This is a genomic window from Helicobacter turcicus, assembly GCF_019711685.1.
Lineage (GTDB): Bacteria > Campylobacterota > Campylobacteria > Campylobacterales > Helicobacteraceae > Helicobacter_D > Helicobacter_D turcicus.
This window is the reverse complement of record NZ_JAIGYQ010000011.1, coordinates 1-57671: the sequence shown is the minus strand read 5'-3', so window position 1 is coordinate 57671 and position 57671 is coordinate 1. Positions and strand designations below refer to the sequence as shown.

The 57671-nt window shown below is 35.5% G+C and carries 57 protein-coding genes and 1 pseudogene (1 of these 58 running past the window's edge); 45 read left to right on the top strand and 13 right to left on the bottom strand.

The window, feature by feature from the left end:
* Both K4G57_RS07705 and ribA read right to left on the bottom strand, forming a co-directional pair.
* Positions 1–98, bottom strand: partial view of a molybdopterin molybdotransferase MoeA gene (locus K4G57_RS07705; protein WP_221532569.1) — the 5' end (the start) only. Its footprint begins 1114 nt before the window's first position; only the first 98 of its 1212 coding nucleotides appear in the window; it begins with the start codon at positions 96–98; its stop codon lies beyond the left edge, outside the window.
* A 10-nt stretch (positions 99–108) separates the two neighbouring features.
* Positions 109–714, bottom strand: a complete 606-nt coding sequence (gene ribA / locus K4G57_RS07700; protein WP_221532570.1) for a GTP cyclohydrolase II — start codon at positions 712–714, stop codon at positions 109–111.
* Positions 715–849: 135 nt separating this feature from the next.
* Here ribA and hypB point away from each other — a divergent pair, with 135 nt between their 5' ends.
* Both hypB and K4G57_RS07690 read left to right on the top strand, forming a co-directional pair.
* Positions 850–1572 carry a hydrogenase nickel incorporation protein HypB gene (gene hypB, locus K4G57_RS07695; RefSeq protein WP_429913088.1) on the top strand — a complete coding sequence of 241 codons (723 nt, stop codon included), beginning with the start codon at positions 850–852 and terminating at the stop codon, positions 1570–1572.
* Positions 1550–1819, top strand: coding sequence for a HypC/HybG/HupF family hydrogenase formation chaperone (locus K4G57_RS07690; RefSeq protein ID WP_221532572.1), 270 nt, complete (start codon positions 1550–1552; stop codon positions 1817–1819). Before hypB ends, K4G57_RS07690 begins: the two co-directional genes overlap by 23 nt.
* A 224-nt stretch (positions 1820–2043) precedes the next feature.
* Here the strand turns inward: K4G57_RS07690 and K4G57_RS09330 are convergent, their stop codons facing one another.
* Both K4G57_RS09330 and K4G57_RS09325 read right to left on the bottom strand, forming a co-directional pair.
* Positions 2044–2499, bottom strand: a complete 456-nt coding sequence (locus K4G57_RS09330; RefSeq protein WP_429913089.1) for a CZB domain-containing protein — start codon at positions 2497–2499, stop codon at positions 2044–2046.
* Positions 2494–2805: pseudogene (locus K4G57_RS09325) on the bottom strand (methyl-accepting chemotaxis protein); the annotation flags it as partial. The gene K4G57_RS09330 and the pseudogene K4G57_RS09325, both read right to left, overlap by 6 nt.
* Positions 2806–3402: 597 nt before the next feature.
* Between K4G57_RS09325 and fumC the strand changes: the two are divergent.
* The 20 genes from fumC to K4G57_RS07585 all read left to right on the top strand — a co-directional run bounded on the left by fumC (position 3403) and on the right by K4G57_RS07585 (position 26888).
* Positions 3403–4800, top strand: coding sequence for a class II fumarate hydratase (gene fumC, locus K4G57_RS07680; protein WP_221532574.1), 1398 nt, complete (start codon positions 3403–3405; stop codon positions 4798–4800).
* 186 nt (positions 4801–4986) lie between these two features.
* Positions 4987–6327: an Asp-tRNA(Asn)/Glu-tRNA(Gln) amidotransferase subunit GatA gene (gene gatA / locus K4G57_RS07675; RefSeq protein WP_346727945.1), complete on the top strand. Its 1341-nt coding sequence runs from the start codon at positions 4987–4989 to the stop codon at positions 6325–6327.
* A 9-nt stretch (positions 6328–6336) separates the two neighbouring features.
* Positions 6337–7788 carry an IMP dehydrogenase gene (guaB, locus tag K4G57_RS07670; protein WP_221532576.1) on the top strand — a complete coding sequence of 484 codons (1452 nt, stop codon included), beginning with the start codon at positions 6337–6339 and terminating at the stop codon, positions 7786–7788.
* Positions 7788–8114: a hypothetical protein gene (locus K4G57_RS07665; protein WP_221532577.1), complete on the top strand. Its 327-nt coding sequence runs from the start codon at positions 7788–7790 to the stop codon at positions 8112–8114. The genes guaB and K4G57_RS07665 overlap by 1 nt, the downstream gene beginning before the upstream one ends.
* 69 nt (positions 8115–8183) lie before the next feature.
* Positions 8184–9620: a type I glutamate--ammonia ligase gene (gene glnA / locus K4G57_RS07660; protein WP_221532578.1), complete on the top strand. Its 1437-nt coding sequence runs from the start codon at positions 8184–8186 to the stop codon at positions 9618–9620.
* A gap of 195 nt (positions 9621–9815) precedes the next feature.
* The gene (gene yajC, locus K4G57_RS07655) at positions 9816–10082 is read left to right on the top strand and encodes a preprotein translocase subunit YajC (RefSeq protein WP_221532579.1); all 267 of its coding nucleotides are present in this window, start codon (positions 9816–9818) and stop codon (positions 10080–10082) included.
* A 12-nt stretch (positions 10083–10094) separates the two neighbouring features.
* Positions 10095–11672 (top strand): protein translocase subunit SecD, encoded by a 1578-nt coding sequence (secD, locus tag K4G57_RS07650; protein ID WP_221532580.1) that lies wholly within the window; start codon positions 10095–10097, stop codon positions 11670–11672.
* A gap of 8 nt (positions 11673–11680) precedes the next feature.
* Positions 11681–12652 carry a protein translocase subunit SecF gene (gene secF / locus K4G57_RS07645; protein ID WP_221532581.1) on the top strand — a complete coding sequence of 324 codons (972 nt, stop codon included), beginning with the start codon at positions 11681–11683 and terminating at the stop codon, positions 12650–12652.
* Positions 12652–12993: a DUF6394 family protein gene (locus K4G57_RS07640; protein ID WP_221532582.1), complete on the top strand. Its 342-nt coding sequence runs from the start codon at positions 12652–12654 to the stop codon at positions 12991–12993. Before secF ends, K4G57_RS07640 begins: the two co-directional genes overlap by 1 nt.
* Positions 12994–13002: 9 nt before the next feature.
* Positions 13003–15486, top strand: coding sequence for a leucine--tRNA ligase (leuS, locus tag K4G57_RS07635; protein WP_221532583.1), 2484 nt, complete (start codon positions 13003–13005; stop codon positions 15484–15486).
* The gene (lptE, locus tag K4G57_RS07630) at positions 15468–15974 is read left to right on the top strand and encodes an LPS assembly lipoprotein LptE (protein WP_221532584.1); all 507 of its coding nucleotides are present in this window, start codon (positions 15468–15470) and stop codon (positions 15972–15974) included. Before leuS ends, lptE begins: the two co-directional genes overlap by 19 nt.
* Entirely contained in the window at positions 15974–17212 is a 1239-nt protein-coding gene (locus K4G57_RS07625) for a diguanylate cyclase (RefSeq protein ID WP_221532585.1), read from the top strand. Before lptE ends, K4G57_RS07625 begins: the two co-directional genes overlap by 1 nt.
* Positions 17202–18407, top strand: coding sequence for a bifunctional folylpolyglutamate synthase/dihydrofolate synthase (locus K4G57_RS07620; RefSeq protein ID WP_236033275.1), 1206 nt, complete (start codon positions 17202–17204; stop codon positions 18405–18407). The genes K4G57_RS07625 and K4G57_RS07620 overlap by 11 nt, the downstream gene beginning before the upstream one ends.
* Complete coding sequence (locus K4G57_RS07615) at positions 18408–19340, top strand: peptidoglycan DD-metalloendopeptidase family protein (protein ID WP_221532586.1); 933 nt, start codon at positions 18408–18410, stop codon at positions 19338–19340.
* A gap of 8 nt (positions 19341–19348) precedes the next feature.
* Positions 19349–19705, top strand: a complete 357-nt coding sequence (locus K4G57_RS07610) for a bactofilin family protein (RefSeq protein WP_346727943.1) — start codon at positions 19349–19351, stop codon at positions 19703–19705.
* Positions 19692–22736: a transcription-repair coupling factor gene (mfd, locus tag K4G57_RS07605; RefSeq protein ID WP_221532588.1), complete on the top strand. Its 3045-nt coding sequence runs from the start codon at positions 19692–19694 to the stop codon at positions 22734–22736. The genes K4G57_RS07610 and mfd overlap by 14 nt, the downstream gene beginning before the upstream one ends.
* Positions 22736–23551, top strand: a complete 816-nt coding sequence (locus K4G57_RS07600; protein WP_221532589.1) for a TIGR00282 family metallophosphoesterase — start codon at positions 22736–22738, stop codon at positions 23549–23551. Before mfd ends, K4G57_RS07600 begins: the two co-directional genes overlap by 1 nt.
* A gap of 9 nt (positions 23552–23560) precedes the next feature.
* Positions 23561–25453, top strand: a complete 1893-nt coding sequence (locus K4G57_RS07595) for a menaquinone biosynthesis decarboxylase (protein WP_221532590.1) — start codon at positions 23561–23563, stop codon at positions 25451–25453.
* A 56-nt stretch (positions 25454–25509) separates the two neighbouring features.
* The gene (locus K4G57_RS07590; RefSeq protein ID WP_221532591.1) at positions 25510–26061 is read left to right on the top strand and encodes a hypothetical protein; all 552 of its coding nucleotides are present in this window, start codon (positions 25510–25512) and stop codon (positions 26059–26061) included.
* Positions 26058–26888 (top strand): CvfB family protein, encoded by an 831-nt coding sequence (locus K4G57_RS07585; protein ID WP_221532592.1) that lies wholly within the window; start codon positions 26058–26060, stop codon positions 26886–26888. Before K4G57_RS07590 ends, K4G57_RS07585 begins: the two co-directional genes overlap by 4 nt.
* A gap of 38 nt (positions 26889–26926) precedes the next feature.
* On the opposite strand, the gene K4G57_RS07580 is transcribed toward K4G57_RS07585, so the two are convergent.
* Positions 26927–29074 carry a WD40 repeat domain-containing protein gene (locus tag K4G57_RS07580; RefSeq protein ID WP_221532593.1) on the bottom strand — a complete coding sequence of 716 codons (2148 nt, stop codon included), beginning with the start codon at positions 29072–29074 and terminating at the stop codon, positions 26927–26929.
* Positions 29075–29303: 229 nt separating this feature from the next.
* On the opposite strand from K4G57_RS07580, the gene nrfH reads away from it, so the two are divergent.
* Both nrfH and K4G57_RS07570 read left to right on the top strand, forming a co-directional pair.
* Complete coding sequence (nrfH, locus tag K4G57_RS07575; protein ID WP_221532594.1) at positions 29304–29810, top strand: cytochrome c nitrite reductase small subunit; 507 nt, start codon at positions 29304–29306, stop codon at positions 29808–29810.
* An 18-nt stretch (positions 29811–29828) separates the two neighbouring features.
* The gene (locus tag K4G57_RS07570; RefSeq protein WP_221532595.1) at positions 29829–31670 is read left to right on the top strand and encodes an ammonia-forming cytochrome c nitrite reductase subunit c552; all 1842 of its coding nucleotides are present in this window, start codon (positions 29829–29831) and stop codon (positions 31668–31670) included.
* A gap of 42 nt (positions 31671–31712) precedes the next feature.
* On the opposite strand, the gene K4G57_RS07565 is transcribed toward K4G57_RS07570, so the two are convergent.
* Genes K4G57_RS07565 through exbB form a run of 3 tightly spaced genes read right to left on the bottom strand, consistent with a single transcriptional unit; the run spans position 31713 to position 33174 of the window.
* Positions 31713–32360, bottom strand: coding sequence for an energy transducer TonB (locus tag K4G57_RS07565; RefSeq protein WP_221532596.1), 648 nt, complete (start codon positions 32358–32360; stop codon positions 31713–31715).
* A complete protein-coding gene (gene exbD / locus K4G57_RS07560; RefSeq protein WP_221532597.1) occupies positions 32357–32746 on the bottom strand; it encodes a TonB system transport protein ExbD in 390 nt (129 codons plus the stop codon). Before exbD ends, K4G57_RS07565 begins: the two co-directional genes overlap by 4 nt.
* A complete protein-coding gene (gene exbB / locus K4G57_RS07555; RefSeq protein WP_221532598.1) occupies positions 32743–33174 on the bottom strand; it encodes a TonB-system energizer ExbB in 432 nt (143 codons plus the stop codon). The genes exbD and exbB overlap by 4 nt, the downstream gene beginning before the upstream one ends.
* Positions 33175–33401: 227 nt before the next feature.
* On the opposite strand from exbB, the gene K4G57_RS07550 reads away from it, so the two are divergent.
* The 12 genes from K4G57_RS07550 (at position 33402) to K4G57_RS07495 (ending at position 44398) form a co-directional block, all read left to right on the top strand.
* On the top strand, positions 33402–35483 hold the full coding sequence (locus K4G57_RS07550) for a TonB-dependent receptor domain-containing protein (RefSeq protein ID WP_221532599.1): 2082 nt from the start codon (positions 33402–33404) through the stop codon (positions 35481–35483).
* A gap of 219 nt (positions 35484–35702) precedes the next feature.
* Positions 35703–35858, top strand: a complete 156-nt coding sequence (locus K4G57_RS07545; RefSeq protein ID WP_221561827.1) for a hypothetical protein — start codon at positions 35703–35705, stop codon at positions 35856–35858.
* A 106-nt stretch (positions 35859–35964) separates the two neighbouring features.
* Positions 35965–36780: a peptidyl-prolyl cis-trans isomerase gene (locus K4G57_RS07540; protein ID WP_221532601.1), complete on the top strand. Its 816-nt coding sequence runs from the start codon at positions 35965–35967 to the stop codon at positions 36778–36780.
* A 9-nt stretch (positions 36781–36789) separates the two neighbouring features.
* Entirely contained in the window at positions 36790–37713 is a 924-nt protein-coding gene (locus tag K4G57_RS07535; protein ID WP_221532602.1) for a class II fructose-bisphosphate aldolase, read from the top strand.
* Between the two features lie 13 nt (positions 37714–37726).
* A complete protein-coding gene (gene efp / locus K4G57_RS07530; protein WP_221532603.1) occupies positions 37727–38290 on the top strand; it encodes an elongation factor P in 564 nt (187 codons plus the stop codon).
* A gap of 8 nt (positions 38291–38298) precedes the next feature.
* The gene (locus K4G57_RS07525) at positions 38299–38880 is read left to right on the top strand and encodes a DJ-1 family glyoxalase III (RefSeq protein ID WP_221532604.1); all 582 of its coding nucleotides are present in this window, start codon (positions 38299–38301) and stop codon (positions 38878–38880) included.
* Complete coding sequence (locus K4G57_RS07520) at positions 38877–40106, top strand: murein transglycosylase domain-containing protein (RefSeq protein ID WP_221532605.1); 1230 nt, start codon at positions 38877–38879, stop codon at positions 40104–40106. Before K4G57_RS07525 ends, K4G57_RS07520 begins: the two co-directional genes overlap by 4 nt.
* A gap of 9 nt (positions 40107–40115) precedes the next feature.
* Complete coding sequence (locus tag K4G57_RS07515) at positions 40116–40829, top strand: arginyltransferase (RefSeq protein WP_221532606.1); 714 nt, start codon at positions 40116–40118, stop codon at positions 40827–40829.
* Positions 40830–40831: 2 nt separating this feature from the next.
* Positions 40832–41650 carry a phosphatidylserine decarboxylase gene (locus K4G57_RS07510; protein ID WP_221532607.1) on the top strand — a complete coding sequence of 273 codons (819 nt, stop codon included), beginning with the start codon at positions 40832–40834 and terminating at the stop codon, positions 41648–41650.
* A 35-nt stretch (positions 41651–41685) separates the two neighbouring features.
* Positions 41686–42684 carry a quinolinate synthase NadA gene (nadA, locus tag K4G57_RS07505; protein WP_221532608.1) on the top strand — a complete coding sequence of 333 codons (999 nt, stop codon included), beginning with the start codon at positions 41686–41688 and terminating at the stop codon, positions 42682–42684.
* Between the two features lie 14 nt (positions 42685–42698).
* Positions 42699–43526, top strand: coding sequence for a carboxylating nicotinate-nucleotide diphosphorylase (nadC, locus tag K4G57_RS07500; protein ID WP_221532609.1), 828 nt, complete (start codon positions 42699–42701; stop codon positions 43524–43526).
* Positions 43526–44398, top strand: a complete 873-nt coding sequence (locus K4G57_RS07495; RefSeq protein WP_221532610.1) for a thiamine-phosphate kinase — start codon at positions 43526–43528, stop codon at positions 44396–44398. Before nadC ends, K4G57_RS07495 begins: the two co-directional genes overlap by 1 nt.
* A 71-nt stretch (positions 44399–44469) precedes the next feature.
* Here K4G57_RS07495 and K4G57_RS07490 read toward each other — a convergent pair whose 3' ends face one another.
* The 5 genes from K4G57_RS07490 to folD are packed head-to-tail and all read right to left on the bottom strand — an operon-like array spanning position 44470 to position 47608.
* On the bottom strand, positions 44470–44808 hold the full coding sequence (locus K4G57_RS07490) for a hypothetical protein (RefSeq protein ID WP_221532611.1): 339 nt from the start codon (positions 44806–44808) through the stop codon (positions 44470–44472).
* Positions 44809–44817: 9 nt separating this feature from the next.
* A complete protein-coding gene (gene rpiB, locus K4G57_RS07485; protein ID WP_221532612.1) occupies positions 44818–45243 on the bottom strand; it encodes a ribose 5-phosphate isomerase B in 426 nt (141 codons plus the stop codon).
* A gap of 8 nt (positions 45244–45251) precedes the next feature.
* Positions 45252–45932 (bottom strand): site-2 protease family protein, encoded by a 681-nt coding sequence (locus K4G57_RS07480; RefSeq protein ID WP_221532613.1) that lies wholly within the window; start codon positions 45930–45932, stop codon positions 45252–45254.
* Complete coding sequence (lepB, locus tag K4G57_RS07475; RefSeq protein ID WP_221532614.1) at positions 45933–46748, bottom strand: signal peptidase I; 816 nt, start codon at positions 46746–46748, stop codon at positions 45933–45935.
* Between the two features lie 8 nt (positions 46749–46756).
* Positions 46757–47608 (bottom strand): bifunctional methylenetetrahydrofolate dehydrogenase/methenyltetrahydrofolate cyclohydrolase FolD, encoded by an 852-nt coding sequence (folD, locus tag K4G57_RS07470; RefSeq protein WP_221532615.1) that lies wholly within the window; start codon positions 47606–47608, stop codon positions 46757–46759.
* Between the two features lie 170 nt (positions 47609–47778).
* Between folD and K4G57_RS07465 the strand changes: the two genes are divergently transcribed.
* From K4G57_RS07465 to K4G57_RS07425, 9 genes are all read left to right on the top strand, one after another.
* Positions 47779–48108: a c-type cytochrome gene (locus K4G57_RS07465; RefSeq protein WP_221532616.1), complete on the top strand. Its 330-nt coding sequence runs from the start codon at positions 47779–47781 to the stop codon at positions 48106–48108.
* 179 nt (positions 48109–48287) lie between these two features.
* Positions 48288–49889, top strand: a complete 1602-nt coding sequence (locus K4G57_RS07460) for a 4Fe-4S binding protein (RefSeq protein WP_221532617.1) — start codon at positions 48288–48290, stop codon at positions 49887–49889.
* Positions 49890–50492 (top strand): TorD/DmsD family molecular chaperone, encoded by a 603-nt coding sequence (locus tag K4G57_RS07455; RefSeq protein WP_221532618.1) that lies wholly within the window; start codon positions 49890–49892, stop codon positions 50490–50492.
* 74 nt (positions 50493–50566) lie between these two features.
* The gene (locus K4G57_RS07450; RefSeq protein ID WP_221532619.1) at positions 50567–50761 is read left to right on the top strand and encodes a hypothetical protein; all 195 of its coding nucleotides are present in this window, start codon (positions 50567–50569) and stop codon (positions 50759–50761) included.
* A 19-nt stretch (positions 50762–50780) separates the two neighbouring features.
* Entirely contained in the window at positions 50781–53618 is a 2838-nt protein-coding gene (locus K4G57_RS07445; protein ID WP_221561826.1) for a molybdopterin-dependent oxidoreductase, read from the top strand.
* An 11-nt stretch (positions 53619–53629) separates the two neighbouring features.
* Positions 53630–54259 (top strand): formate dehydrogenase FDH3 subunit beta, encoded by a 630-nt coding sequence (gene fdh3B, locus K4G57_RS07440; protein WP_221532622.1) that lies wholly within the window; start codon positions 53630–53632, stop codon positions 54257–54259.
* A gap of 10 nt (positions 54260–54269) precedes the next feature.
* Positions 54270–55223 (top strand): formate dehydrogenase subunit gamma, encoded by a 954-nt coding sequence (locus K4G57_RS07435; protein ID WP_221532623.1) that lies wholly within the window; start codon positions 54270–54272, stop codon positions 55221–55223.
* On the top strand, positions 55223–56008 hold the full coding sequence (fdhD, locus tag K4G57_RS07430) for a formate dehydrogenase accessory sulfurtransferase FdhD (protein WP_221532624.1): 786 nt from the start codon (positions 55223–55225) through the stop codon (positions 56006–56008). The genes K4G57_RS07435 and fdhD overlap by 1 nt, the downstream gene beginning before the upstream one ends.
* 339 nt (positions 56009–56347) lie before the next feature.
* On the top strand, positions 56348–57671 hold a 1324-nt coding region (locus K4G57_RS07425), incomplete at its 3' end, for a Cache 3/Cache 2 fusion domain-containing protein (RefSeq protein ID WP_221561825.1).

Genomic DNA, 57671 nt, shown 5'->3' with positions numbered 1-57671 from the left:
AAAGCATCATGTAAAAAAACGCGCTCAACACCTAGTGTGGTAATATTTTGGGATTGTAAAATATTCATAGCTTGTTTAAAATCAATTTTTGTTTGCATTAGAGTCCTTTTAAAGTAAATGTCCCATTTTTATTTTTTTAACTTCAAGATAATGTGCATTGTGTGTGTTGCATTGCGTAATAATTGGCTCACGCTCTAGACTGACAAAGTTGCTAAAGGCTTCAATTTTATTTGGATTATTAGTAAGGAGGCGGATTCTTTTAAGATTGTAATAATCAAGAATGAATTTTACAATGGAATAATCTCGTTCATCTTCTTTGAAACCTAATGCTAAATTTGCTTCCACAGTGTCCAATCCTGTGTCTTGCAGAGCGTAAGCATTGACTTTATTAAAAAGTCCAATCCCTCTGCCTTCTTGGCGCAGATAAATCACCATTCCTTGCTCTTTTTGAATTTTTTGGAGTGCCATATGCAGTTCGCTTCCGCAATCGCATTTTAAGCTCAAAAGTGCATCTCCTGTTAGGCATTCAGAATGCACACGTACAAGAGGATTAAGAGGTAGATCTTGTGTTTTAATCACGAGGTGTTCTAGAGTGTAGGTATGGTTTTTTATAGTTTTTCTTTCTCTAAAAGAGCGGATTTTAAATTCTCCAAATTGCGTGGGGAGATTAGCTTCGTTGGAAACTTCTATAGATTTTGGTAAGATTTTTTGCATTGATAATCCTAAAAATAAATTAAAAGGCGAATAATATCGCATTTGTAGTAAGAATCGCTTTAAGGTGGAATTTTGGTTGGTTTTTAAAAAAATGCGTTACAATGCGATAATTTTTGCTAAAGAAAGTGTGGAAGTGTGATGAAAAATAGTGTGGAATCTGAAACTAAAAGTAAGAGTTTTGGGATAAAAAGCGTGGAAGTAGGGCAGAGAATCTTATCAAAAAATGACAAAGTAGCAATGGAGTTACGTGCAATTTTCAAGCAAGAGAATATATTTGTAATCAATCTTATGAGTTCGCCAGGAAGTGGTAAAACAACGTTATTAGAGAATATTGCTAGGCATAACCTTTTAGACTTTAGCGTGGTGGAGGGAGATTTACAAACAAATCGTGATGCGGAGCGTTTGGGAAAATTTGGGGTTAATGCTTATCAGATTACAACAGGTGATGCGTGCCATTTAGAAGCCTTAATGGTAAAGAGTGCATTAGAAAAATTACGTGAGCAAGAAAAATTAAAAGATTTTATGTTTATTGAAAATGTGGGAAATCTCGTGTGTCCAGCAAGCTATGATTTAGGAGCAAATATGAATATTGTTTTGCTCTCCACACCAGAAGGTGATGATAAGGTGCTAAAATATCCAACGATGTTTTTGTGTGCGGATGTGGTAGCAATCTCTAAAGTGGATTTGGTAAATGTGTTTGATTTTAAAATAGAGAGAGTGCAAGAGGATTTAGCAAAACTTAAAAAAGAGATTCCATTATTCTTAGTATCTTCCAAAGATACGGAATCTTTGCAGGAATTTTGCGCATTTTTACAAGAAAAAAAGGAGCAAAACTATGTGTCTAGCCATACCTTCTAAAGTGGTTTGTATTGATACAGAAAATAATATGGTAACACTTGATACACTAGGTGTTACGCGTGAGGCAAGCTTAGATTTAATGAGTGAGGAAGTTAATGTTGGGGATTATGTGTTATTGCATATTGGTTATGTAATGGGAAAAATTGATGAAGAGCAAGCAAAATTATCACTTGAAACTTATGCGGAGATTTTAAAAGCAATTGAGGAAGAGGACGCAGAGTTAAGAGATGCTAATGGAGATGTGTAAGGGTTTTAAGTATTATTAATCAACCAAAATTAGTGTGCAGAATGCAAAATTATAAATAAGATTCTAAAAGGCTTATAATCGTAAGCGGTTAGCCTTAAAGTGAAGAAAGGTATTAAAAAATCATCAAAGAGATTTTAAAGTTGATATATAGAATTGCAAAGGATAAGTTGTAATTATATATTTGAATAGAGGAGTTTTACGGAATCCAAAAGGATTCTGTAACTCTAAAGAGAAGTAAGTTTTTCTTGTGCTAGGCTATCTAAACAAGCAACAACATTATCGCTTGCTTCTTCTGCTTTTTTAAAGTGGTTGTAAATTTCCTCTAAGCAGTCGCTTGAATTTCCATATTGCTTCATAATCTCATGTGCTGCAATGATATTATCATGCACATCTTTGTGGAATGGTTCTAGCTTTGCATAGCTTGGAAGCATAGAGAAGAATTGTTTTCCATTTCCACTATCATACCATTTGCCTAAACGGCAATCATGATGTCCTACGAATTTTGCCTCTAAATCCTCATTGAAAATTGCACGATACCCATTTGTCTTAAAGAGCAAGTGGTCTAACTTAATAAGTCCAATGAAAGTTGTGATGAGAATTTTATATGTGTCGTTATAGATTTCATCAGCAGAGCAATTGATTTTTTCTAGTGTTTCATTTTGCGCTCCAAGCGTTTCCATATCTTTAATAATGTGTTCTGTGGAAGTTTGCACTTCAGAGAAGTTTTGCTTTACAACTTGAATGTTCATTTCAATCTCTTTTGTAGCCTTCTGCGTGCGCTCCGCTAATTTTCTAACTTCATCTGCAACTACTGCAAAACCTCTTCCATGTTCTCCTGCTCTTGCTGCTTCAATGGCTGCATTGAGTGCTAAAAGATTTGTTTGGTCGGAGATATCTGTAATTAATGCAATCACTCCTGAAATTGCCGTAAAGTCATTTTGCACTTGTGTAATCATATCTCCAAATTCAGAAAGTCTAGCTCCCATACTTGAGAGTTCTTCAACCAAAACATTTTGTGTTTCTGATGTGTTTTGTTTATTTTCTTCAGCAATTCTTCTTGCATTGTATAATAAGTCAATAGATTTACCAAAATCATCTTGTAAAACTTTGAGATTAACGCCACAACCCCTAGCTAGAGATAGCGTCATATCTCTAAAAGTTCCGATGCACTCTCCAGTATTAGATTGTTGCTTGGAGGTCGTTTGTAATTGCTCTTCAAGAGATTTATTTTTTTCTGCCATTTCTTGCAATTTTGCTTTCAAGAGTTTGTTTTCTTCTAAAACATGTTGTAATTCTTCTTTATATTTGTTGCCAAACATCGTGTTATCCCCTAAAGGTTAAGATTCTCCCCATTTATGAATCATACCATCAAAATAATGTAGTGGCGCGATTATATTACAATAAGTTTAAAATAAAATTATTATATACGAAAAAATAATTATGAAAAATATGTCTAAAATTATGATTTTTTAGGATTTAAAAATTATGAAATTGATTCTAAATTCCTAAAAATTATAAGCAAAAATTATAGATTTTTAGGTTAGATTTATATGTTTCAAAATTTTTTAAAGAAAGGATTAGTTATGGAGCAGAAGTTTAGGGTTGAGCATGACACAATGGGTGAAGTGAAAGTTCCAGACGAGAAGTATTGGGGGGCGCAAACAGAACGTAGTTTTGAGAATTTTAAAATCGGTATTGAGAAAATGCCAAAGGTTTTAATCTATGCATTTGCAAATTTAAAAAAATCTCTAGCAATTGTTAATCAGAGTTTGGGTAAGCTTGATGAAGTGCGCAAAAATGCTATTGTGCAAGCATGCGATGAAATTATATCTGGTAAGTTTGATGATAATTTTCCGCTTGCAATTTGGCAAACAGGTTCAGGCACACAAAGTAATATGAATATGAATGAGGTCATTGCAAACCGCGCAACAGAAATTGCAGGATATAATTTTAGAGAAGAAAAATTTGTCCATCCAAATGATCATGTGAATATGTCCCAAAGTTCTAATGATACATTCCCAACGGCAATGAGCATTGTAGCAGTGGAGCAAGTGTTAAAAAAACTTATTCCTTCCCTTGAGGAACTAAGCACAACTTTAGGAAGAAAAGCACAGGAATTTAAAGGTATTATTAAGATTGGACGCACGCATTTACAAGATGCGACTCCTTTAACTTTGGGGCAGGAATTTAGCGGGTATCACTCTATGTTAGAACATTCTAAAGAGCAGATTTTAGCTAGCTTACCAACACTAAGAGAATTAGCTATTGGGGGCACAGCAGTAGGAACAGGCTTAAATGCGCATCCTCAATTAAGTGAAAAAGTCAGTGCAGAATTAACGAAGATGTTAGGCATTGAGTTTGTTTCAAGTCCTAATAAATTCCACGCTTTAACAAGCCATGATGCGATTACTTTCACACATGGTGCATTAAAAGGTTTAGCGGCGAATTTAATGAAAATTGCAAACGATATTAGATGGCTTGCAAGTGGTCCTAGATGTGGGCTAGGAGAGCTTAGGATTCCAGAAAATGAACCCGGAAGCTCTATTATGCCAGGAAAGGTCAATCCCACACAATGTGAAGCTTTAACAATGGTTGCTGTGCAAGTTATGGGAAATGATACAGCAATCGGAATTGCCGCAAGTCAAGGAAATTTTGAGCTTAATGTTTTTAAACCAGTAATTATTTATAATTTTTTACAAAGCTTAGATTTGCTTGCTGATGCTATGCATTCCTTTAATATCCATTGCGCAGAAGGGATTGAGCCAGAATTGGAGAAAATTGATTACAATTTGCACCACTCCTTAATGCTTGTAACTGCACTTAATCCACATATTGGGTATGAAAAGGCAGCAAAAATTGCAAAAAATGCGCACAAGAAAAAAATCTCACTTAAAGAGAGTGCGCTTGAGCTAGGTTTGGTAAGCGAAGAGGATTATCAAAAGTGGATTGATCCTAGTAAAATGATTGGTCCAAAAGCCTAAATTCATAGAATCTAAAAGGTTTTTTTACCCCTTTTAGATTTTCTTCTACATTTTTAAATATGATTCTAACTCCTCTGTTTTGTGAAATTTTACAAAAACTGCAAAAAGACAAATTTTTAACCCTTCTATTAATAAAACTGCTTTATAATTCCGACAATTTTTAAACATTTTGGAGTTTTTATGTCTATTCCAACACTGCAAGAAGCACTAAAACTAGATAAAGATGGTATTCAAGAGTTAAAAAATACACTCAAAGAAAAAATTCAAGCAAGTGATCTAAATGCTTATATTGGCACATTAGAAGATAGCGATACAAATCTTTTGCCCATTGCAATTAAAGACAACATAAATGTGAAGGGTTGGGAAATCACTTGCGGAAGTGAGATTTTAAAAGGTTACATTGCTCCTTATAATGCGACAGTCATTGAAAATCTAAAACGTAGTAGTTTTGCACCTTTTGGACGCACAAATATGGACGAGTTTGCAATGGGAAGCACAACAGCTAGTAGTTGCTATGGTAAAACGTTAAACCCTAAAAACAAGGATAAAGTTCCCGGTGGAAGTAGTGGAGGGAGTGCAGCAGCAGTAGCGGGCGGAATCGCACTTGCTGCACTTGGGAGCGACACGGGAGGAAGTATTAGGCAGCCTGCTAGTTTTTGTGGGTGTGTGGGGTTAAAGCCAACTTATGGTAGAGTTAGTCGTTATGGACTTGTTGCATATAGCTCAAGTTTAGACCAAATTGGACCTATTACACAAAATGTAACAGATTGTGCACTTCTCTTTGACGCGATTGCAGGTTATGATAAAATGGATTCCACAAGTGCAAAGATAGAACCACCAAATACTTTTAGAGCTTTAAATTCTGAGCTTAAATTAAGAATCGCAATTTTACCAGAGCTTTTAAAAGACGCGGATTCTAATATCCAAAACGCCTATCAAAAGACTATTGATTTACTTAGCAAAAATGGACACACGATTATTGAAAAACAAATGTTAGATACAAGCTATATTATTGCTGCGTATTATGTTATTTGCACGGCTGAAGCGAGTTCAAACTTAGCGCGTTTTGATGGTGTACGTTATGGAAGACGTGCGAAGAATTTAAGCAATTTAAAAGAATTGTATCTAAAAACGCGTTCAGAGGGCTTTGGTGATGAGGTAAAACGTAGAATCCTTCTTGGCTCTTTTGTGTTAAGTAGTGGGTATTACGATGCTTATTATATTAAAGCGCAAAAAGTGCGCACTCTGATTGCTAGGCAATACAATACAATCTTACAAGATTGTGATGTTATATTGTCTCCTGTTGCTCCAAGCGTTGCCTTCAGTTTTGATGCGTGTAAAACACCATTACAGATGTATTTAGAGGATATTTATACAATTGGTGTGAATCTTGCTGGTTTGCCTGCAATTTCCTTGCCTGTAGATAGTGATGGAGGATTGCCTATTGGAATGCAGTTTATCGGAAAGGCTTTTGATGAGCAAACGCTTTTAGATGTGGCGTTGCACTTAGAGAACACATTAAAATAAGGAGTTTTTATGAGAATTAGGGCGCGCGCATTAACCTTTGAAGATGTTTTATTAGTCCCTGCATATTCTGAGATTTTGCCTAAGGAAGTCTCCTTGCAAACAAAACTCTCTCGCAATATTGCACTAAATGCTCCTCTTGTTTCAGCTGCAATGGATACGGTAACAGAAGAGCGCACAGCAATTGCTATGGCGAGACTTGGAGGGATTGGAATTATCCATAAAAATATGGATATTTCAACACAAGTAGCATTAATTAAAAAAGTAAAAAAAAGTGAGAGTGGGGTAATTATTGACCCGATTTATATTAGTCCAAATTCCACGCTTGCAGACGCAAAAGAGATCACGGATAATTATAAAATCTCTGGCGTACCAGTGGTTGATGAGCATGGTAGTTTGATTGGAATCTTAACAAATCGTGATATGCGTTTTGAAACGGATTTGACACGTATGGTTAAAGATGTGATGACAAAAACACCATTAGTTACAGGAAAAGTTGGAACAAGCCTAGAAGAAGCACGCAATATTATGAATAAGCACAAAATTGAGAAACTTCCAATCGTTAGTGAAAAAGGAATCCTAAAAGGGTTAATTACTATTAAGGATATTCAAAAGCGCATTGAATATCCAAATTCTAATAAAGATGATTTTGGGCGTTTGCGTGTTGGAGCAGCAATTGGAGTGTTTCAATATGATCGTGCTAAGGCACTTGTGGATGCTGGGGTTGATGTTTTGGTTTTGGATTCCGCACATGGACATAGTAAGGGGATTTTAGAGACAATTCAAAAAATTAAAAATGACTTGGTGGTGGATATTGTTGCAGGAAATGTTGCAACAGGAGAAGGAGCGCAAGCCTTAATTGATGCGGGTGCAGATGGGGTAAAAGTGGGCATTGGTCCAGGAAGTATTTGCACAACAAGAATTGTAGCGGGAGTAGGTGTGCCACAAATTACGGCGATTGATGATGTGGCAAAAGTATGCCAAAAATCTGGAATCCCAGTTATTGCTGATGGTGGAATCAAATATTCTGGTGATATTGCAAAAGCTCTTGCTGTTGGTGCATCTAGCGTAATGATAGGAAGCATGTTAGCAGGAACAGAAGAATCTCCCGGAGAAACTATCATTTATCAGGGCAGACAATATAAAACCTATCGCGGAATGGGAAGTTTGGGAGCAATGAATCGCGGGAGTGCAGATAGGTATTTTCAAGAGGGTACAGCACAAGAAAAACTTGTGCCAGAAGGTATTGAAGGGCGTGTGCCATACCGCGGGAGAATTGCAGATGTTATTCATCAAATGCTTGGTGGATTGCGTTCATCAATGGGATATTTGGGCTCTAGGGATATTCCAACACTTTGGGAAAAAGCAGAATTTGTGGAGATTACACAAAGTGGCTTAAGAGAATCGCATGTGCATGATGTGATGATTACCAAAGAAGCACCAAACTATCATATTAACAACTAATGCCAAAGTTACTATTCTCTTATAGTTTATATCACGCAAAGACGCAAGACTACGAGGCTATTCTAATAAAAATTAAAGAAGAGTTTGGTGCAAATGTGCCAGATATTTTTCTAAATAATCCAGAATATTTGGTGCTAAGTTTAAAAGAAAAGGAATGGCAAAAAGAGATTGTAAGTTTAATAGAGCGTCTAAAAACTTGTGTTAATACAGAAGTTGAGCATTTGCGTAGCAAGGGCGAGAATATACATATTGTGTATCGGTTTGGAATTTTGGAGATGGAGAGCAAATTTTTTCAGTATCCTCCGGATTTAGAGGACGATGATTAAAAGTGCCTCTAATTAGCGGTTTAAAGAAAAAGTGCTACAATCTTAGAAAAATTTTTAAAAGGAATCAAAATGCAAAGACCAGCGGTAGATAAAAAGGCAGTTGAAGAGTTTTTTAACTATTGTAAAGAAAATGAAGTAGAGTTTATAGATTTTCGCTTTACAGATATTAAGGGAGTTTGGCATCACTTTGCATTTGATGCAGATGTGATTGATGAGAATAGTTTTAAGGGGATTCCCTTTGATGGAAGCTCACTTCCTGCATGGCAACCTGTTAATAAATCTGATATGGTGTTGATTCCAGACCCTGTGCGTTATTTTATTGATCCTTTCACAGCGGATACGACTGCTGTTGTATTTTGTGATGTGTGGGATATTTATAAAGATGAGCCTTACGAAAAATGTCCGCGCTCCATTATTAAACGTGCTATGGCTTACCTTAAAGAAACAGGAATTGGTGATGTTGCATATTTTGGACCAGAGAATGAGTTTTTTGTGTTTGATTCTATTAAAATTAAAGATTCTGTAAATTGTCAATATTACGAGCTTGACACAGAAGAGGGCGAGTGGAATCGCAACAAGGAATTTGAGGGGGTGAATTTTGGGCATCGTCCGGGGACCAAGGGGGGATATTTTCCTGTTGCTCCGGTAGATTCTATGGTGGATTTGCGTGCTGAAATGGTTAAGGTATTAAAGCAGGTTGGATTAGAGACTTTTGTGGTGCATCACGAAGTTGCGCAAGGGCAAGGTGAAATTGGCGTAAAATTTGGCAATATGCTTGAAGCAGCAGATAATGTGCAAAAGCTAAAGTATGTGGTAAAAATGGTTGCACACTTAAATGGCAAAACAGCAACTTTTATGCCAAAGCCACTTTATGGTGATAATGGTAGTGGAATGCATGTACATATTAGCATTTGGAAAGATAATAGGAATCTATTTGCTGGTAATGCGTATGAGGGCTTAAGTCAAATGGCATTGTATTTTTTAGGTGGTGTGTTAAAGCATGCAAGAGCATTAGCTGCATTTACAAATCCTAGCACAAATTCCTATAAACGCCTGATTCCGGGTTTTGAAGCACCAAGTATTTTAACTTATTCTGCACAAAATAGAAGCGCAAGCATTCGGATTCCTTATAATAGTGGTGAAAAGGCAAAGAGAATGGAGTTTAGATTTCCAGATAGCTCAAGTAATCCTTATTTAGCGTTTTCTTCACTTTTAATGGCGGGTATTGATGGAATCAAAAACAGCATAGAACCAGGTGAGCCTATGGAGATTAATCTCTTTGAACTTCATCTTGACGAAATCCGTGAAAAAGGTATTAAACAACTTCCACACACCCTAAGACATGCTATTGAGGAAATGTTATTAGATAGTGCGTATTTAAAAGAAGGTGGTGTTTTTAGTGAGGAGTTTATTCAAGCTTATAAAGCTTATAAATTTGAAACTGAAATTTGGCCTTGGGAAGCACGTCCACATCCGTTTGAATTTATTACAACTTATAGTTGCTAAGTTTTTGCTTTATTTTGGATTCTATATAAAGTGGAGTCCAAAGACTAGATTTTCTTTAAAGTTTATTTTAGTTTTTGTTTTTATGCAGACTCTTTGTAATGTGCATACTCCTTAAATTTAGATTCTGTTTTAAACATTTAATTAGTAAAGCAGTGGTAAAATCCGCAATTATTTTACATTCACAAGGGTTTATCTATGGAAAATGCTGGAAATATTTTTACGCAATTGCTCCCATTAATTGTATTAATTGCAATTTTTTACTTTTTAATTATCCGCCCACAACAAACACAAGCAAAGCGTCATAGAGAGATGATTGCAAGCCTTGATAAAGGGGATAAAATTGTAACAAGTGGTGGATTTATTGTAGAAATTGTAAAAAGAGAAGAGGAGTTTTTTATGGTGCGCTTGAATGATGATACACTTGTTAAACTCTCTAAAGATTATGTTGCTAAAAAAATCTAACAATAGTATCCTATGAAAAAATCTTTTAATGCAAAATTACTTTTTTTTGTTATTGCAACGCTTTTTGGCATTGTTCTTTCTGTGCCTTCTATCTTTCAAACGCAAGGTCCTAAAATCATCTTAGGGTTAGATTTGCAAGGTGGATTGAATCTGCTTTTGGGGGTAAAAACAGAGGAAGCAATTAAGACGCGTTATAGCTCTTTAGCGTCGCAGATCAACTATTATGCCCTAGATGAGCAGATTTTGCTAGATGGATTAAATGCGGGCGAGGATAGTGTTAGCTTTGAACTTTTGGATTCTAATGAGAAAGTCAAAGTAGATGCATATCTAAAAACGATTCCGGGTTTGGATATCGCAGAAAATAATTTGCATTACACCATTTCTTTTGCAGAAACTGAAATTATAAATCTTAAGAATTTTGCCATTGAACAAGCTATTGGCAACATTAGAAATCGTTTAGACCAGTTTGGACTCTCTGAACCAAGTGTAGCTAAGCAGGGTGATGACGCAATTTTGGTGCAGTTGCCCGGAATTAAAACACAAGAAGAAGAGCAACGTGCTTTGGAACTTATCTCAAAAGGTGGGCATTTACAGATGATGGCAGTAGATGAAGCACGTAATGCTAGGGTTTCATCAATGACGGAATTAGAAGCGGAATCCTATGGCGATGTGATTTTACCCTTTGTAGAAGATGAGAATCAAAAGATTTTACTAAAAGCAATTCCAATTTTAGATGGTGCAATGCTAACAGATGCAAGAGCAGCATACGATCAAAATGGACAACCTGTGATTAACTTTACGCTTAATGCGCAAGGCGGTAAGATTTTTGGTGATTTTTCTGGAAAAAATGTGGGTAACCGTATGGCAATTGTTTTAGATGGTAAAGTGTATTCTGCCCCAGTGATTCGTGAGCGTATTGGTGGAGGAAGTGGGCAGATTAGTGGTGGCTTTAGTGTGCAACAAGCAAGCGATATTGCCATTGCTTTAAGAAGTGGAGCTTTGCCTGCTCCTATTACTTTATTAGAGAAACGTAGTGTTGGTCCATCACTTGGAGCTGATAGCATTAAAGCCGCAATGATCGCGCTTATTACAGGAGCGATTCTTGTTGTGGTGTTTATGGTGTTTTATTATGGGATTGCAGGATTTATTGCAGATATTGCAATGGTTGTAAATATTTTGCTTGTTATTGCGGTGATGGCGCTTTTTGGAGCGACACTCACGTTGCCGGGAATGGCTGGGATTATTCTAACTGTCGGTATGGCGGTGGATGCTAATGTGATTATAAACGAGCGGATTCGTGAGGGATTTCGCGCAAAAGAGAATTTTATAAAATCAATGGAAAATGGTTACGCAAACGCTTCTAGAGCGATTTTTGATTCTAATCTAACTTCTCTGATTGCTGCGGTGTTGTTATATATGTGTGGAACTGGAGCAATTAAGGGCTTTGCAATTACGATGAGTATTGGAATCCTAGCTTCTATTATCACGGCAATTGTTGGAACGCATGGTGTGTTTAGAATGTTTCAAAATCGCATTATGAAATCAGGCAATTATGCGCTATGGTTTGGTTATAGAGATAGAAGCAAATAAGGATTAATATGGATTTTTTTAAGCATAATAGAGTGTATGATTTTGTAAAAATGTCTAATTATGGGATCATACTTTCTCTTATTTTATTTGTGGGTTCATTAATTTTATTTATCAAGCCCGGATTTAATCTTGGTGTGGATTTTGCAGGTGGAACAATTGTTCAAGTGCAATATAAAGAGGCAGCACCTTTATCAGAGATTAGAAAAACTTTAGAAGCAGTAGAAGCTTATAATGGGGTGCAAGTGAGTGAATTTGGCGCACCAGAGGAGATTTTAATCAAACTTCCAACTGCTTCATCAAGCGTTAATCAAGATATTGGGCAAGAAGTTGCAAATGTTCTAAAAAATACCGGTGCGCTTAATGTGCGCCGTGTGGATATTGTAGGACCAAAAGTTGGAGATGAATTAAAAGAAAAAGGCACTTTAGCTTTAATTTTAGCTTTAGTAAGCATTATGTTTTATGTTTCCTATCGCTATGAGTGGCGTTTTGCACTTGCAGCAATTTTAGCACTTGTGCATGATGTTGTAATTGCAGCAGGAGCAGTAGTTCTATTTAATATCGATTTAAGCTTAGAGGTTATTGCCGCACTTTTAACACTTATTGGGTATTCTATTAATGATACGATTATTATTTTTGATAGAATTCGTGAAACTATTGGAATCCGCGTGAATGATAGTCTAGAAAATGTCATCAATGAGGCATTATCAGCTACGCTTTCAAGAACGGTTTTAACTTCCCTAACTGTATTTTTTACGGTCTTTACACTCTATGCTTTTGGAGGTGAGATTATCAAAGGCTTCAGTTTGCCGATGTTAGTTGGGTCTATTGTAGGGAGTTATAGTTCAATTTTTGTCGCAAGTAAGCTAGTGATTTTATTTAAATTTGATTTGAAAAAATACTATCAAAAAGTTACAGAGGCAGAGCGTAAGGCACTAGAGAAGAAAAAAATGCGTGAAATGTATGAGAGAGGTAGAGTGTAATGGATTGGGGCAAGGTAACTTTTGTATTCTTTATCTTGATGAGCTTAACTTCAACAGTTGGCTTTTTGTATGAGCAAAATTTGGTAATGCTATTTATTGCTGGTGGGGTGAATATTCTTTCTACAATTTTAAAAATTGGTGTGAGAAGCTTTATGTCTGCGGAGCTTATGGCTGCATCTTTGGTTGCAGATTTGCACCTAATTCCATCATTTATTTATATGCAAGTGTTTAACGAAGTTAATATTGCAGTAGCACTTGCCCTTGGCGCATTGGTGGCAAATATCGTATCTATTGTGTTTATAGCAATTGAGAGTATTAAGAGTTATAACAATTACAATTAGGGGTGGGGTATGGAATATAATCCTAAGGTCATTGAGAAAAAGTGGCAGAATTTTTGGGAAGAGAGTGGCGCATATGAACCAAAAGAGGATTGTAGGCTTCCTAAGAAATACATCTTAAGCATGTTCCCTTATCCTAGTGGAAATATTCATATGGGGCATGTGCGTAACTATTGCATTAGCGATGCAATTGCTAGAAGATTTCGCAAAGAGGGCTATAATGTCTTGCATCCGATTGGTTGGGACGCTTTTGGAATGCCAGCGGAAAATGCAGCAATTAAGCGCAAAGTGCATCCAAAAACTTGGACTTATTCTAATATTGAAAATATGAAATCCCAGCTTTATAGTCTTGGATTTTCTTTTTCTAAAACACGAGAGCTTGCTACTTGTGATACGATTTATTCTAAATGGGAGCAAACTTTTTTTATTGCAATGTGGGAAAAAGGGCTTATTTATCGCAAAAAAGGCTTTCTAAATTGGTGTCCTAATGATAAAACAGTGCTTGCAAATGAACAGGTTATTGAAGGGAAATGTTGGCGTTGTGATACTCCTGTTGTGCAAAAGGAAATGAATCAATATTACATTAAAATTACGGATTATGCACAAGAATTGCTAGAAGATTTAGAACTCTTAGAGGGCAAATGGCCTGCGCAGGTTTTAACAATGCAACGCAATTGGATTGGTAAATCTGAGGGTTTAAGTTTTGCTTTTGATTTAGAAAAAAGCGTAAAGAGTGGAGATCGTGTAATTTCTACTTTAGAAGTATTTACTACACGTCCTGATACGATTTTTGGAGTGAGTTATTGTGCTTTAGCACTAGAGCATCCACTTGTTAAAGCAATGCTAGAAAATGCGGAATCTTATGGACTTACAAAAGAGGTAATTGCACAAATCCAAGCAATGCAAAATACAAGTGAGAGAGAGCGCGCCCAGCAAGAAAAAATAGGGATTCCACTTGGAATTTATGCTATACATCCATTAAGCGGAGAAAAGATTCCGCTTTGGGTGGCAAATTTTGTCTTAATGGGGTATGGGAGCGGAGCGGTTATGAGCGTTCCAGCTCATGACGAGAGAGATTTTGATTTTGCTAAAAAATATAATTTACCTATTATTCCTGTGATTAAGCCAATAGATTCTGAAAATGTTGCGCAAGATAGTTTTTATACGGGGGGTGGTGTGTTAATAAACTCCAAAGAATATGATGGTTTAGGAAATGAAGAAGCAAAGGAGAAAATCATTTCTTATTTTGAAAGCAGTGGTAAAGGGAAAGCTGTTGTAAATTTCAAACTTCGTGATTGGGGAATTTCAAGACAACGTTATTGGGGAACACCGATTCCTTTAATACATTGTGTGCAATGTGGAATCGTTCCTGAAAAAAATGAGAATCTTCCTGTTGCGCTGCCAGAAGATGTGGTGATTGATGGAGAAGGGAATCCACTAGATAAGCATCCTAGATGGAAGCACTGCACTTGCCCAAAATGTGGCAAAGAGGCGATAAGAGAAACAGATACACTTGATACTTTTATGGAGTCTAGTTGGTATTTTTTACGTTATACGACACCACAAAAATTGCGCAAGAGTGAAGCAATTAGCACACAAGATGCGCAATATTGGATGGATGTAGATGAGTATGTGGGTGGAATTGAGCATGCCATTTTGCATTTATTGTATGCACGTTTTTTTACAAAAGTATTAAAAACGCTTGGATATACGGAATCTAAAGAACCCTTTTCACATCTATTAACGCAAGGAATGGTAACAAAAAATGGTGCTAAAATGAGTAAATCTAAGGGCAATGTTGTAGATCCTTATGATATTATTAAGCAATTTGGTGCGGATACTGCAAGACTTTTTATTCTCTTTGCAGCCCCTCCTGTGCGCGAGTTAGAATGGAATGATTCTGCGGTTGAGGGGTCTTTTCGTTTTATTAAACGTTTGTGTGCAAAAATTGAAAAAGCGCGAAAAATTACCACTTTGCCAAAAATTGCAATAGAGAATCTAAGTGAAGCAGAAAAATATGCGCGTAAAAAAATCTATGAAGCATTAAAAAAATCTAATGAAACTTTTACACATGAGAGCGGGTATTCCTTTAATACACTTATTGCTGCTTGTATGGAAGCTCTAAATGCGCTTAATGAACAAGATAGTGCTGATGTGTGGAGTGAGGGTTATTTTATTTTGTTAAATGTTCTAGAACCAATCATTCCGCATGTTTGCTGGGAGCTTAGCAATGAGTATTTTAAGCTTACAAACTTTGCACCAATTAAAGTAGATGAGTCCGCACTAAAAGAGGATTCTATCACGATGGCAATTACCATAAATGGTAAGCGTAGAGGAGAAGTTAAAGTGTCTGTGAATGCGGATAATGCAGAAGTCTTAACGCTTGCAAAAGTTGCAGTTGAAAAATGGATTGCAGATTTTACGATTATTAAAGAAATTGTGGTGCCAAATAAACTTGTGAATTTTGTGGTGAAACCATGCGAAAAATCCTTGTAGTTTTAGTAACTTCTCTAGTGCTTAGTTTGAGTGCATGTGGCTATAAACCCCTAGCGCACAACACACAAAAAACTCTAGGTAATAAAATCTATGTGGAAGTAAAAATTGATCCACGTGATACTCAAAATAGCGTAACACTTAAAGATGAGCTATCTAAAAACATTTTTGAGCGTTTGCATGCAAATATCGTAAATAAAGACGAAGCGACTTCTGTTATAGAAGTGCAATTGCATTCAGTAAATTTTAGCTCACTTGCCGAGAATCGCACGGGTTTTGCGACATTTTATCGCTGTGAAGTGATTGTAGAATTTAAATATAAAAACAATTTAAGCCAGAAAAAACGCGTGTTTAATAAAAAAGGATTCTATAATTTTTCACTCAATGAAAGTTCCATTATTACGGATTCTGTGCGCCTTGAAGCAATTAACAATGCTACACTGCAAGCATTAGATGGGTTTATCTCACAAGTAGGAATTGATGGATATTAATGCAAAATATACAAAATATTGCTAGAGAAGCATTAAAAGAACTTTTAAAAGAAGGGAAAGAACCAACTCCAGAGGCTTATGCGCAAGCTTATTGCCTAGCCGCTAAGAAAATGGGTGTTGTGGTTGAATCAGAGTTTAGCATTGAAAAAGTGCTTGAAATGCTAGAGCCTGAGGCAAAGGAGAATTTACCGCATAAGAAATTTAAGCATAAAAACGAGCTTTTTATTTCCTTAATAAAGGTTATCAATCATCTAAATTTCTCAAAGAAACATTTTAACACTTCGCTTGAAACCTTAAAGCTCCTTTTGCGCCTATTAGCCATACATCCTCAAAAGGAAATAAGCACTCTTGCAAAAGGACATTTGATAGAAATTGACAAATTAAATTCCCAGTCAATGCAAAATTGGCGTGAGCGTTGGATGGAGCAGGTAAAGAAAATTCCAGAGTTTGATTTTTTGGATTCTTTAAAAGTGCTTGAGATTTTAAGTAATTTTAAGATTCCATATCTTGGAATTCAAAAATGGCAAGATGATGTGCGTAATTTGCTAAAAGAATCAAAGCCTAGCAAAGAAGAGCAATTAAAATTGCTAAAAAGCTTGGAATCACAAATCTTGGCTCTAAGCTCACAAAATACGCAGTCTTCACAAAATTCACAAAATCCAAAGATAAGCCCACAAGAACCACAAAAACAAAGCGCAAATGCGATGGCAAATTCTCCTAAAAAGCCACTAGAATTTAAAGACACAATGGCACTACCTATTGATGCAGTTACGACTTTGATGACTAAAGATGGAATGCAAGAGGTGCTAAATTATGCTGAAAATGAGTTTGTTAAAGCAAATGAAAATTATTCGGTGATTGTTTTTGGGATTGCAGGTTATGATAGAATCAAGGAACATTTTGGGTTAGAGGCTGCAAAGCGTGTTTTGGCAACTCTTGGGAGGTTGCTAAAGCAATATAGTAATACAAGTGATTTAATTGCTTATTATGGTGATGAGGAGTTTTTAGCTTGCTTGCTTGGTCGCAAAAAAGAAGAAGCAATTACCTTTATTCGTAATTTAGATAAAATTGTAAGCAATAGCAAGTTTATGTTTCAGCAAATACGTATTGAAATTTCTTTAAGCGCACAAGTCTCACATCGTGTGGAAGAAAAGGATTTAGAATCAATGCTTAAAATAAGCATTGAAGAATTTACTAAGCATAAAGACTCGCAAGGAATTATTCAATATGATGCATAAACTCAAGCATTTTTTGGAGCAAAAAGGGGCGGAATATGCTCCTTTTGATCCAAAGCGTGCGCCGAGACTTTTAAAGCAATTAAAACTTAGTTTTGGGGATAAAATCATTGTCCAAATCATCGGCACAAATGGTAAAGGAAGCACAGGACGATTTTTAGCTTTAATACTTAAGAATTTAGGATTAAAAGTGGGGCATTTTACTTCGCCGCATTTATTGTCTCTTTGTGAACGTTTTTGGGTTAATGGAGAAAATGTTGCGGAATCCGTATTGGAGAGTGCATTTACGAGTCTAGATATAGAGGTTTTAAAAGGGGCAAGTTATTTTGAAGTGCTTACATTTTTAGGTTTTAAGGTTTTTAGTAATTGTGAAGTTGTGATTTTAGAAGCTGGGCTTGGTGGAGAATACGATTCTACAACAACTTGTTCTGTGCCTAATCTTACACTTTTTACAAATATTGGAATTGACCATGAAGAATTCCTTGGCAAAAGCATTAAAGAGATTGCTACAACGAAGCTTAATGCAATGGCAAAAGTGGCAGTTTTAGGAGTGCAGAGAGAAAAGTCTATCGCATCAATTGCAGAAAAAATTGCTAAAGAAAAAAATGCAAAGTTGGTGCAAATAAAGGAAATTTCACAAGTTATTTTAGAGTATATTAAAACACACAATTATCCTAGCTATCAAGCTCAAAATTTAGCTTTAGCATGGGCAGGATTAATTGCACTTAGTGAGACAAAAAGGATTCCGTATAATACGGATTTTAATTTGGATTCTGCATTAAAATCACTTTTAGCAACACTCTCTCCTTTTGATTTACAAGGGAGATTCCAAATCTTAACCCCAAATATTTGCCTAGATGTCTTGCATAATACTGATAGCGCAATGGCTTTGCTAGAGCATTATGTTACTTTTAGTAAGAATAAAACTATTTTAATTTATAATTCCTACTCTGATAAGAATCCAAAGGCAATCTTATCGCTTTTAAAACCTATTATCGCGCGTGTGGAGATTTTTGTGGTGGAGAATCCACGCATGATTAAAAAAAGCATATTAGAACAAATTTTACAAGAGCTTGCTATTCCATATTGTGATTTTGTAGCATTAAAAAAAGAATCACAATATCTTGTGTGTGGCTCTTTTAGTGTGGTGGCAAAGTTTTTGAAAGATTTTGAAGAAAAAAGAATAATGGAAGAGTAGATGAAGAATCGTTTTGTAGTTACAATAACAGATGTTAATGGCTCTAAGCAGTATAATATCCATCAGTATGTGAAACAAATTATGTTATATATAGTTTTGCTTGTGGTTGTGATTTTTTTCTTTAGTTTCATCTCTATTCGGTTGCTCTTAAAAGAAGTACGTCAAATTGAAATCAAACGTGATTTAATGCAAGAAGAATATTTAAAGATTAACGAAAAAAATGAGGAGCTTCAAGCTCTCATCGATGAAAAAACAGAAGAGCTTGTCAAAGTTTCAGATAGAATTGAAGATTTAGAAGGAATTGTGGGGTTAAGCGACCAAATTGTGGAATCCCAAGATTTAAGCTTGATAGAACGTGTAGATTTAGCAAGTATTACTGGGGCGCAAAAAGCTTTTGTAATGCAGCTTATTCCAAATGGTGCACCTTTGCGTGGGAATTATCGTATCACTTCAGAGTGGGGAACACGGGTGAATCCTGTATTAAGACGTACGCAGTTACATACAGGGATTGATTTTGGATTGCCCATTGGTACGCCCATTTATGCACCAGCTGATGGTGTAGCATATTTCGTAAATAATAGCTATAATGGTGGTTATGGAATCATGGTAAAGCTTGAACATTCCTTTGGCTTTAGCACATTTTATGCTCATTTGAGTAGAATTGTTGTGAAAAAAGGGGATTTTGTAAGGCGCGGACAGCTTATTGCCTATTCTGGCAATAGTGGGAGAAGCACAGGTCCACACTTGCATTATGAAATCCGCTATTTAAGCCAAGATTTAAATCCGCGTTCATTTATCGAATGGACAATGCGGGATTACACCAAAATTTTTGAAAAGGAGAAAAGTGTCAAATGGCAATCTTTGCTAACAATGATAAATCAACTAGTGGAAATTCGGGAAACACCAGCATTATCGCGAAGGGAACAAAAATAAAAGGTGATGTGTATAGCGAGTGTAGCTTACATATTGATGGTGATTTAGAAGGTAATGTTGCTGCAAAAACTAATGTAGTTATTGGCAAAACTGGAAATGTGGATGGTAGTATTGATGCAGAACATTTGGTTATTAGTGGAAAACTTATGGGGAATTGCACTTGCAGTATTGTTGAGATTTTGCCACAGGGTAGAATCGATGGAAGCATTATGGCAAAAGAGCTTATCATAGAAAAAGGCGGTGAGTTTGTAGGGCAAAGCGTTGTGCATAAAAACAACGAATATGATAAAAATAAGATAGATTTAAAAGCGCCAAAAACAATCTCGCTAAACCAAAAAACAGAGGAAGGCGTTGCATCAAAGTAGTATTTATGCATTTTTAAAAGCGCATAGGGGGGAGTTTAAATCGCGCTTTAAAAATGGGCTTGTAATCCTATGTGAAGATAGGCAAAGTGCCTTGTCTTGCGGAGATGTAGCGAAGTTTTTAGGATTTGAAACATTTGTTTTGCCAGACTTTAGGGCAAAATTTGGCGATGATTTGCGTAGCTATCAAGAGGAGTTATGCGCGTTATTTGCAACACTTAGGGATTTTTATGCACACAAGGGAGAGAAGGTTTTATTTTCGCCCTTATACACACTCTTGCATTCACTGCCAAATGCGGAATCTCTTTGTGTGCTTAAATTAAAAGTGGGTGATATTTTAAATCTTAAGAATTTCAAAGAAAACTTGTTGCATTTTAGTTATGAATTTGTGGATCTAGTTGAGCTTAGTGGCGAGGTTTCAATCCGTGGAGATATTATTGATATTTTAACGCCAAATAGTGAAGAGCCTTATCGTATCACGCTTTTTGACGAGGAAGTAGAGAGTGTGCGCCATTTTGATTCACAAACACAACTATGTTCCAAAGAGCCTTTAGAATCCTTAGAAATTTCTCCGGCATTTTTAAACTTAGATGCGAAAACCTATGAAGCTTTAAAGTTTGCTATTACAGAACTTCCACACAAGCAATCTATGCTAGATTTAGGCGGGAGTGGTGATGTTTTAGGTTTTGGCTTTTGGTGCTTAGAAAAAATTGGAATCGCGAAAGATTTTTTAAGTGAATATCCCTTTGTAGTGTCCTCAAGCACTAAGGATTTAGCAAAGGAAGTGCTAAGTTTTAATGAGTATAGTGCTAAAAAATTGCAATGTGTGCTTAATGGTGAAATTTTGGATTCTACACAAGAATATCAAGATTTTAATTACAATTTTAATACACTCCAAAATTTCTTAGAGCTTCACAAAATGAAGACAATCACAATTCTTGCAAAGAGTGAAGCGCAGGCGCGTCAAGCTAAGATTCCATTAGATGCACCTTATAATTTCAAGTTTGGTGTAGATTATGCAGTTAATCTTCTAGGTAAAGAAATTTTAATTCTTTCTCTTAATACACCCCAAAGGCAAAAAAAGCGCACTAAAACAAGGATTTTATTAGACGAGCTAAAAGTTGGCGATTATGTCGTGCATAGTGATTATGGAATCGCAATTTTTAGCGGAATCACGCAGACAAATATTTTTGGAGCAACACGTGATTTTATTACTCTACGCTATTTAGGGGAGGATAAGCTTTTACTTCCTGTTGAAAATCTAGATAGAATTGACCGCTATATTGCTGATGGTGGCGGGATTCCGCTTTTAGACCGCTTAGGTAAAGGCTCTTTTGCAAAACTTAAAGAGAAGGTTAGAGAAAAACTCTTTGTGATTGCTAATGCTATTGTTGCTTTAGCTGCAAAGCGTGAGTTAATTGATGGTGTAGTGTGCAATGTGCAAAAAGAGGAGATTTTAATTTTTCAAAATCAAAGTGGATTCCATTATACGCAAGACCAAACTCAAGCAATTGAAGAGATTTTTAAAGATATTAGTAGTGGGCGCGTGATGGATAGGCTCTTAAGTGGAGATGTAGGTTTTGGAAAAACAGAAGTTGCGATGAATGCAATGTTTGTAATGTTTTTAAATGGGTATCAATCTGCAATGATTGCACCAACTACGTTACTAACCTACCAGCATTTTAATACGTTAAAAGATCGTTTTGCACCTTTTGGATTGCGTTTAGCTAGATTAGATCGCTATGTTGGGACAAAAGAAAAAAAGCAAATTCTAAGAGATTTAAAAGAAGGGAATTTAAATGCAGTAGTTGGCACACATACGCTTTTAAATGTGGAGTTTAAGAATCTTGCGCTAATGATTGTAGATGAGGAACATAAATTTGGAGTTAAACAAAAAGAAAAGATTAAGGATTTAAGTCAAAATATCCACTTGCTCTCAATGTCAGCAACGCCGATTCCACGCACGTTAAATATGGCACTTTCACACATTAAAGGCTTAAGTGAATTAAAAACGCCTCCAAGTGAGCGTCAAGCGACACGCACTTTTATTAAACACCTTGATGACACGCTCTTAAAAGAAGTGATTATGCGTGAAATGCGCCGTGGTGGGCAAGTGTTTTATATCCATAACAATATTGCTACGATTAAGCAAAAAAAAGAGGAGATTCTACGTGTTTTACCAAAGCTAAATATCGCTATTTTACATTCGCAGATTCCAGTTAATGAAGCAGAAGACATTGTATTAGAGTTCGCTAAAGGAGGTTATCATATTTTGCTTTGCACAAGTATTGTAGAATCTGGAATCCATTTGCCAAATGCTAACACAATTTTGGTGGATAATGCTAATTGTTTTGGAATTGCAGATTTACATCAGTTGCGTGGGCGTGTGGGACGTGGAAATAAAGAGGGATTTTGTTATTTGCTTGTGGAGGATTTTAATGCTATTACAGAAGATGCTAAAAAGCGTTTGTTAGCTTTAGAGAAAAATTCTTTCTTAGGCAGTGGTGGAGCACTAGCCTACCACGACTTAGAAATACGTGGTGGTGGGAATTTACTAGGTGAGGCACAAAGTGGGCATATTAAAAATATTGGCTACTCACTTTATCTTAGAATGCTCGAAGATGCGATTTTTGCGCTTAGTGGTAATATGAAACAAAAAGAAGCAAACGTAGATATTAAACTTAGCGTAACTGCATTTTTAAATCCGGAGCTTATTGAATCAGAACGTCTGCGTTTAGAGATTTATCGTCGCTTGTCAAAATGCGAGAATGAAAAAGCTATTTTTGGGATTGAAGGTGAGATTGAAGAGCGATTTGGACGCTTAGATGTTTATACAAGGCAGTTTTTAGACCTTATTCGTATTAAGATTATTGCTAGAAATTGTGGAATTGCAAATATTATGAATTATCAGCAAAATATTACTTTCACGCAAGTTAATGGAGAGAAGACAAGCATTAAAGCAAGCAGTAAAGATGAAGATGATGTGCTAAAAGCGGTGTTTATTTATTTGGAGAAGTTAAATAAAGGACAATAATGCGCTTTGGGTTTATCGGCGATATTGTAGGTAAAATTGGCAGAGAGCAAGTTACACGTTATGTCAAGGAAGCAAGAAGTTTTTATAATCTTGATGTCATTATTGCAAACGGAGAAAATGCTAGCCATGGATTTGGACTTGGAGCAAAGAGTGTGCAAGAGCTTCAAACATCTGGTGTGGATATTTTCACAGGCGGCAATCATACTTGGGATAAAAAGGAAGTTACTACATTTTTAGCACTAGAGAATTCTAATGTCTTGCGTCCGCACAATTATCCAAAAGGTGTTGTGGGAAGTGGTGTGTATCGTGGAAGTGTTGGCGGTGAGCCTTTTGCAGTGTTGAATTTAATGGGACATTTTGGAATGCCACAATGCGATAATGCCTTTATTTGTGCAAATGTTATGGTAGATATGTTGCATAGTGAGGGAATAAAAAATATTATTGTGGATTTTCATGCTGAAGCAACAAGTGAAAAGCGTGCAATGTTTATGATGTTAAAAGGTAGAATTGCGGCGATTATTGGCACACATACGCATATTGGAACAGACGATTTAGAGATTTTTGAAGGAAGTTTTGGTGTGAGTGATGTAGGAATGAGCGGGGCTAGAGAGAGTGTAATAGGAATGGAATGTGAAGAGCCAATTAAACGTTTTTTAACCGGGATTCCAAGTCGTCTAAGTGTGCCAGAGAAAAGGGGAATCCCTAGTATTTTTCAAATGATTGTGTGTGAGATTTCTTATGGAAAATGCATAGAAGCCTTTAAATTAAAAGCAGTGGATAATGGAAGTTTAGAAAAAACATTAGTTGCAAAATAAGGAGGTTATATGCGACAAACCATTGATAAACTAAAAGCAAATAATGCTTTAAGAGTGATTACTGAACCTTTGGATGTGGAGCTTGAGATTCCACATTTAGCGTATTTAGAAGTAAAGCGTAAAGATTCTAAAGCACTACTTTTTGTAAATCCTGTGGATAAAAAACATGGAATCCAATATGAGATACCAGTGCTTATGAATGTTTTTGGGAGTTTTAAACTTGTAGAGTTGCTTGTAGGTGATGTGGAAAAACAAGCAAGTGAGGTGGCAAGCCTTATTAAACTTAAGCCACCTAGAACTTTTAAAGAAGCACTTGCTCTATCTCCAAAGCTTTTGAACTTGCGTTTTTTATCGCCTAAGATTTTAAAGGGTAGGGGTTTGTGTCAAGAAGTGATTAGACAAGGAGATGCAGTTGATTTAGGTGCGATTCCAATACTTAAGACTTGGAGTGAGGATGGGGGGAGATTTATCACAATGGGGCAGTGCTACACACAAAGTCTTGATGGAAGTGTGCGGAATCTTGGAATGTATCGTTTGCAAGTGTATGATAAAAATCATCTAGGTGTGCATTGGCAAATCCACAAAGATAGCGTGTATTTGCTTGAAGAATACCGCAAGGTTGGACAAAAAATGCCCGTTAGTATTGCTATTGGAGGAGATCCTCTTTATACTTGGTGTGCGACTGCACCTCTGCCTTATGGGCTTTATGAACTAATGTTATACGGATTTATTAAAAAACAAAAGCCAAAGCTTGTGCGTTGTGTGAGCAATAGTCTGTGTGTGCCTTATGATGCGGATTTTGTGATTGAGGGCTTTGTAGATCCTGAAGTTATGCGCAATGAAGGTAGATTTGGCGATCATACGGGCTTTTATACTCCTATTGAACCTTATCCTGTGCTTGAAGTGAGTGTGATTACTTCAAAAAAAAATCCAGTATATCTTGCTACCGTTGTTGGTAAGCCACCATTGGAGGATAAATATCTAGGCTATCCTACAGAGCGTATATTTTTGCCTTTATTGCAAACAACAACTCCAGATTTAATAGATTATTATATGCCAGAAAATGGGGTGTTTCATAATTTAATTTTAGCAAAAATTAAGGCACGTTTTCCAAATGAAGCAAAGCAGAGTATGCACGCATTTTGGGGTGTTGGACAAATGAGTTTTGTTAAACATGCAATTTTTGTAGATGAAAATGCACCAAAATTGCAGGATTTGGAGATTATCCCTTATATTTTAAATCGCTTTAGTCCTAAGGCTTGTTTGCTTAGCGATGGCGTGTGTGATGCACTAGACCATGCTTCTCCAGAGTTTGCGCAAGGTGGAAAACTTGGCGTGGATTGCACAAGGGATTATGCAAAAGATTTGGAATCTTGTGAGGTTTTAGATAATGATGCTTTAAAAGAGATTTTAGCTAATGTGTTAAAGGGTAGTGGGGAAGTTAAACGTGTTTTGCAAATCTATATGGAGACTAAAAATCCTATTGCACTTGTTGGCTTAGAGAAAAAAGAAGCTGTGGGTAAGGTGCTTGTAGAGTTGTATAAGAAGTTGGAATCTAAAATGGATAAAGAATTAGATTCTGTCCAAAAACTCCAAAAACATGCACGTGTTGTGGTGGTTGTAGATGATTCTAAAAATGATTTAGAAAATTTGTATATGCTACTTTGGCGTGTTGTCAATAATATTGATGCAAAACGTGATGTGAAGATTTTAGATTCTGTGGTGTTTATAGACGCAACCGATAAGGATATACGTGATGGATATTTTCGTGAGTGGCCAAAAGAAACAGATTGTTCTTTGGGGGTGCTAAAGCACTTAGAGGCAATGGGACTTTTAAAGGAATTTGGAGATTTAAAGAAATTTTATAAAGCATTTCATATTGATAAATCCTATAATTGTTAAGAATATTTTGACAATTTTAAGGCAGAATTCTAGCACTTCATTAAGAAAGGGCAAGTATGGATATGGAAACTAATACGCGTAGAGTTTGGCTTAAAGGACTGAAATCTGAGATTATGGAATTGCGTTATCAAAAATTAAGCGATAAAGAAATTAAGCAGAAAATGCACACAGCATTTCGCAACTATTCTACAAAGATAGAAATTGCAGTAAGTTGGGGTTTTTGGATTATTGTTTTAGCATTGGTTGGATTTGGAATCCATATTGGATATGCGGTATTAATGTGGGAAGCACATTTGTATGAATTTAGTGTGCATTTTTCTCCTTATGCTTCAATGTTGATTTTTGTTTTTTTGTGTGTGGCTTTGTGTGGGATTTTAGCATTTTGGCTTGGATATTTTGTGGATTTTTTTAGATTTCATAAAATTCTTGATGATACGCTTGAAGAGCAGTTTTATTTGAAACTTTTTAAAATGTTTTTAGTGCTTAGTTTTTTGGGTTTTATAGTATTTATGGTAATGGTGTTTTTTGTGGGACTTCAAATTTCGGAGTTTTATGGGATCCCGCTTGGTAGGAGTTTGTTTGGGACATTAATGGAGATTATAGATTGATAAGTATTGGATTGGTGAAAACATTAGAGATTGTACGTTTTGCAAATCCGGGAGCATATTTGCTTGAGAGGACAGAGGAAGTGTTGCTTCCAAATGCCTATGTGCCAAAAAATGCGAAGGTTGGGGATAAGCTAGAGGTATTTTTATACACAGATTCTAGTGATAGACCTGTGGCAACAACACTTAAACCAAAGGCGCAAAGGGGAGAGATTGCACTTTTAAAGGTGGTGGATAAAAATCATTTGGGTTGTTTTTTGGATTTGGGTATTGCAAAAGATGTGTTTATGCCAACAAGGATTCCGCAAAATTATCCTATAGGTAGTCAAGTTGTAGTTTTTTTGACACTAGATAGAGAAAATCGTTTGCTTGCAAAGGAAAATATTAAGCCTTTCTTGCAGAGTTTTAAAACAAATTTGCAAGAGTTAAAGACTGGGACAAAGGTAGAGATTCTACCTTTTAGAAAAACACCAATGGGATTTGAATGTGTGTTAAATGGGAAGAATTTAGGCTTACTTTATTGCAGTGAGATTTTTGGAGATTTTGCTCTGTTTGAGAAAAAAGAGGGATACATTAAACGTATTTACAAAGATGGCAAATGTGATTTAAGTCTAAGGCACCCTCTATCTAAAAATAATAAGGACTTGGAATCTAAAAATCTTTTTGAGAGAATAAAACAAGAGGAAATCCTAGATTTAAACTATGATAGTGCTCCGGAATTAATTTATAAGCAGTGCAATATGAGTAAAAAGGCTTTTAAACGTGCATTAAGTGCGTTAATAAGTGAAGGTAAAGTGGTGCTTGAAAACGGAGCAATCAAGAAGCTATGATGGTTAAAAGTATTGAAAGTTTGAATCTAAAGCAGCTCTTAAGTCCCCATTACGATTAAGGATTTTGCCATAGGTTCTATTAAAGAGCAATGCGAAGCATTATCATCTTTAGATTCTAAAACATGTTCTAAAATAGGATACAACCCTAGATCTTTTGCAACTTTTATAATGTCTTCGTCAGCACCATAACGTTTAATGTATTGTTCAAAACTACCATACCAATTGATATTTTTTACAACACGTTTTGGGCTGTTAAATTGGAATTCTCTTAGATAAGCGTTTTTTAGAAGTGTGGAGATTTTTGTTTTTAAACTCCCAATAGATGTGTAATCCTTTAAAACCTCTAGAGCAACCTCTGGCTTTCCATCTGTTGCAGCTTTGAATGCTTTATTAAAGAGCTCTAGAAATGTATCGTAAAGTTTTTTGAATTCTTGGAGGTTTTTTAGTTCAATACTTGTATCTGCTAAATTGAAAGCTTCTTTTATGTTGTTATTTGCATAGGCTTCTAAGAATCTTTTCTTAAGATGAAGAGAAGCAAGTTTTGTATCAGTAACATCTTTAAATAGAGGAATATTATTGAGATATTCACATAATTTTATTGCTTGTTCTATATTGCTTTTTCTCTCAAGCATATTGACTTGTTTGAATAGATTTCTACTTGCATAAAGTGCTTTTTTGTAGGTGTCGGTTTCTTTTAAGAAATGAAATTTCTCACATAAAGAAAAATAGCCAACAATATTTTTATTTTTATAGGCTTGTTCTGCCTCTAAGAATGCATTCGCATTATTCAATAATAATTTTATATCTTCTTTTTTAGATTCTACATGGTTAAATACACCTAAGAGTTTTTTTGCTTTTTTGATATTTATTGCGGCATCTTGCACAAGAAGAGCTTGACAAGTGTTAAAAACTTGTTGCCAAAGTTGCTCTATTTTTTCATAGGCTAAAGTATTTTTAACAAAGGGATATTTTTCTGCAATTTCATAGGTTTTAATGTAATTGTTTTCTTCAGCGGCATCGAGGAATTCTGCGATATAGTGGATTTGTTCTAGACAAGTATTGAACTCTTGTTTTTTTTCTATATCACGCATAAAGGGTTCGGTTAATGCAATAGCTTCTTGAACAGAGTTTTTGGATAATAAAGCAACAGCTTGTTTTAAGGTTTCTTTCCACTGTGCGTCTAACTTTTCTTTATAGGTTTGCAGGGTGCATAAAAAGATATTATCTTGATAGAACATTGCTGTAATGTCATCCATATTGCCAAGCTCCAAAACCTGCAAGAAAGATTCCATTTGAAATGCAGTATCATAACATTCAATTGCACCATCACTATATCCTAAGAATAGAAAATTTTGATAAAAATGCATTGCTGTAATTCCATGGTGCTTAACTTTTAAGGTTTCTATATGCTTGTTATTAGAGATTCTTATAAGATATAAGGAATTGCCTCTAGAACCCACGAGGGCAAAATCTGTATTTGGAATCCTTTTGCAAAGTGTAAGCCATGAATCTTTGAATTGATTTTTATTAATGATTTTATTTTCTACTAAATCATAGAGAATCGTATCGCCATCACGCGTGATGCAAAAGATTTTTGAATTGTCTTTATCAAAAAGTGCATCTTCAACCACACTTTCAAATGTTATATTAGCAATAACCTTATCATAGGGAATATCAACTACAACAAGCTCCCCACTAAAGCTAGCTCCTAAAGCATAATGTTCATCATCGCTGAAAGCAATGGCAGAAACTGCATCAGAAAAAGGTGAGGAGCTTAGTAAAAAATTATAATTATCCCCATAATAGATAACAATTCTATTCTCCTCCCCACCTGTAGCTAAATAGGAATCGTTAGGAGAGAAAATTGTTTTTGTGATTTCTTTTTTTTGCCAAGTTAGTGGCTCTAAGACTTCAATGTTTTGCTCTAAACCGACTACTGCCCCTTTGTTGGAGTTACTAAAACCTATCGCAAAACACTTTCGCTTATGAGCAAATCCCACTGCCTTGCTAAATTCAAAAAGATGATATTTATCGTCTTGAATGGAGGTAGATTTTTCCAAAGTTTTGTCTTTGCGTGAAAAAACATAAACATTATAAAGATTATCAACAACATAGATCTTATCTGTATCTGCAGTAATTCCTAAAATACTGCTAGTAAGGGAAAAAGTATCTCTCAGAGGAAGCATTATGTATCCTTAAAATATTTTATGAATATTGTCCAGATAAATCGTCTGAAAACTTTATTATATAATAAAGTTTTTTAAAATAATGATAAAACACACACTATTTAGGTATTTACTAAACATTTACTTTTTGACATAAGTCAAGGAAATGGATTTGAAAATTAACTAGAATTTTGCCTTAGCTTAAGATTTTGAGATTTTAAGCTTAAAATCATAAAAAAAGGAGCGTCCATTGGAAGATCAACCTAAAAAACCGCTCTCTTTTCTTGCTTTGTTGCTTGGGGTTTTGTGCGTTTTTGCTTGTGTGATAGGAGTCTATACTTTTTATAACGCAAAAGGAATGTCCTATTTTAGCGATGATAGTGAAGCCTGTAATAACTGCCATGTTATGAATGATGTTTATAACGATTGGTCTAGGGGTTCACACGCACAAAAAATTGCTGGAGAACCACGTGCAACTTGTAATGATTGCCATTTGCCACATAATTTTGTGGAAAAGTGGATAGCAAAGGCAGAGAGTGGAGTTGCGCATGCGTATGCCTTTACATTTAAATTAGATGTGTTGCCTACAAATTTAAGTGCAACAGCAAAATCTAAGGATACGGTTCAAGAAAATTGTGTGCGTTGCCATAGTGATATGGTAAGCAATGTGGTAAATCCTACGACAAATCCGCACGGCAATGGTGCGCTAAGTTGTGTGTCTTGTCATGCAAGCGTGGGACACAGAAGAGGCTTTTAAATTATTTAGGAGGTTAAAATGCAAAAAAGATCACCCGTGATATTAGGTTTGGTGGTTATTGTTTTGGTTGTTATTGCTGGAATGTTTTGGTTAAATGCTGATATTAGCAAGAAACACAATGAGGGTACAGGTGGAATCAATTCTAAAGGTTTTGTGGAGATGAGTGACGACAATCCTACATTTACACATTGGGGTAAAAACTTTCCAGATCACTTGGATATGTATTTAACGGTTGAAAAACAAGAGCCTATTGCAACAGAATTTGGTGGAAACTTAGCGTATTCTAAGCTGATTCGCTATCCTCAATTAACCGTGCTTTGGGCAGGGTATCCTTTTAGTATTGATGCAAATGAAGAGCGTGGGCATTTTTGGATACAAATAGATCAAATGGAGACAGCAAGAAATAATAAAGATTTTTTAAATGCGCATGGATTTGCAAAGTTTGGTGGGCAACCTACTGCATGTATGAATTGTCATAGTGGTTGGAGTCCTTGGCTATATAAAAATGTTGGAATAGGAGATACTTTAGAGGAGAAGTGGATTTCTTTCAACTCTACGAAGTATTGGACAATGATTAAAAATGTTCCTGAAGTTGAGGGTGTAGCAGACCATAGCGGTCCTCATGGAGGAACGAGAATGGGGGTAACTTGTGCGGATTGCCACAACCCAAATGATATGCAATTGCGTTTAACGCGTCAAGCAGCAATCAATGCCTTAGTAGTTCGTGGATACGAAAAAGATCCTATTACAGGAGTTAAAGCAAGTAGAGAAGAAATGCGCACACTTGTTTGCTCACAATGCCATGTGGAATATTATTTCAAGCCAACAGGCACAAAAGTGAAAGTAATGGGAGAATCTATCGCAAATGACGCAAGTCAGAAATGGTGGAATGGCACACAAAAAACTTATGATGAAATTGATGTGTGGAGAAATGGAAATAAACCAACAGAGATTGAAGTAGATGGAATTGAATTGGTATTTCCTTGGAGTGCTTGGGGTAAAAATGAACCCTTTAGAATTGAAATGTTTGATGAGCATTATGAAAATGTGCGTGCAATTTTTGACAAAGATTGGGAGCATAAATTTACAAAAGCACCGATGTTGAAAATCCAACATCCAGAATCAGAACTTTATAGTGGAGGTGTGCATGCTGCAAATGGTGTAACTTGTGCAGATTGCCATATGCCTTATAAGCGTAAAGGTGCAAAGAAGGTAACAGAACATAACATCACTTCACCGCTTCAAGATATTAATGCAGCATGTAAAAGTTGCCATACACAAAGTGAAGAATATCTAAAGCAACAAATTTTTGATATTCAAAAATCCATTGCGTTTGATTTAAGAAGTGCAGAGTATGCAACTGTGAGCTTGATTGAAGATATTAAAGACTTGCGTGCAAAATTAGGAGAATTACCACAATACCAAAGTGATGGAAAGGCTGATGATAAAAAGATTTCCGCAGCTTTAAAGGAGCCATTAGAATTGCATCGTAAAGGGCAAATGCGTGGAGACTTTGTTGGTGCTGAAAATTCAACAGGGTTTCACAATCCTAGAGAAGCAAGCAGAATGTTGTTGCAAGCTGTTGAAATGGCAAGAATGGGGCAAACTAAACTAGTAGAAATTGCAAATGCAAATGGAATCAAGGATTTTAAAACTTCTGATTTAGGTTTTGAAGAAATCCAAAAGCTGAATCCAGGAGATATTCGCTATAAAGTGGATTTAAATGGACATAAAGCGGGTGAGCGTTATTATAAGCATGAAGAAATTAATGGTCCTGCTCCAAAGGAGTTAATGGAACTAGATGCAAACAATAAGCCTTATAATTATAAGGTGATTGATAAAAAAACTTCTTCTTATTAAAAAATCTATCCCCTAAATTTCTCTAAGGCTTTGCCTTAGAGGCTAATTTCTTAATGTAAAAACAATAGGAATTTGCAAATACGCATTGTTTGTGTGAGTAGGAAAGTGTGATGATGCCTTTTGAATGGTTTTGAGAGCATTTTCATCAAGAATAGGGTAACCAGAGCTTTTGCGCACTTTTAAATCTTTAAGAATTCTATGTTTTGTCCATAAAAATTCTACTAAAACTTCTCCTTGCATACGCATTTTTCTAGCTTGTCTTGGATAGTTGACATTGGAATCTATTGCTTTTTTTACAGCTTTTAAAAAAGGGTGATTATCTTTCCCAAATGTTAGGGTTTCAATGGAATCTTTAGGGATCGCATTTGTTGGAGTGCTTGTATTGCTAGAAGCTATGAGTGATTGATGTGGTTGTGGCATAGGTTTTGGCTTGTGTTTTTTTGTTTTTATGGATTTTTTATGTGAAATATCCTTTTGTTCTTTTGGGATTGACTCAATAGATTTTTGAGTATTTAGCAATGGATTTTGTGTGGATTGTGTGATAAATTGTTGCATCGTAAGACTAAAGGATTCTTGTTGTGGAGTTACTTTAAACCACGAAGTGCTATATAGGAATCCAAAAAATAAAAGTGAGAATAAAAAACTTGTTATATAAAAAGCCTGAGATTTGTGATTTAAAAATAGATTCATTGTGTTCTCTCTGTTAGGATTTGAAAATTTTCGTGATGATTTTTTCGTAGAATATCAATAATTTGAATAAAGCCATCAAATCTTGCGTTTTTATCGCTTTTAAGTTCTATTGCCGTTGTTTTTTGGGTAGAATCCAGTTTTGTTTGAATCTCTTGTAAGCTAGATTCTTGTCCATTTAAGAAAAAGAGATTTTCTGCATTTATTGCAATTTGAATCTTATCTTTTTTATCAGAAGCTTGTGTGCTAGAATCTGTTTTTGGAAGCTCTAATTTAATTTCTCCATGCGCAATAAAAGTAGAGATACTAAGCACCATTGCTAAAAGCACTAAAATAATGTCAATAAAGGGGATAATATTAAGCCCTTCGTTTTTTTGCGCTTTTATCATCTTTGATTTTCCTTATTTGCTTTGTAGTAACTACTTAGGAGATTGACTTTTCTAAAAAGAGCATTGTAAGCCATAAGAGTGGGAATTGCTACAAATAATCCAAGAGCAGTTGCTTTAAGGGCTAGAGAGAGTCCAACAACAATAGATTTTACATCAATGTTTCCATGCATTCCCATATCATAAAAAGTAATCATTATTCCAATTACCGTGCCAAGCAATCCAACATAAGGGGCATTAGAGTAAATGATATGTAAAGTTGTCATATTTTCTGTAATGGCATCATCAAAGCTATCTTGGGAGCTAAAATCTTCAAAGGTTAGTTTTCTAAAAAACAGCAAACGTTCAATTACACACCAAATAGCAATAAAAGCCATTAAGCCTAAGATTCCAAAAATAACAATGTCAATGTAGGATTTGAGAAATTCCATATTATAATCCTTAAAATAAATTATGATAATTAAAATTATAAATATAAAAACTTATATAATAATTAAAATGATTATTATTAATAAATAAATGCTATACATACTATGATTACGATATTAGAAAGCATTACTATAAAAATATTTTATTTAAAATTAATAATTATTATTATAATATGCAGCTTTGTTAAAAATATTTTTAACAAAATTAACGAAATCTTTAAGGATAATAAATGCGTAAAAGTTTAATTATTTCATTAACAGGGCTTTTATCACAAGGGCTGTATGCACAGACGGAGAGGTTTTTGTTAGAGGATTCCGTTGTGAGTGCTTCAGGATTTGAACAAGAAATTAAAGAAGCTCCTGCTAGTATTTCCGTGATTCCACAAGAAGAGATTTTGAGTCGTCCAATTAGGGATTTAGGGGATATTGTGCAAGAAGTTCCGGGTGTTTCTACCACGGTTAGCAAAACAGGCGGAACTACGATTCAAATGCGTGGCATGGCATCAAAATATACTTTAATCTTAGTTGATGGCAAACGCGTAAATATGGATAGCGGATTTGATAGTAATGGATTTGATTCTACAAGCGGTTTTATCCCTCCAACTAGCATGATTGAACGTGTTGAAGTGATTAGAGGTCCTGCTTCTACACTTTATGGAAGTGATGCTATGGGTGGCGTGATTAATATTATTACTAAAAAGAATCCAAACAAATTTGGAGGCACTATTGCTTTTGAAACAAGATTACAAGAACATCATGAGACTTGGGGGAATGTATATGGAGTAAATTCTAACGTATTTGCCCCTATTAATGCAAAAACTTCTTTTAATTTTAGAGGTAAGGTGAATTATGGTGAGGGAAATGCTTTTTATCAAAAAGATATTCCAGGTTACACACCAACAGGTAATAATCCTTACACAAGCCATTCTCCAACAGGCTATCGCAATATTGGAACAGGTGGAAGAGTAAATTATATATATAATTTAGAGAATAGTTTTTATGTGGATTTTGATTACGGATTCCAACGATTAGGAAGTTTAAACACCTCTAGCAGAAGTGTTACTGCTGTGAGAGATTATCATCGTTATAACACTGTGTTAAATCACGATGGAAATTATACTTGGGGTTCAATTAACAATTATATACAATATGTCAATACTACAAAAATACCGCATAAAAATGTCAATATAGGAGCAGATGCAGGAGAGCCAAATCGTGATGCTCTTGTGGAAAATCAGAATCTAATTCTTAGTTCTTCTTTAAGAAAAAATTTTGATTTTGGTCAAAAAGGTGCATTAATTTTAAGCGGTGGTCCGTATTTTAAAAATGAGAAATTATTTAATCGTAGCAATAGATTTGATAAGGATTCTAATCAATTTGCACTCTTTGGTGAGGGGGAGTATTTCTTTAATGAATATGTTTCCACAACGGCTGGACTTAGGGTAAATTATGATGAAACTTACAAAGAATTTTTTAATCCACGATTTTATGTGAATACTTATCCAACAGAGTGGCTAAGTTTAAAAGCAGGTGTTGCAAGTGGTTTGAAGCTTCCAGAGCTTAACACACGTTATAATGGACTTTACGATATAGACAGAAACAATGTTGCAAAATATGGCAATGAAAGCTTAAAAGCAGAAGAGAGTTGGAATTATGAATTAAGCACGATTGTGGAATCGCCTTTTGCAACATGGACGCTAACTGGATTTTATACAGATTTTAAAAATGCTATTAGCACACAAAATTATGGACAAGGACAAATGCTTCCTAGTGGTTATGGGTCTTGCAGTTATGCTTCGTGTGATATTTTTGAAAATGTAGATAAAGCAGTGGTTTCAGGTGTGGAATTTTCTATGAAAACACAAGCATTATTGACGCATTTGATTCCAAATGGAATTTATGCTGATTTTAACTATGCTCTTACAGAAACACAGCGCAAAAGTGGAGTTAGGAAAGGTTCTGATTTAAATGATGTGCCACGGCATAACCTCTCTACAAAGCTTTCTTATAAGGCTAGTAAGTGGGATACCTATATCCGTTATGTAGGCAAATTAAAAACGCCCACAAGCAATTCGCATTCAGCAAATGCAGGAACAGGGGAGTATTTCAAGGATATGCACACAATGGATTTAGGAATGAATTATCGCATCAAAGGTGGCTGGACTCTTGGAGCAGTGATTAATAATTTGCTAGATAAGAATTTTGTAGATTATGTAACCTATATGGACGGGACTAGAATGCGTTATACAAATAATTATCAAAGAATGATTCCAGGAAGAAATCTTTGGCTAACATTGCGTGCGGAGTTTTAATAATGGGAAAGAAACTTATTCCAAACGAAATTTAGATGTAAGTGCATTTGTATGTGAGGTTATTTTTTATTCCAATAGCTCTTATTTACGCAATTATGGGGACTTTATATATTTTTGATATTCGGCAAAATGTAGGGTTAAGATTTTTGAAAGCGTGAATTTATACTTAAAGTTTTGAGAGAGAATAATCTTGTGATTCCAAAAAATACGAAAGTAAAAATGTTTAAAAGTACGCAAACAGGGATAAAATATTCTGTTGCGTATTATTTGTATCTTTTTGGTTTATTTTTAACTGCATTTTGCAAAAGAAATTATTTAGGCGCAAGTGTTATAACAATTCTAGGATTTATAATTGCTTCTTCTGTTGTGTATTAGAGTTTGTAAAAGATTGGAATCTGAAAACTTTAAAATGTAATTTGTTAATAAAATATTTAAAAATTTAAAGGTAGAATTTCAAAAATTTTTATAAAAAGGTTTAAAAATGAAAAAGATTCTTGCGGGTTCTGTGATTGTATTTGCATTATTGCAAGGCGTAGCTTTTGCAAAAACTTATGCAAAAGTTAATGGCTCTGATGTTACAGATAAAGATATTGCAGCTTTAATGCGTGCAATGCCAGGTGTTGCATTTGAGCAATTGCCACAAGAAGTAAAAACACAAATTGTTAATCAAGCAATAGAGCGTAAATTGCTCATTGAGCAAGCTAAAAAAGAAAAAGTGCAAAACTCAAAAGAGTATAAGGAAGCCATTGCAAATATTGAAGAAGAATTAATGCTTGAAGTTTGGATGCGCAAACAAATAAATAAAGTTAAAGTTGTAGAATCTGAAATTACAAAATTCTATGATGAAAACAAAGATAAATTTGTGCAACCTGAAACCATAAAAGTAAGCCACATTCTAGTAAGTAGTGAGAATGAAGCAAAAGCAATTATTGCAGAGCTTAAAAAGGCTGGAAAAAATGTTGCAAGTAAATTTGATGCACTTGCAAAAGAAAAATCTAAAGATGATTCTGCAAATAATGGTGGAGAGTTAGGCTATATTGCAAAAAATCAAGTGGTTCCTGAGTTTGCAAATGCTGCATTTGGACTTAAAAAAGGAGCATATACAACGACTCCGGTTAAGACGCAGTTTGGTTACCATGTGATTTTGGTGGAGGACAAAAAACCAGCAGGAACAATCGCGCTAAAAGACATTAGAGGACAAATTGAACAAAATCTAAAACTTAAAAAATTTCAAGAGGAAGTTAAAAAAGAAGGTGAAGAGTTACGCAAAAAAGCTAAAGTTGAATTATCAAAGTAAGGAGATTTTATGCTAGTTTGTGGAAGTGCAATCTTAGATAAAGCAAATAGAGAAAATTACGGAGTTGGGGCTTTCAATTTTGTAAATTACGAAATGTTGAGTGCTATTTTTGAAGCTGCGAATTTGAAAAATTCTCCTATTATCGTGCAGACAAGTGAAGGTGCTATTAAATATATGGGTATTGATGTGGCAGTTGGAATGGTAAGGATTCTCTCTTGTCGGTATCCACATATTCCAGTAGCACTGCATTTAGACCATGGGACAAGCTTTGAATCTTGTGTGAAGGCAATTCGCGCTGGTTTTACTTCAGTAATGATTGATGCAAGTCATTATTCTTTTGATGAAAATTTAGCACAAACAAAAAAGGTTGTTGAAGTCGCCCATATTGCCGGAGTTAGCGTGGAAGCTGAGCTTGGGCGCTTAATGGGGATTGAAGATAATATCTCCGTAGATGAAAAAGATGCATGTTTGGTAAATCCAAAAGAGGCAGAAGAGTTTGTGAAAATCTCTAAAGTAGATTTTCTAGCTCCTGCTATAGGCACAAGCCATGGTGCATTTAAATTCAAAGGTGAACCAAAGCTTGATTTTGAACGTTTAATTGATGTAAAAAAGCGCACACAAATTCCACTTGTTTTGCATGGTGCAAGTGCGATTCCTCAAAATGTTAGTGATGCATTTTTAGCAAGTGGAGGGGATTTAAAAGGAAGCAAAGGAGTGCCATTTGATTTCTTAAAAGAAGCAGTAAAGGGAGGAATTAATAAAATTAATACTGACACTGATTTGAGAATTGCATTTATGGCAGAGGTGCGTCGTGTAGCAAATGAGGATAAAACGCAATTTGACTTAAGAAAATTCTTTGCTCCAGCAAAAGAATTTATGGTGAAAGTTATTGCGGAGAGAATGGATATTTTAGGTAGTTCAAACAAGATTTAAAAAAGGGAAAAATATGGCGTATTCAATGGGAGATTTGAAAAAAGGTTTAAAAGTTGAGCTAGAGGGGGTTCCTTATAGAATCACAGAATATCAGCATGTAAAACCCGGCAAGGGTGCGGCGTTTGTGCGTGTAAAAATGAAGTCTTTTTTAGACGGTAGGGTACTTGAGAAGACATTCCATGCAGGTGATAAATGCGAGGAGCCAAACTTGCAAGAGCGTTCAATGCAGTTTTTATATCATGATGGTGATTATTTTCAGTTTATGGATAACGAAAATTATGAGCAAATCGGATTAAACGATAACCAAGTGGGCGATGTGGCAAAATGGATGATTGATGGAATGGCAGTTAGCATTATGTTTCATAATGGTAAGGCAATTACGGTGAGTGTGCCACAAATTGTTGAGCTAAAAATTACAGAAACTCCCCCAAATTTCAAGGGTGATACAACAAGTGCTGGTAAAAAACCTGCGACACTTGAAACAGGTGCTGTTGTGCAAGTGCCTTATCATGTTTTAGAAGGTGATTTAATTCGCGTTAATACAGAAACAGGCGAATATTTAGATAAAGTAAAATAGGGTGGTGTATGGGAGTAAATGTTCTTATTGCGTTAGCAAAGGGATTTGAGGAGATTGAAGCAATTGCTGTGATTGATGTATTAAGACGTGCGGGTTGCAATGTGATTGTGGCAAAAGTGGATTCTAATAGTGATAATGCCGTTTTGGATTCTAACTTGATTGTGGAATCGCAAAAAGGTGTAAAAATTGTCGCAGATGTGATTTTAAGCGCAGTTGATAGTAAAAGTTTAGATGGAATAGTATTTCCCGGTGGTTGGGAGGGGACACAAAATCTCATTGCTTCTAGCGCACTTAAAGAAATACTAGAATTACTCAATACAAGAGAAAAAATCATTGCTGCAATTTGTGCAGCTCCTTTGGCACTTTTTAAACATAATATTTTAAAAGGACAAGCTTTTACTTGTTATCCTAGCATTGAAGCAATGATTGATAATAAAAATTATAAAGCAAGTCTTAATGTGGTGCAAGATGGCAATATTATCACTTCAAGAGGTCCAGCGACAGCACTAGAATTTGCTTTTTATTTGGCAAGTGTTTTTGTAGGCGAGCAAAAAGCAAAAGAAATTCAAGCTGAGATGTTGTCCCTTTGAAGCTCTTTTTTAGAAATGTAAAGATTTTTAGCATTAGTGTTGTTTTTTTAGCCTTGCTTAGTGGCTGTTTGATAGGCTATCGGGATATTATTTATAACCCTAGTATTTTGACAAGTGGAATCTCAAAAGAGCAGGTGATAAAAAAAGCAGTAAATTACGCACTAAATCCAGAGCAACTTGAAAAAGACATTGCAAATTTACCGGTGAATTTCAAAAAAGTTGTTGCTGCTTTAACGCAAAAAGTAGCAAAACAATGGGGTGAGAATAACACGCCGACTGCTTCTCAAGATGTTTATGTAAAATATACAGATTCCTATCTCTCTCGTGCGCAAGTAGATTTTACAAAAGGTGTGATTTCTGTTGCAACTTTGGATACAAAAAACCCAAAAGCATCTCTTAAAAAGGCAATTGTAGCAACACTTCTAACTCCAGAAGATCCAGAGCAAGTAGATTTATATTCTGATAAGGAAATCTCTTTTAAAGGTAAGCCGTATTTAGCGGATTTGGTAAAAGATAATGAGGATAAAGTTGTGCTTTATCCTTGGCGCGCAAATCGTTATGCGGATTATCTTATTGCAAATAAATTACAGACAACACAAATCACAGAAAAAGGGGAGAGTAAGAAGGTTTATTATGTGCAGTTTAATATGGTTAAAGACCATGAAATTAAAAGTGAGCATAAATATGGCGAGTATGTTGCACTCTATGCAAGGGAATATAATTTAGAACAAGCATTGATTTTTGCCATTATTAAAACAGAGAGTAGTTTTAATCCTTATGCAGTTAGTCATATTCCGGCATATGGGCTTATGCAAGTTGTCCCTGGAAGTGCTGGTAGAGATGTGTACAGAAGCCTAAATAATAGAGATGGAATCCCAACTAAAGAAATGCTTTTTACACCAAAAACTAATATTCAATACGGTTCCGCATATTTAGATATTCTCTTTAAGCGCTACATTAAAGGTGTCAATAATGCTCTCTCCCATGAATATTGCGTAATTGCCGCATATAATACAGGAAGCGGAAATGTGCTTAGTGTGTTTGATAAAGACCGCACAAAAGCAGTAAAAATTATTAATTCTATGACTTCGGCAGAAGTGTATCGCAAACTACGTACTTCCCTAAAATACGAAGAAGCTAGAAACTATCTCCACAAAGTTACAAATGCCAAAAAGGATTTCCAAAAAAACGTATCTCTTGCACAAAATGTAGGATTAAATAATTAGCTTAAAATAATGGAAGTCTATGAACTACTCCAAGAACCGCGCTATTGTAGCTATATTCCTAATTTAGAAGCAAAGTTTCGTTATTTTTATGTAAAAGATTGCACGATTCCTTTCTATGTGCATTTGCTAGAGCGTGGCTGGAGACGTTTTGGGAATTACTTTTTTGTTCCTATCTGCGAGACATGCGAGGCTTGTATTTCTATACGTCAAGATTGTGAAAAATTTGTGTTTTCAAAATCACATAAACGCATTTTAAAGCAACCTATAACTTTACAAATTAGGCGTCCTTGGGTGAGTGAAGAGCATTTAGCACTCTATGATAAATACCATCAAAAAATGCAAAGTAAAAAGGGTTGGGAATACCATAGTATCACACTTGAAGCTTATTATGATACTTTTGTGCAAGGTTTTTTGGACTTTGGCTATGAGTTTGATTATTATGTGGGGGAGCAACTTGTTGGTGTTGCATATGTAGATGTGATGAATGGTGCAATTTCTGCAGTGTATTGTTACTATGACCACGATTTTTCGCAATATTCCATTGGAACATATTCTATTCTTAAACAAATAGAAATTGCAAAAGAGTATAATATCAAGTATCTTTATCCGGGTTATTGGATACAAAACCACGTATCAATGGGTTATAAAGAGCGCTTTAAGCCTTTTGAGATTCTGTGTAATCGCCCAAATTTAGAAGAGATTCCACTTTGGGTAAAGGAGTAATTTTGCATTATACAAATTTCATCTCTTCCTTATTTGAAAAGTTTGCTTCCTACGCATTTTCACCGATGATTCAAAGGTGGATTAATAGGACGTATGTCAAGATTTTTGATATAAAGCTTGATGAGTTTGATACACTTGAGAGTTATCCCACGCTTAATGCGCTTTTTACGCGATCACTTGTAAAAATACGTAGCTTTGATAAAACGGATTCTAATATGATAGCACCTTGTGATGCCTTAATAATGGAGTTTGGTGAGTGTAAGGATAATATGGCTATGCAAATTAAAGGAAAATATTATTTTGTGAGTGATTTTATAAAAACAAGACTAGAAGAAGGCTATAATTATGTGAATTTTTACCTCTCCCCTAGTGATTACCATCGCTTTCATGCTCCACTTAATCTAAAGGTAAAGCGACTAGAATTTATTTCTGGAAGACTTTTTAGTGTGAGTGAAAAGATGCTCTTAAAACATGAAGAAGTCTTTGTTAAAAATAAACGTGTGGTTTTAGAATGTGAAGATGATTTTGGTAATACATTGTATTTTGTTGCTATTGGTGCATTAAATGTAGGTCATATTCAGATTAATTTTGTTCCAGAAGTTGTGGGATTTATGGAATCTACAACGTTAAATTTTGACATACCAATTTTTGTGCAAAAGGGTGAGGAGATTGGAAGTTTTTTGATGGGTTCAACAATTGTGTTGTTGAGTAAAAATTGGAAATACGATTTAAAGCTTAAAGAAAAAGTTTATTTTGGGCAGTGCATTGCAAAATTTAGCAAACCCACTCAAGAAATTGTAGAATCCAAAAAAACTCTGTAGTGAAATAATTAGTGGAATTTTAAAGGAGGATAACAATGATAAAAATACGTATTAAAGAATTATTAAGAGAACTTGATGCGTTGCTTGTAGCACATTATTATCAACGTGATGAAGTGGTGGAGATTGCAGAATTAACAGGAGATAGTTTGGAGCTTGCACGTAAGGCAAGTGCGAGTGAGAAGTCTAAGATTGTTTTTTGTGGTGTGGGATTTATGGGACAGAGCGTGAAGATTTTAGCACCACAAAAACGCGTGTTTATGCCAAAAATCGCGTGTTGTTCTATGGCTAGAATGATTGATGATAGTTATTTTGATACCTCTATTGCGCAACTTAAAAATTATGGAATTACAGATATTTTTCCTATCACTTATATTAATTCTAATGCCGAGGTTAAGGCAAAAGTTGCAGAGCTTGGGGGTGTGGTTTGCACAAGTGCTAATGCTTCTAAGATTTTAGAGTATGCGCTAAAGCAAGGCAAAAAGATTTTTTTTCTACCTGATTATTGTTTGGGGCAGAATCTTGCGCGTGATAATGGGCTAAAAAGTGCAATTTTAAGTGTGGATAGTGCAGAAAAAATAAAAGAAGCCGATGTGATTTGTTACTATGGCTTCTGTTCTGTGCATCAACTTTTTAGCGCAAAAGATATTGATTTTTATCGTGCGAAATATCCGGATATTTTAATCGCCGTGCATCCAGAATGTCAGGTGAGTGTTACAGAAAAGGCGGACTTTGTGGGTTCAACAAGTCAGATTATTAAATTTGTCCAAAGCCTAGATTCTAGTCAAAAAGTTGCTGTTGGAACGGAATTTAATTTAGTAAATCGCCTAAGACCTCGAGCTAATGGAATCCAAAATACTTTCGTGTTAAGCTCTACAAAGCCAGAATGCCCAACAATGAATGAAACAACACTTGAAGATGTGTTAAAATGCTTAGAATTTATTAAGAAAAATCAACCCATTAATGAGATTTTATTAGATGAAAATATTGCAAAAAAGGCAAAATTAGCATTAGATAAAATGTTAGAATTATCTTAAAATAAGGAAAGAATATGCACAAAATTTTATTAGATGATTTTTTAAAAGAAGTCTTAAAAGAGGATATTGGGCGTGGGGATTTGTATATGCGTATGCAAAATAATTATGAAATTGAAGCTTATATTATTGCTAGAGAAGATGGAATCTTATCGGGTAAAATGTATGTGGAGCGCTTATGTGAGTTGCTAAAGATTGAATGTCAATTTACTTTTGATGATGGAATGCATTTTAAGAGAAATGAAAAAATCGCGACTTTCAAAGGCAAAATGACAGAGATTTTAAGTGCAGAGCGCACGATTTTAAATCTCTTGGAGCATTCTAGTGGAATTGCGACACTCACGCATAAATATGTGCAAAAAATTGAAAGCACAGGTTGTATGTTGCTTGACACACGCAAAACGCGCCCTTTGCTTAGAGATTTTGAAAAGTATTCTGCACGTAATGGAGGTGCTGTAAATCATCGTTTGGGGTTAGATGATTGTTTGATGTTAAAAGATACACACTTAACAAGAATCCTTGCGCTTAATAAATTTGTTAAAGATATTCGTTCTAAGATTCCATTTACTGCAAAAATTGAAGTAGAATGTGAGAATCTTTTGCAAGCAAAAGAAGCATTAGAATCAGATATTGATATTTTGATGTGTGATAATATGGATATTGCAACTATTAAGAGTGTTGTAAAAATGCGCAACGCAATGGCACCAAAAGTGCTTTTAGAAGCTAGCGGAAATATCACGTTAGATAATGTCTTGGAGTATGCAGAAAGTGGCGTAGATGCGATTTCTTCTGGAGCTATTATCCATCATGCAGTTTGGTTAGATTTGAGTATGAAAATTGATTAATGCAAGATAGAGAGAAGGCATTTATTCGTGCCTTAGTGCGTAGCAATGCAACCTTTGGAATCGGCGATGATGGTGTAGAGATTAGCAATTTTGTGGTAGCAAATGATGCTTTTTTTGAAGATGTGCATTTTAAGCGTGCGTGGGGGAGCTTAGAATCCATTGTGGAGAAATGCTTTGTTGTAAATCTTTCTGATATTTATGCTATGAATGCGATTCCACGTTTTTGTCTTTTAATGCTTACTTTACCAACAGACTTTAAAGAAGTGGGCAAACTTGCTAAAATTATCGGAAATTGTGCATTAAAACATAAGGTTAAAATTATTGGAGGAGATACGATAGCTGGGGATAAATTGCATTTTTCCCTTACATTTCTAGGGCAAAGGCAAAAAAGTAGAATCCTAACTAGACAAAGCATAAAAAAGGGTGATATTCTAGGTTATATGAATCCAAGCAGTGTGCTAACGCATACCAAAACACAGGCTTTTGGCAAGAATACTAAAATACTAAAAACCGCACTTAGATTTCATCAACACAGAAAAATCCAAAGCAATACACGTTTTGCAAAACCAATTTTGTATCCTAAAATGCTTTTGGAGCTAAATTCTATTGCAAGGGCTGGAATGGATATTTCAGATGGAATCTTTATGGAACTTCCGCGTCTTAGTCATTTAAATCGTTTAGGTTTCAAAGTTTTTAAACCTAAAGGGGATTGGTTATATGCGCCAGAAGAGTATCAAATGCTTTATGCAATTCCTAAAAATAAGCTAAAAAAAATGCAAAATTTTGCTAAAAAACACCGCCACTCTTTTGTCCCTTTTGCAAAAGCAGTGCGTGGAAAATACAGAGAATCTAAAAAGAATTGGCATACTTAGAAAAAGATAGAAGAGCAGAAAAAGGGTAAATATGGAATCGCAAATGGAATTGCAATGAATTTAGCTAAACATTATAGCAATGCTTCAATTTTTTGCTCTAAATCTTTAATCTTGCTTTTGTATTTTTCACTTTCAACACGATATTGAGAGTTGCGTTGCTTTAGAGCTTTGACTTCGTTGCGCAACGCTGTGATTTCATCAGTTAGGATGTCAATATTTCCTAAGGCTCTTTGAAGCTGTAATTGATGTTTACGGATTAGAATCTCTGCTTCTTGCAAAGTTAATTTCATAACAGCACTATTTTTCTCTTCTTTTTGAGCAATGCTTTTATAAAAGAAAGTTTTGACAATCATAAATAAAACAAAGAGAATAAATGCCGTTAAAAACAGCCATTGCGTAAATTGCGCCATAAAGATTCCTTAATGTAATTTTTCTATGCGACAAGCATGGCGACCACCCTCAAAAACTCCTTCACAAAAGCTTTTTAAGATACCCTCTACCATTCCAATTCCAATCGTACGTGCTCCTAGACATAGCACATTAGCATCATTGTGCGCGCGACTCATTGCAGCACTATAAGGTTCGGCGCACAATGCAGCACGAATACCTTTGTGACGATTAGCAGCAATACTCATTCCAATTCCGCTTCCACAAATTAAGATTCCAAAACTTCCCGCATTTTCTAGCACCTTTTCACATAGTGTGTTAGCAAAATCTGGATAATCCACGCGTTCTGCGTCCATAGGTCCTAGATCTACAACTTTATGCCCCATTTGCTCTAAAATCCCCAAAACTGAGCCTTTTAGAGTAAAACCTGCATGGTCACTTGCAATGAAAAATTGCATAAATCCTCCTACAAAAGTAAATTAATAATATACTGCACTGGCACAAACACAAGGCTTGATAGTGGTGTGCTTAAGAGAACAATAAGGATTAGCATTCCAGCTATTGGAGGGATTTTATTAAAAGCCCTTGCAAAAGAATCGTTTTTAAGCATTAGTCCAAAATATGCTAGTGCATTTGCACCATCTAAGGGAGGAATCGGAATTAAATTAAACACAGCTAATACGACATTGTAAATTAATAATTGTAAGAAGAAATAAAGCAGTAATAATAAAATAAAATTCCCATTCTCTAGTGCGTTAATTCCCCCAAAGATTCCGCTATCTAAAGCGTAGATTAAAAGACTTGCAAAAATTGCTAGGACAAAATTATAGGCAACTCCAGCAACAGAAACGCTAAAAGCTCCAAAGTACCCACCATTATACACCACCTTATCAATGCGCACAGGGACTGGTTTTGCCCAGCCGAATAAAAAAGGTGCATTAATTAAAAACAAAGTTCCCGGAATTAAAATTGAGCCCACTAAATCAATGTGGATAATGGGGTTTAAACTAAGACGTCCTGCATTACGTGCTGTTGTATCACCAAATTTTAGCGCAATATAACCATGCATAATTTCATGTCCGATGATTGCTATTAAAAGTGCAATAATCATAATAGGAATCTTGTAGATTAATGGAATTTCAAACATTTAAGATTCCAATCTTGCCTCTAGTGCTTGTTTTTCTAAGCTCTCTACGCTTTTTCCAATGCGCTCCCAACGGATATTAAAGGCATCATCCCAGCTAAAATAAATAAACCACGGCTTCCCTACAATATATCTATAAGGAACAGCCCCCCAAAAGCGCGAGTCGCTGGAGTTGTTACGGTTATCCCCCATCATAAAATATTCATCTTCTCTAACAACAGCATGGAATCCTAAAGCACCATTAGCTAAGCGAACAGATTCCATTGCGATTTTTTCACCATTGTGGGAGAGAATTCTTAGCTGCTCAAAAGCACTTAATGTTTCATCTATGTATTGCACTCCGGCATGACGTTTAGCATAAGGGTCGTAATAGAATGTTTTTCCCCCAAAGGAGAGAGATTTTGCATTTGTATCCTTATAGTTAGAATCACTGCTAAAATATACCCATAGCCCTTCTTTTGTATAGAGAATCTCATCGCCACCAATGGCGACATTACGTTTAACAAAATGGATTTTTGGAGCATTAGGGTCGCGGAATATCACAATATCTCCTCGCTTTGGACGATATCCTTCAATCAAATGCCCATTTTTGTTAAAATCTGGCAAAACTTGCATCTCAAGCCATGGAATTGTGGGTGTTGGGATTCCATAAGAGAATTTTTTAACAAAGAGGTTATCCCCAATAAGTAGTGTATTTAGCATACTTCCACTTGGAATTACAAAGGCTTGAGCCACAAAGAAAATAACCCCCAAAACAATAACAATCGTGCCAACCCAACTATTAACAAAAGCATAAAGTTTGAGAAAAATGTTTTTCATAGATAACCTTAGTATTTTTTAGTGCGAAGTTTCGCTGCTTTTAACGTATTTTGAAGGAGCGATGCAATTGTCATTGGACCCACACCCCCGGGAACTGGAGTGATGAAACTGCATTGAGTAGAGACGTTTGAAAAATCTACATCGCCTACGATTCTGCCATCACTAAGCTTATTAATTCCAATATCTACGACAATTGCGCCTTCTTTTATCATTTCTTTGGTAATGAGATTTGGTTTGCCCACAGCCACACATAAAATATCTGCTTCTTTTGTGTGTTTAGCCAAATTTTGTGTGTAAATATGACATAACGTTACGGTCGCGTTTTCGTTTAAAAATAGCGCACTTAAGGGTTTCCCAACAATATTACTAGCCCCAACAATCACGACATTTTTGCCTTGTAGTGAGACATTATAATGTTTTAAAAGCGTGATAACACCTAATGGTGTGGCTGGGATAAAGCCATCAAGATTTGCAAAAATGCGCCCCATATTAAAAGGATGGAATCCATCCACATCCTTTTGTGGAGCAATGGCTTCTAGCACAGCAGTTGTGTTAATGTGTTTTGGTAAGGGGAGCTGGACTAGGATTCCATCAATATTTGGATTTTGGTTTAACATCGCAATAGTTTGCAAGAGAGATTCTTGTTGAATATTTTCTGGCATTTCGTGTGTGATAGAGTAGATTCCTGTGCGTTTGCAAGCTTTTGCTTTCATATTTACATAGCTTTGTGAGGCAGGATCATTGCCCACTAAAATCACTGCAAGTCCGGGCGTAACATTTCTTTTGTTAAGAATTTGAACTTCTTGCTGGATAGCGTTTTCAATGTTTTGTGCAAGTGCCTTTCCATCTAAAATCTGCATTGTTAAACCCTTAAAGCTAAGATTTTTTAAAAACAATCCTATAATTATAATATAAAGAAAGTTTTTTATACCTTTAAGCTAGATTAGAATTTTTAAGGGGAACAATGAAAATAGTTTGGTTTTAATCTAGTTTTGTTATGATTTGCCAAAATTTTGAAGGATTTAGAACTTTGCGCTTTGTAGTAGTTTTTGTATGTATAGTAATGTTTTTAAAGGCAGAGGAGAGCTTTATTGCTCCTTTAGAATATGGAAAAATGCTTTATGAGAATCCGCGTGGAATCGGCTGTGTGGAGTGTCATGGGCAATATGGGCAGGGGGATAAAATCGCAGATTATACACATAAAAATCAAGCAAAATCTATCCATGCTCCGCGTATTAATAACTTAGATTTTAACACTTTTAAAAATGCTCTACAAAGTGGAAAGCGAGTAATGCCAAAGTATTATTTAACTGCAAGTGAAATTGAGGCAATTTATAAATATATTAGAAATTTTAAATAAATTAAATTAAGATTTTTTCTGTAAAAATCGGGACACAAAAGTTTATTAATCTGTACATTTTTCTATTTGTATAAAAATAAATATAACTAAAAAGTTAAAAAATATTGACTTTTTTAGCTCCAAGGGAGTAGAATTGCTACCAAAGATAATAGTTTATTATAAAGTTTATGCGAGGCGCAATGCAAATTACTAAAACTCCCATTTCACATACTTTACCACTCGGAAATATTTTATTAGACAAAAACACACAAGGATATAATACAAAATTAGCCCTGCTTAATAGTATGCAAGAAATTATAGATGACTTTGTGGTAGAGGCAAAACATTATTGTATGATTGATCCAAAGCTTGCTATTGTGTATGCAAGCAATAGTAATGAAAGTAGCGACAATGACCAAAGTCAAGAAAATAATAAAAGTGGTGGTGGGATTCCGCAAATTGTCCAAGAGTTTGCAGAGTTAGCACAGGATTTTTTTGAAATCTCTTTGCTAGATATTGTGTTGTTGGAGAATTTTAGTGGGAGTTTTGGTGCATTTAGTGCGCACCTTAGCAATGGTCATGTTGTGGAATTTGCGCAAGCTGTGATGTTTGTATATGAAGAGGAATTGCTACGTTTTAAGGGTGTGTATAATGTCGCAGATTTTCAAAGCGCAGATATACTTTTGAATGTTTTGCGTGAGAATTTAGGTGAGTATAGTTATAAGGATATTATCAGTTACAAAGAGGATTATTGTCAGTATCACCATAGGCGCGAGAAATACTGCGCAAAATGCGTAGATGTGTGTCCAACTTTTGGTGTGATGGCAAATGATAGCCTAATGGAACTTACTTTCTCAATGGTAGATTGCGTGAGTTGCGGTGCTTGCGTGGGTGTGTGTCCGACAAATTGCCTAGAATATGATGCGTTGCCAAAAGAGGGTTTGGGAGAAATTATTGAGCTTTATAAAGACCAAAAAATCTTTTTGTGCGCTTTTAGTGATTATGAAAAGCTTTGTGTGCAAAATGTGATTTTGCCAGAATCTTTGACGCCAATGGTGCTTCCAAATCTTTTGATGTTAAATGAAAATGATTTGCTTGCAATGTTGCAAACTAGTGGCAATGGAATTCTTGTGTATGGAGAGAGTTTGAGTTCTTCAATGGAATTTTTAAATAATATTACCCAGCAAATTTATAAAAAAGATTCCATATTTTTAGTAAATAATGTGGAATCCATTTTGAAAGTGGCACAAGATTTGCCATCAATGGAATCGTATTTGTATAAAAACCGCTACAATAAGCCCTTTAGAGAGTCTTTTGCGCAACGTTTGCAATACATAATAAAAGAGGGTAATTTTGGGCTTGCAGCAAGTGTGGTTAAAGAAAATGGCGCACCAGTGTTTTATGGGGATTTGAAAGTGGATTCCACAAAATGCACACTTTGTTTATCTTGCGTAGGTGCTTGTAATGTTAATGCACTTTTTGCAAGGGGCGATGATTTTTCTCTGCGTTTTAATGCTTCTCTTTGCACAACTTGTGGGTATTGTATCACTTCATGTCCAGAAAATGTAATGGAGCTAAGCAAAGATGGAATTGCATTGAATGCAGAGTATTTTAAGAGTAGAGAAGTTGCTAGGGATATGCCATTTTTGTGTGTAGAATGTGGTAAGCCATTTTCAACACAAAAATCTATTGAAAAAGTAAAGGGAATGTTAAGCCTAGCATTTAGCTCTGATGTTAAAAAGTTAAAAACTATTCAATGTTGCCCAGATTGCAAAGTTAAAGTAATGTTTGGGGAGGGGTAAATGTTTGATAATCTAAGCACTAAAGAAGCACAAGATATTAAAAATGCGCGTTTGCTATATTATGATTTTTTTTATGGATTATTTGTTTTTGAACTTCTAAATGGGCGTGTAGAGCTTGCTAAAAAACAGCTAGAAATTTTACAGAATGCTCCTTTGAATAATGCTTCAGAAGTAGGCATTATGCTTTTAAGGCAGGAGTTAGAAAATAATGGAATCCAAAATATCAAAGAAGAGTTTTCACGCCTTTTTGCCTTGCCTTTTGGAGAAAAACAAGTGGGAATGCATTTGTCGCATTATTATGAAAATTGTATTGGCGCACAATCACTTCTTAAAATGCGCTCTTTGTTAAAGCAAAGTGATGTGCGCGTAGAAACTTCGGAATTTAGAGAGAGTGAGGAGCATTTAGGATTTTTATTTGGTTTTATGCGTCATTTAATTGAGAGCGGAAACACTGAGCTTGCAAAAGAAGTGTTTTTATTTATTAAAGATGCGTATATTGGACTAATTAGCGAGATTAGAGCAAGAGGAGATGCAAAATATTATCTTGCTTTAGCAGATATTTTAGAAGGGTTTATGCGGTTTGAAAATGATATCTATATGTAATTCCACTAGGGTTTTTTTAAGTATAGAAAATCCTTGTGGGATTATCCCAAATCTCAATACAAAGGAGCCGATTTATGGAAAAAAGTAGGCGTGAGTTTTTGAAAACCACAGCGAAAACTTCCGTTGCTGTTGCAGGCGTGAGCGTTGCATTAGCAGGTTGCGGCAAAAAAGGTACAAGCGAGAATCTTATCCGTGGAAAGTCTCCAAAGACAGAGATTCTTTACCAAAAAACAAAGCAATGGGAATTGTATTATTCTGTTGCGAAATAAAAAGAAGTGAGGCAAAAATATGAGCGAAGCAATCAAAAGGCGACAAACTAGACGCGCGTTTTTGAAAATGACGGCTCTTGGAAGTTTAGCAGGTGCTAGCGTAGCTTTGGGTAATGATAGCCAGAAAACTATGCGTCAAGCGACCGCACAAGAGCTAAAAGAGAGGTATCCAAATTCCCAAAAAATTAAAACCATCTGTACGCATTGTTCAGTCGGCTGTGGAATTGTGGCAGAGGTTGTTGATGGTGTATGGGTGCGTCAAGAAGTTGCGCAAGACCATCCTATATCTCAAGGTGGGCATTGTTGTAAAGGTGCTGATTTAATTGATAGGGCAAGAAGTGAAACAAGATTGCGTTATCCCTTAGAGAAAAAAGATGGCAAATGGGAACGCTTAAAGTATGATGAAGCAATGGATAAAATTGCAGCACAACTTAAGCAAATCCGAGAAGAAAGCGGTCCTGATGCGGTTATGTTTTTAGGAAGTGCAAAATGTTCTAATGAGCAGAGTTATTACATTAGAAAATTTGCAGCATTTTTTGGGACAAACAACATAGATCACTGCGCTAGAGTTTGACACAGCCCAACAGTTGCCGGTGTGGCAAATACATTTGGGTATGGTGGTATGACAAACCATCTTGGCGATATGATGTTCTCTAAATATATTCTTGTAATTGGAGCAAATCCAGCGGTTAATCACCCCGTTTCTATGGTGCATATTTTGCGTGCAAAAGAGAGTGGTGCAAAACTCGTTTGCATTGATCCACGTTTTACTAAAACAGCAGCTAAATGCGATGAATACCATAGAATTAGAAGTGGGACAGATATTGCATTTGCTTATGGGTTGCTAAATCACATTATTGAGAAAAAACTCTATGATGAGCAATACCTAAAAGAACGTGTGTATGGTTATGAGGATGTTATGGCTGAGGCTAAAAAATTCCCTCCAGAAGTTGCTGCTGATGTGTGTGGGATTCCAGCAGATATGATTAGACATATTGCTGAGGAAATGGCAGCGGCAAAGCCTGCAAGTTTGATTTGGAATCAGGGCTTGACACAACACACAGTTGGGACAAGCAACACTAGAATTATGCCGATTCTGCAAATGTTTTTAGGAAATATTGGCAAAAATGGTGGTGGTGTGAATATCTTACGTGGGCATGATAATGTGCAAGGTGCTTCAGATATGAATAATCTAGCGGATTCTCTTCCGGGATATTATGGGCTAGGTGAGCCGGCTTGGAGGCATTTCTGTAAGCATTGGGGCGTAGATTATGAATGGATGCTTGGTCGTTTTAAAGATAAAGAAATGATGGGCAAAACAGGATTTGCGCACTCTACTTGGAAATTTGGTGTTTTAGAAGATGAAAATATAGCAAACAATGGTGGCACAAAGCTTAGAGCATTAGTTGTGATTGGTTCTGGTATGACAACAGTCTCTTTACTGGACTTGCAAAGAAAGGCTATGGATAAGCTTGATTTGGTTGTGTTTGTAGATCCTTATGTGAATGATTTGGCAATTTATAGTGATAGAAAAGACAATCTCTTTATGCTTCCAGCAGCTTCACAAATGGAAACAAGCGGTTCTGTTGCTGCAACAAATAGAAGTTATCAATGGCGCAGTAAGGTTATGGAACCATTATTTGAATGTCGTCCAGATGAGGAATTTTTATTTGGCTTAGCAGAGCGTCTAGGATTTTTAGATAAATTGCAATGGAGGCTTTATGATGTTGCAAAATCTAAAGGTAGAGATAAGTTTATTTGGCCAGAAGATGCAACAACAGAGCTTACACAAAGTATTAGAAGTATTGGTTTGCAAGGAATGAGTCCAGAACGTTTAAAGGCACACCAAGAAAATTGGCATATGTTTGATAAGGTAACACTAAGAGGAACGGGACCTTTTAAAAATGATTACTATGGATTGCCTTGGCCTTGTTGGAGTGATAAACACCCCGGAACACCTGTAATGTATAATGATAACATTTCTGTTATGGAGGGCGGTATGGGATTCCGTGTAAATTGGGGTGTAACAAGTCCAGATGGACAATCTATGCTAACTTCAAGAACTTTGCCAGATGCTGTGCATCAAGGTGGGCATGCAGCTGTAACTGCAGCAAATGCGGAATCTTTAGGGATTAAACTCACTGAAGCTGAGAAAGAAGCAGTTGCAGGTTCTACATTTGCATTAGGAATTGGAAATAATATTCTTGTAGAAAAGGCATTAGAAGCCGGGATTTGTCCTTATGGTAATGGTAAGGCGAGAGCTAAAGTATGGAATTGGTATGATCAAGTTCCATTGCACAGGGAGCCTTTACATTCTGTAAGAGGGGATTTGGTAGATAAATATCCAAGTTTTCCAGATAAAAAGAATCTTTTTAGGGCAAATGTAAAATATAGAAGCCGACAAAAAGAGCTCGGTGAAAATAAGAATTGGGTAGATGAATTCCCTGTTAATATGCTAACTGGAAGACTTGTAGCGCATATGGGAACAGGTGCAGAGACAAGAAGTGCGAAGTATTTAGCTGAAGTTGAAGGTGAAATGTTTGTTGAAATCCATCCTGATAAAGCTGCAGAACTTAATATTGTTAATGGCGATATGGTATGGATATATGGAACAATGGATACCAAAATTTTAGTTAAAGCAAAGCTTTCAACAAGAGTGGATTATAATAGTGTTTGGTTGCCACAAAATTTCTCTGGTATGGATCAAGGAGAATCAAGACTTGATTACTATCCAGAGGGGACAAAACCTTATGTAATCGGCGAGGCGGCTTGTATGGTTGCAAGTTATGGATTTGATTACAATTCTGCTTGCCCTGAAACAAAGTGTGGCTTATGTCGCATTGAAAAAGCGCAATAGGGAGGTAGCAAATGAGTAATACGATTCCTACAAATCTTGAAGATTTTTCAAGAATTAAATTTTATTGCGATACAAATCGTTGTATTGAATGCCACGGATGTGATGTTGCTTGTAAGGAGGCGCATCATTTGCCTGTTGGTGTGAATCGCCGTAGAGTTGTTTTGTTAAATGAAGGACAAGTTGGTAAAGAGAGTGCTGTTTCTGTGGCTTGTATGCATTGTGCGGATGCACCTTGTGCGCAAGTTTGTCCAGTGGATTGTTTTTATATTCGTGCAGATGGAATCGTGCTTCATGATAAGAAAACTTGTATTGGTTGTGGATATTGTTTATATGCTTGCCCATTTGGTGCGCCGCAATTTCCTAAAAATGGAGTTTTTGAAAGTCGTGGTGCGATGGATAAATGCACATTTTGTGCAGGTGGTCCTGAAGAAACAAATAGCAAAGAAGAATATAAACTTTATGGACAAAACAGAATTGCAGAAGGTAAAGTGCCAATGTGTGCAAGTATGTGTTCTACAAAAGCACTCTTAGCAGGAAGCAGTGAAGAGATTTCTAATATCATTACGCACCGTGCGACAATGCGTGGTCAAAACATTCCAAATGCCGTTCCGAATGTGTGGAAAACAGCGTATGGAAACTAAGGGGGATTCTATGAGAAGTGTATTGAAATTCTTTAGAATCTTTATTTTTATCGCACTTGCAAGTAGTTTTGCATTTGCAGCAGATCCAAGCGTTCCTCAAGAGGGTGGTAAGCAATATGCTGAAGTTGTTGGAGGGAATAATGCTTTATTTTCAAAAGACGATTTAGCAAATCCTTATCTTTATGGGGGTCCTGAAGTAGAGGCAATTAAAGGGTGGGGTATTGGCTCTCCTAATGCAATTGGACTTGGAGAAATTTTTACTCTTTTGCAAGGGCATTATTTTGCAACAGTTTTTGCACTTTTAATTGTATGCGTTCCCTTAGCGTTTTTAGGACATTTTGTAATGATTGGGCAAAGGAAATTTTCACATGGAAAAAAGATCCGTGTATTCTCTGGCTATAATATTTTTGTGCATTGGGCAACTGCAATTCCATTTGTATTAATTTGTCTAACAGGGCTTGTGATGGTCTTTGGGGATAAATTAGGTGGAGGAGCGTTTGTCCGCCTTGCACGCGATGTGCATGGAATCGCAACAATTTTATTTGTGATTTTTGGTGTATTGATGTTCTTAATGTGGGTAAAAGACGCACTTCCAAAGGCTTATGATATTCAATGGCTTATGATTATGGGTGGATATTTAAGTAAGGAGAACAAGCCGATTCCTGCTGGAAAATTCAATGCTGGACAAAAAATGTGGTTTTGGGTTTGTACGCTTGGTGGATTTGTAATGGCGATTTCTGGAGCTTATATGTTCTTTCAGTTCGCAGACATTGATACATTGCGTTTAATGGCACTAGTGCATAATGGTTTAGGATTCCTAGTTATTGCACTACTTATTACGCATATTTATATGGCTGTGTTTGCAATTGAAGGTGCTTTGCATTCTATTATTGATGGAAAAATGGGCGAAGAAGAAATTGCAATTTTGCATAGCTATTACTATAAAGAGCTAACAAGCGCATAATGGAATCTTTTTATAAAACATTGCAAATTGAAAAAGTCTCCCCTTCTGGCTTTTTGGAGGGGAGTATTGGAGATTGTATAGTTGCAGAGGAGCGCATTGCATTTTATCTCAATGGTGAAAAAATGCTTTCAGTTATGAGTATCCCAAGTGAGCAAGATTTTCATTTTGTCGGGTTTTTGATAAGTGAAGGCGTGATTAGTGATATTTCTCAAATCAAGCATTTAGAAATTGCAAAAGATGGCAAAAGTGTTGCTATGGAAGCAGAAATTCATACAGAAAATTTACAGAATCTTTTTCGCGAAAAAACATTAACTTCTGGTTGTTGTGTGGGTGTAGCTGGAAATTTAGAAGAGCATATTGTAGAACGATTTGTAGAATCTAATATTAAATTAAACCCAAAAATACTTTTTGAGTATTTAAGAGAATTTGAAATTCCAAGCGTGTTGTTTAATAAAACAGGTTGTGTGCATAAGGCGATGTTGGTCTTAAAAGATGAAACGTTAATTAGTGAGGATATAGGGAGACATAATGCGATTGACAAAGTCATGGGAAAAGCGCGTATGCAAGGATTGGATACAAAGGATTGCATTTTATTTGTAAGTGGGAGATTATCCCTTGAAATGGTGATTAAAGCGGTTATGCATAATATCCCTATTATTGTTTCAAAGGCTGCTGCAACGCTAATGGGAGTGAGAGCTGCGCAAGAGACGGGGGTTACTCTTGTGGGATTTGCTAGAGGTGAGCGTGCAAATGTCTATACGCATAGTGGTAGAATTCAAGCATAATTTCTGCAAGAGTGCAAAAGGTTTTCATTTGATTGTGGGTTGCTTGTTTGCCATACTGCATTTTGACGATTAAAACTTAAAAATACTCTTAGCTTTTTGATTGATTCTACTTTTTAGAAAATGTAATTTTTGAGATTTTATTATGGAAAATAAATTATAAAAGCAAGAGATTCTAAGCATTAAAATTTTTGATTCAATTGTTTTTACTTGTATTTTTTATTTACAATTTTTTAGCTTTATATTTTTAATAATTTTTATAAAGTAATAAAAATTATTAAAAATATTTAAGTTTAATTATGTTAATAGTGTTCTTTTATTTTTATCAATAAGGAGAATTATATGCAAAAACATAATACTATTTCTTTGTTTGGCTGGAAGAGTTTTTCTTTGGGACAAAAGTTTGTGAGTCTTCAGATTTCACTTGCAGTTGTTTTGTCGGTCATTTTTTTACCCATTTTTCATTTTATTATGAGCAATTTTACAAATGCGCAACTTGATAGAAGAATTGTACAAAACAATATGATTGTGAATAATTTTTTAGTAGAAAAAATTGCTTATGATACGAGTAATCTGTCAAATATCTTAAAGGCAAATTTATCAATACACTTTGGAGACATTAAGCCACAGAGTTTTGAGATACAAGGACAAACTACTTTACAAGATTCTACTGCAATGTTTGTTCCAAATCTCACATTAAATGGTGTGCAAATGGCGAATAATTTTCCTGCTATTGATGAGTTTGCAACACTTACAAGCGCAGAAGCAACAATTTTTGTCAAGGAAAATAATGGAGATTTTGTAAGAATTTCTACTTCCTTGAGAAATGCTAAAGGAGAACGATTAATTGGAACAAAAATTGATGCGACACACCCAGCACACCAAAAAGTGTTAAACAATCAAAGTTTTTATGGAAGAGTGGAGTTATTTGGCAAGGATTATGTCTCTGTATATGAACCTATCGCAAATGGCAATGAAGTCATTGGAATCTTGTTTGTTGCGTACAAACTTGATAGCGTATATGGTCTTATCCGTTCTAGTATGGAGGGGATTAGAGTTGGAGAGAATGGCTCCATAGTAGTTTTAGATAAGAAATACGATAAGTTTATTTTAGGCTATGATGGGAAAGCGAATGATTTCAATTTTTATTCTAATTTGAAAGATTTTGGAATTGTAGAGTTTAATTATGGTGGTAATATCTATCGTTCTTATTATGATTATAATCAACCTTTGGGAATTTATGTGATTACACAGGCTTTGAAGAAGGATTTTACAAAGGCGAGTAGTGGTTTAGAAAAAATTTCTATTGCAGCAATACTTGTGCTTTTATTAAGTATGGTTATTCTTACTTTGGTTTTAACTAGAGGAATTATAATTAAGAGGCTTAACAATACTTCAAAAACAATTTTTGAGTTTTTGGAATTTATTAATCATAAAAGAAAAGAAGCTCCTAAACATAAGGAGATTGTTGGAAATGATGAGATTGCTAAACTTCATAGGGCGATAAATGAGGCGATTATTAAAATCCAAAAAGATATCAAACAAGACTCCCTAGCCATCACCCAATCTGCCCAAACTGCAAAAGCAGTAGAGAGTGGAGATTTGAGTGCTAGAATCATAGAAAATCCTCATAATCCTCAACTCATTGAATTAAAGAAAGTCTTAA

Bases quoted from the DNA above. Each gene is read 5' to 3' on its own strand.
- K4G57_RS07515 (WP_221532606.1), top strand. From the start codon at position 40,116: ATGGAAGTCTATGAACTACTCCAAGAACCGCGCTATTGTAGCTATATT.
- K4G57_RS07625 (WP_221532585.1), top strand. From the start codon at position 15,974: ATGCAAAATATACAAAATATTGCTAGAGAAGCATTAAAAGAACTTTTA.
- K4G57_RS07525 (WP_221532604.1), top strand. From the start codon at position 38,299: ATGGGAGTAAATGTTCTTATTGCGTTAGCAAAGGGATTTGAGGAGATT.
- K4G57_RS07615 (WP_221532586.1), top strand. From the start codon at position 18,408: ATGAAGAATCGTTTTGTAGTTACAATAACAGATGTTAATGGCTCTAAG.
- K4G57_RS07480 (WP_221532613.1), bottom strand. From the start codon at position 45,932: ATGTTTGAAATTCCATTAATCTACAAGATTCCTATTATGATTATTGCA.
- glnA (WP_221532578.1), top strand. From the start codon at position 8,184: ATGCAAAGACCAGCGGTAGATAAAAAGGCAGTTGAAGAGTTTTTTAAC.
- guaB (WP_221532576.1), top strand. From the start codon at position 6,337: ATGAGAATTAGGGCGCGCGCATTAACCTTTGAAGATGTTTTATTAGTC.
- K4G57_RS07580 (WP_221532593.1), bottom strand. From the start codon at position 29,074: ATGCTTCCTCTGAGAGATACTTTTTCCCTTACTAGCAGTATTTTAGGA.
- folD (WP_221532615.1), bottom strand. From the start codon at position 47,608: ATGCAGATTTTAGATGGAAAGGCACTTGCACAAAACATTGAAAACGCT.
- secF (WP_221532581.1), top strand. From the start codon at position 11,681: ATGGATTTTTTTAAGCATAATAGAGTGTATGATTTTGTAAAAATGTCT.
- leuS (WP_221532583.1), top strand. From the start codon at position 13,003: ATGGAATATAATCCTAAGGTCATTGAGAAAAAGTGGCAGAATTTTTGG.
- K4G57_RS07435 (WP_221532623.1), top strand. From the start codon at position 54,270: ATGAGAAGTGTATTGAAATTCTTTAGAATCTTTATTTTTATCGCACTT.
- K4G57_RS07460 (WP_221532617.1), top strand. From the start codon at position 48,288: ATGCAAATTACTAAAACTCCCATTTCACATACTTTACCACTCGGAAAT.
- efp (WP_221532603.1), top strand. From the start codon at position 37,727: ATGGCGTATTCAATGGGAGATTTGAAAAAAGGTTTAAAAGTTGAGCTA.
- rpiB (WP_221532612.1), bottom strand. From the start codon at position 45,243: ATGCAATTTTTCATTGCAAGTGACCATGCAGGTTTTACTCTAAAAGGC.
- K4G57_RS07495 (WP_221532610.1), top strand. From the start codon at position 43,526: ATGCAAGATAGAGAGAAGGCATTTATTCGTGCCTTAGTGCGTAGCAAT.
- fumC (WP_221532574.1), top strand. From the start codon at position 3,403: ATGGAGCAGAAGTTTAGGGTTGAGCATGACACAATGGGTGAAGTGAAA.
- K4G57_RS07550 (WP_221532599.1), top strand. From the start codon at position 33,402: ATGCGTAAAAGTTTAATTATTTCATTAACAGGGCTTTTATCACAAGGG.
- fdh3B (WP_221532622.1), top strand. From the start codon at position 53,630: ATGAGTAATACGATTCCTACAAATCTTGAAGATTTTTCAAGAATTAAA.
- exbD (WP_221532597.1), bottom strand. From the start codon at position 32,746: ATGATAAAAGCGCAAAAAAACGAAGGGCTTAATATTATCCCCTTTATT.
- K4G57_RS07545 (WP_221561827.1), top strand. From the start codon at position 35,703: ATGTTTAAAAGTACGCAAACAGGGATAAAATATTCTGTTGCGTATTAT.
- K4G57_RS07595 (WP_221532590.1), top strand. From the start codon at position 23,561: ATGCGACAAACCATTGATAAACTAAAAGCAAATAATGCTTTAAGAGTG.
- K4G57_RS07600 (WP_221532589.1), top strand. From the start codon at position 22,736: ATGCGCTTTGGGTTTATCGGCGATATTGTAGGTAAAATTGGCAGAGAG.
- exbB (WP_221532598.1), bottom strand. From the start codon at position 33,174: ATGGAATTTCTCAAATCCTACATTGACATTGTTATTTTTGGAATCTTA.
- fdhD (WP_221532624.1), top strand. From the start codon at position 55,223: ATGGAATCTTTTTATAAAACATTGCAAATTGAAAAAGTCTCCCCTTCT.
- lepB (WP_221532614.1), bottom strand. From the start codon at position 46,748: ATGAAAAACATTTTTCTCAAACTTTATGCTTTTGTTAATAGTTGGGTT.
- K4G57_RS07690 (WP_221532572.1), top strand. From the start codon at position 1,550: ATGTGTCTAGCCATACCTTCTAAAGTGGTTTGTATTGATACAGAAAAT.
- K4G57_RS09330 (WP_429913089.1), bottom strand. From the start codon at position 2,499: ATGGAAACGCTTGGAGCGCAAAATGAAACACTAGAAAAAATCAATTGC.
- K4G57_RS07640 (WP_221532582.1), top strand. From the start codon at position 12,652: ATGGATTGGGGCAAGGTAACTTTTGTATTCTTTATCTTGATGAGCTTA.
- nadC (WP_221532609.1), top strand. From the start codon at position 42,699: ATGCACAAAATTTTATTAGATGATTTTTTAAAAGAAGTCTTAAAAGAG.
- yajC (WP_221532579.1), top strand. From the start codon at position 9,816: ATGGAAAATGCTGGAAATATTTTTACGCAATTGCTCCCATTAATTGTA.
- K4G57_RS07620 (WP_236033275.1), top strand. From the start codon at position 17,202: ATGATGCATAAACTCAAGCATTTTTTGGAGCAAAAAGGGGCGGAATAT.
- K4G57_RS07455 (WP_221532618.1), top strand. From the start codon at position 49,890: ATGTTTGATAATCTAAGCACTAAAGAAGCACAAGATATTAAAAATGCG.
- K4G57_RS07540 (WP_221532601.1), top strand. From the start codon at position 35,965: ATGAAAAAGATTCTTGCGGGTTCTGTGATTGTATTTGCATTATTGCAA.
- K4G57_RS07450 (WP_221532619.1), top strand. From the start codon at position 50,567: ATGGAAAAAAGTAGGCGTGAGTTTTTGAAAACCACAGCGAAAACTTCC.
- lptE (WP_221532584.1), top strand. From the start codon at position 15,468: ATGCGAAAAATCCTTGTAGTTTTAGTAACTTCTCTAGTGCTTAGTTTG.
- nadA (WP_221532608.1), top strand. From the start codon at position 41,686: ATGATAAAAATACGTATTAAAGAATTATTAAGAGAACTTGATGCGTTG.
- K4G57_RS07535 (WP_221532602.1), top strand. From the start codon at position 36,790: ATGCTAGTTTGTGGAAGTGCAATCTTAGATAAAGCAAATAGAGAAAAT.
- secD (WP_221532580.1), top strand. From the start codon at position 10,095: ATGAAAAAATCTTTTAATGCAAAATTACTTTTTTTTGTTATTGCAACG.
- ribA (WP_221532570.1), bottom strand. From the start codon at position 714: ATGCAAAAAATCTTACCAAAATCTATAGAAGTTTCCAACGAAGCTAAT.
- K4G57_RS07665 (WP_221532577.1), top strand. From the start codon at position 7,788: ATGCCAAAGTTACTATTCTCTTATAGTTTATATCACGCAAAGACGCAA.
- K4G57_RS07570 (WP_221532595.1), top strand. From the start codon at position 29,829: ATGCAAAAAAGATCACCCGTGATATTAGGTTTGGTGGTTATTGTTTTG.
- K4G57_RS07590 (WP_221532591.1), top strand. From the start codon at position 25,510: ATGGATATGGAAACTAATACGCGTAGAGTTTGGCTTAAAGGACTGAAA.
- K4G57_RS07565 (WP_221532596.1), bottom strand. From the start codon at position 32,360: ATGAATCTATTTTTAAATCACAAATCTCAGGCTTTTTATATAACAAGT.
- K4G57_RS07490 (WP_221532611.1), bottom strand. From the start codon at position 44,808: ATGGCGCAATTTACGCAATGGCTGTTTTTAACGGCATTTATTCTCTTT.